The 54,964-nt window shown below is 43.9% G+C and carries 53 protein-coding genes (1 of these 53 only partly in view); 32 read left to right on the top strand and 21 right to left on the bottom strand.

The window, feature by feature from the left end; genetic code table 11:
- The first annotated feature begins 275 nt into the window (after positions 1-275).
- Positions 276-1,016, top strand: a complete 741-nt coding sequence (locus DQQ10_RS21300) for a class I SAM-dependent methyltransferase (protein WP_112748946.1) — start codon at positions 276-278, stop codon at positions 1,014-1,016.
- A gap of 44 nt (positions 1,017-1,060) precedes the next feature.
- Here DQQ10_RS21300 and DQQ10_RS21295 read toward each other — a convergent pair whose 3' ends face one another.
- From DQQ10_RS21295 to xerD, 3 genes are all read right to left on the bottom strand, one after another.
- Entirely contained in the window at positions 1,061-2,788 is a 1,728-nt protein-coding gene (locus DQQ10_RS21295) for a tetratricopeptide repeat protein (protein WP_112748945.1), read from the bottom strand.
- 91 nt (positions 2,789-2,879) lie between these two features.
- Positions 2,880-3,917: a quinone-dependent dihydroorotate dehydrogenase gene (locus tag DQQ10_RS21290; RefSeq protein ID WP_112748955.1), complete on the bottom strand. Its 1,038-nt coding sequence runs from the start codon at positions 3,915-3,917 to the stop codon at positions 2,880-2,882.
- Positions 3,918-4,054: 137 nt separating this feature from the next.
- Entirely contained in the window at positions 4,055-4,963 is a 909-nt protein-coding gene (xerD, locus tag DQQ10_RS21285) for a site-specific tyrosine recombinase XerD (RefSeq protein ID WP_112748944.1), read from the bottom strand.
- Between the two features lie 76 nt (positions 4,964-5,039).
- On the opposite strand from xerD, the gene aroQ reads away from it, so the two are divergent.
- From aroQ to rnhA, 7 genes are all read left to right on the top strand, one after another.
- Positions 5,040-5,468, top strand: coding sequence for a type II 3-dehydroquinate dehydratase (gene aroQ / locus DQQ10_RS21280; RefSeq protein ID WP_112748943.1), 429 nt, complete (start codon positions 5,040-5,042; stop codon positions 5,466-5,468).
- Positions 5,465-6,520, top strand: a complete 1,056-nt coding sequence (locus tag DQQ10_RS21275) for an aminotransferase class V-fold PLP-dependent enzyme (RefSeq protein ID WP_112748942.1) — start codon at positions 5,465-5,467, stop codon at positions 6,518-6,520. Before aroQ ends, DQQ10_RS21275 begins: the two co-directional genes overlap by 4 nt.
- A 90-nt stretch (positions 6,521-6,610) precedes the next feature.
- Positions 6,611-7,306 (top strand): porin family protein, encoded by a 696-nt coding sequence (locus DQQ10_RS21270; RefSeq protein ID WP_112748941.1) that lies wholly within the window; start codon positions 6,611-6,613, stop codon positions 7,304-7,306.
- 82 nt (positions 7,307-7,388) lie between these two features.
- Positions 7,389-7,514 (top strand): hypothetical protein, encoded by a 126-nt coding sequence (locus DQQ10_RS28325; protein WP_262511776.1) that lies wholly within the window; start codon positions 7,389-7,391, stop codon positions 7,512-7,514.
- A 97-nt stretch (positions 7,515-7,611) separates the two neighbouring features.
- Positions 7,612-8,316: a porin family protein gene (locus tag DQQ10_RS21265; RefSeq protein ID WP_112748940.1), complete on the top strand. Its 705-nt coding sequence runs from the start codon at positions 7,612-7,614 to the stop codon at positions 8,314-8,316.
- Between the two features lie 61 nt (positions 8,317-8,377).
- Complete coding sequence (locus DQQ10_RS21260) at positions 8,378-8,944, top strand: MarC family protein (RefSeq protein ID WP_112748939.1); 567 nt, start codon at positions 8,378-8,380, stop codon at positions 8,942-8,944.
- Positions 8,941-9,396 carry a ribonuclease HI gene (gene rnhA, locus DQQ10_RS21255; protein WP_112748938.1) on the top strand — a complete coding sequence of 152 codons (456 nt, stop codon included), beginning with the start codon at positions 8,941-8,943 and terminating at the stop codon, positions 9,394-9,396. Before DQQ10_RS21260 ends, rnhA begins: the two co-directional genes overlap by 4 nt.
- 4 nt (positions 9,397-9,400) lie before the next feature.
- Here rnhA and DQQ10_RS21250 read toward each other — a convergent pair whose 3' ends face one another.
- On the bottom strand, positions 9,401-10,729 hold the full coding sequence (locus tag DQQ10_RS21250; protein WP_112748937.1) for a saccharopine dehydrogenase family protein: 1,329 nt from the start codon (positions 10,727-10,729) through the stop codon (positions 9,401-9,403).
- Here DQQ10_RS21250 and DQQ10_RS21245 point away from each other — a divergent pair.
- Positions 10,728-11,297 (top strand): cytidine deaminase, encoded by a 570-nt coding sequence (locus tag DQQ10_RS21245; RefSeq protein ID WP_245970488.1) that lies wholly within the window; start codon positions 10,728-10,730, stop codon positions 11,295-11,297. The two genes, DQQ10_RS21250 and DQQ10_RS21245, sit on opposite strands and share 2 nt — an antisense overlap.
- 1 nt (position 11,298) lies before the next feature.
- Here the strand turns inward: DQQ10_RS21245 and DQQ10_RS21240 are convergent, their stop codons facing one another.
- Positions 11,299-12,393: an AI-2E family transporter gene (locus tag DQQ10_RS21240; RefSeq protein WP_112748936.1), complete on the bottom strand. Its 1,095-nt coding sequence runs from the start codon at positions 12,391-12,393 to the stop codon at positions 11,299-11,301.
- 612 nt (positions 12,394-13,005) lie between these two features.
- Here DQQ10_RS21240 and DQQ10_RS21235 point away from each other — a divergent pair.
- From DQQ10_RS21235 to DQQ10_RS21185, 11 genes are all read left to right on the top strand, one after another.
- A complete protein-coding gene (locus DQQ10_RS21235; protein ID WP_165824044.1) occupies positions 13,006-14,874 on the top strand; it encodes a GAF domain-containing protein in 1,869 nt (622 codons plus the stop codon).
- Between the two features lie 258 nt (positions 14,875-15,132).
- Positions 15,133-15,954, top strand: a complete 822-nt coding sequence (locus tag DQQ10_RS21230; RefSeq protein ID WP_112748934.1) for a CheR family methyltransferase — start codon at positions 15,133-15,135, stop codon at positions 15,952-15,954.
- Between the two features lie 18 nt (positions 15,955-15,972).
- Positions 15,973-16,566, top strand: a complete 594-nt coding sequence (locus DQQ10_RS21225) for a chemotaxis protein CheB (RefSeq protein WP_112748933.1) — start codon at positions 15,973-15,975, stop codon at positions 16,564-16,566.
- On the top strand, positions 16,563-17,312 hold the full coding sequence (locus DQQ10_RS21220) for a GAF domain-containing protein (protein ID WP_112748932.1): 750 nt from the start codon (positions 16,563-16,565) through the stop codon (positions 17,310-17,312). Before DQQ10_RS21225 ends, DQQ10_RS21220 begins: the two co-directional genes overlap by 4 nt.
- 38 nt (positions 17,313-17,350) lie before the next feature.
- Positions 17,351-20,803 carry a PAS domain S-box protein gene (locus DQQ10_RS21215; RefSeq protein WP_112748931.1) on the top strand — a complete coding sequence of 1,151 codons (3,453 nt, stop codon included), beginning with the start codon at positions 17,351-17,353 and terminating at the stop codon, positions 20,801-20,803.
- 99 nt (positions 20,804-20,902) lie between these two features.
- On the top strand, positions 20,903-21,448 hold the full coding sequence (locus DQQ10_RS21210; RefSeq protein WP_112748930.1) for a SiaB family protein kinase: 546 nt from the start codon (positions 20,903-20,905) through the stop codon (positions 21,446-21,448).
- A gap of 27 nt (positions 21,449-21,475) precedes the next feature.
- Positions 21,476-21,838: a DUF1987 domain-containing protein gene (locus DQQ10_RS21205; protein WP_112748929.1), complete on the top strand. Its 363-nt coding sequence runs from the start codon at positions 21,476-21,478 to the stop codon at positions 21,836-21,838.
- Between the two features lie 118 nt (positions 21,839-21,956).
- Positions 21,957-25,049 carry an ATP-binding cassette domain-containing protein gene (locus tag DQQ10_RS21200; protein WP_112748928.1) on the top strand — a complete coding sequence of 1,031 codons (3,093 nt, stop codon included), beginning with the start codon at positions 21,957-21,959 and terminating at the stop codon, positions 25,047-25,049.
- A gap of 69 nt (positions 25,050-25,118) precedes the next feature.
- Positions 25,119-26,018 carry a hypothetical protein gene (locus DQQ10_RS21195; protein WP_112748927.1) on the top strand — a complete coding sequence of 300 codons (900 nt, stop codon included), beginning with the start codon at positions 25,119-25,121 and terminating at the stop codon, positions 26,016-26,018.
- Positions 26,019-26,031: 13 nt separating this feature from the next.
- Positions 26,032-26,451: a hypothetical protein gene (locus DQQ10_RS21190; protein ID WP_112748953.1), complete on the top strand. Its 420-nt coding sequence runs from the start codon at positions 26,032-26,034 to the stop codon at positions 26,449-26,451.
- 60 nt (positions 26,452-26,511) lie between these two features.
- The gene (locus DQQ10_RS21185) at positions 26,512-27,168 is read left to right on the top strand and encodes an alpha/beta hydrolase (RefSeq protein WP_112748926.1); all 657 of its coding nucleotides are present in this window, start codon (positions 26,512-26,514) and stop codon (positions 27,166-27,168) included.
- Here the strand turns inward: DQQ10_RS21185 and DQQ10_RS21180 are convergent.
- The 4 genes from DQQ10_RS21180 to DQQ10_RS21165 all read right to left on the bottom strand — a co-directional run bounded on the left by DQQ10_RS21180 (position 27,165) and on the right by DQQ10_RS21165 (position 31,498).
- On the bottom strand, positions 27,165-27,923 hold the full coding sequence (locus DQQ10_RS21180) for an SDR family NAD(P)-dependent oxidoreductase (RefSeq protein ID WP_112748925.1): 759 nt from the start codon (positions 27,921-27,923) through the stop codon (positions 27,165-27,167). The two genes, DQQ10_RS21185 and DQQ10_RS21180, sit on opposite strands and share 4 nt — an antisense overlap.
- A gap of 4 nt (positions 27,924-27,927) precedes the next feature.
- A complete protein-coding gene (gene porT / locus DQQ10_RS21175) occupies positions 27,928-28,683 on the bottom strand; it encodes a type IX secretion/gliding motility protein PorT/SprT (protein WP_112748924.1) in 756 nt (251 codons plus the stop codon).
- Positions 28,632-29,354, bottom strand: a complete 723-nt coding sequence (gene ubiE, locus DQQ10_RS21170) for a bifunctional demethylmenaquinone methyltransferase/2-methoxy-6-polyprenyl-1,4-benzoquinol methylase UbiE (RefSeq protein ID WP_112748923.1) — start codon at positions 29,352-29,354, stop codon at positions 28,632-28,634. The genes porT and ubiE overlap by 52 nt, the downstream gene beginning before the upstream one ends.
- A 107-nt stretch (positions 29,355-29,461) precedes the next feature.
- On the bottom strand, positions 29,462-31,498 hold the full coding sequence (locus DQQ10_RS21165; RefSeq protein WP_165824042.1) for an OmpA family protein: 2,037 nt from the start codon (positions 31,496-31,498) through the stop codon (positions 29,462-29,464).
- Between the two features lie 264 nt (positions 31,499-31,762).
- Between DQQ10_RS21165 and yihA the strand changes: the two genes are divergently transcribed.
- Positions 31,763-32,368, top strand: a complete 606-nt coding sequence (gene yihA / locus DQQ10_RS21160; protein ID WP_112748921.1) for a ribosome biogenesis GTP-binding protein YihA/YsxC — start codon at positions 31,763-31,765, stop codon at positions 32,366-32,368.
- Positions 32,369-32,428: 60 nt separating this feature from the next.
- Positions 32,429-32,839, top strand: a complete 411-nt coding sequence (locus DQQ10_RS21155) for a DUF5606 family protein (RefSeq protein WP_112748920.1) — start codon at positions 32,429-32,431, stop codon at positions 32,837-32,839.
- 79 nt (positions 32,840-32,918) lie between these two features.
- On the opposite strand, the gene fbp is transcribed toward DQQ10_RS21155, so the two are convergent.
- Positions 32,919-33,938: a class 1 fructose-bisphosphatase gene (gene fbp / locus DQQ10_RS21150; RefSeq protein ID WP_112748919.1), complete on the bottom strand. Its 1,020-nt coding sequence runs from the start codon at positions 33,936-33,938 to the stop codon at positions 32,919-32,921.
- A gap of 75 nt (positions 33,939-34,013) precedes the next feature.
- Between fbp and DQQ10_RS21145 the strand changes: the two genes are divergently transcribed.
- Positions 34,014-35,255 (top strand): aspartate kinase, encoded by a 1,242-nt coding sequence (locus tag DQQ10_RS21145; protein ID WP_112748918.1) that lies wholly within the window; start codon positions 34,014-34,016, stop codon positions 35,253-35,255.
- Between the two features lie 5 nt (positions 35,256-35,260).
- Here the strand turns inward: DQQ10_RS21145 and DQQ10_RS21140 are convergent, their stop codons facing one another.
- Complete coding sequence (locus tag DQQ10_RS21140) at positions 35,261-35,752, bottom strand: low molecular weight protein-tyrosine-phosphatase (protein ID WP_112748917.1); 492 nt, start codon at positions 35,750-35,752, stop codon at positions 35,261-35,263.
- A gap of 195 nt (positions 35,753-35,947) precedes the next feature.
- Between DQQ10_RS21140 and DQQ10_RS21135 the strand changes: the two genes are divergently transcribed.
- The 3 genes from DQQ10_RS21135 to DQQ10_RS21125 all read left to right on the top strand — a co-directional run bounded on the left by DQQ10_RS21135 (position 35,948) and on the right by DQQ10_RS21125 (position 38,295).
- Complete coding sequence (locus DQQ10_RS21135) at positions 35,948-36,721, top strand: enoyl-CoA hydratase-related protein (protein WP_112748916.1); 774 nt, start codon at positions 35,948-35,950, stop codon at positions 36,719-36,721.
- 199 nt (positions 36,722-36,920) lie between these two features.
- Positions 36,921-37,490 carry a type 1 glutamine amidotransferase domain-containing protein gene (locus DQQ10_RS21130; RefSeq protein ID WP_112748915.1) on the top strand — a complete coding sequence of 190 codons (570 nt, stop codon included), beginning with the start codon at positions 36,921-36,923 and terminating at the stop codon, positions 37,488-37,490.
- Entirely contained in the window at positions 37,483-38,295 is an 813-nt protein-coding gene (locus DQQ10_RS21125) for an SDR family NAD(P)-dependent oxidoreductase (RefSeq protein ID WP_112748914.1), read from the top strand. Before DQQ10_RS21130 ends, DQQ10_RS21125 begins: the two co-directional genes overlap by 8 nt.
- On the opposite strand, the gene DQQ10_RS21120 is transcribed toward DQQ10_RS21125, so the two are convergent.
- The 4 genes from DQQ10_RS21120 to DQQ10_RS21105 all read right to left on the bottom strand — a co-directional run bounded on the left by DQQ10_RS21120 (position 38,292) and on the right by DQQ10_RS21105 (position 42,603).
- Complete coding sequence (locus DQQ10_RS21120) at positions 38,292-39,389, bottom strand: MBL fold metallo-hydrolase (protein ID WP_112748913.1); 1,098 nt, start codon at positions 39,387-39,389, stop codon at positions 38,292-38,294. The genes DQQ10_RS21125 and DQQ10_RS21120 overlap by 4 nt on opposite strands.
- 17 nt (positions 39,390-39,406) lie before the next feature.
- Positions 39,407-40,300 carry a cyclase family protein gene (locus tag DQQ10_RS21115; RefSeq protein ID WP_112748912.1) on the bottom strand — a complete coding sequence of 298 codons (894 nt, stop codon included), beginning with the start codon at positions 40,298-40,300 and terminating at the stop codon, positions 39,407-39,409.
- A gap of 120 nt (positions 40,301-40,420) precedes the next feature.
- A complete protein-coding gene (locus DQQ10_RS21110; protein ID WP_112748911.1) occupies positions 40,421-41,449 on the bottom strand; it encodes a DUF4421 domain-containing protein in 1,029 nt (342 codons plus the stop codon).
- A gap of 83 nt (positions 41,450-41,532) precedes the next feature.
- The gene (locus DQQ10_RS21105; RefSeq protein ID WP_112748910.1) at positions 41,533-42,603 is read right to left on the bottom strand and encodes a DUF6588 family protein; all 1,071 of its coding nucleotides are present in this window, start codon (positions 42,601-42,603) and stop codon (positions 41,533-41,535) included.
- Between the two features lie 111 nt (positions 42,604-42,714).
- On the opposite strand from DQQ10_RS21105, the gene DQQ10_RS21100 reads away from it, so the two are divergent.
- From DQQ10_RS21100 to DQQ10_RS21090, 3 genes are read left to right on the top strand one after another with little or no spacing between them, the layout of a single operon-like run.
- Positions 42,715-43,968, top strand: coding sequence for a 3-deoxy-D-manno-octulosonic acid transferase (locus tag DQQ10_RS21100; RefSeq protein WP_112748952.1), 1,254 nt, complete (start codon positions 42,715-42,717; stop codon positions 43,966-43,968).
- A complete protein-coding gene (gene rsgA / locus DQQ10_RS21095) occupies positions 43,965-44,876 on the top strand; it encodes a ribosome small subunit-dependent GTPase A (protein ID WP_112748909.1) in 912 nt (303 codons plus the stop codon). The genes DQQ10_RS21100 and rsgA overlap by 4 nt, the downstream gene beginning before the upstream one ends.
- Entirely contained in the window at positions 44,877-45,683 is an 807-nt protein-coding gene (locus tag DQQ10_RS21090) for a phytanoyl-CoA dioxygenase family protein (RefSeq protein ID WP_112748908.1), read from the top strand. It abuts the gene before it with no gap.
- A gap of 4 nt (positions 45,684-45,687) precedes the next feature.
- Here DQQ10_RS21090 and DQQ10_RS21085 read toward each other — a convergent pair whose 3' ends face one another.
- Genes DQQ10_RS21085 through DQQ10_RS21070 form a run of 4 tightly spaced genes read right to left on the bottom strand, consistent with a single transcriptional unit; the run spans position 45,688 to position 48,627 of the window.
- The gene (locus DQQ10_RS21085) at positions 45,688-46,638 is read right to left on the bottom strand and encodes a glycosyltransferase family 2 protein (RefSeq protein WP_112748907.1); all 951 of its coding nucleotides are present in this window, start codon (positions 46,636-46,638) and stop codon (positions 45,688-45,690) included.
- A complete protein-coding gene (locus DQQ10_RS21080; RefSeq protein WP_112748906.1) occupies positions 46,638-47,594 on the bottom strand; it encodes a GNAT family N-acetyltransferase in 957 nt (318 codons plus the stop codon). Before DQQ10_RS21080 ends, DQQ10_RS21085 begins: the two co-directional genes overlap by 1 nt.
- The gene (locus DQQ10_RS21075) at positions 47,578-48,057 is read right to left on the bottom strand and encodes an Mpo1 family 2-hydroxy fatty acid dioxygenase (protein WP_112748905.1); all 480 of its coding nucleotides are present in this window, start codon (positions 48,055-48,057) and stop codon (positions 47,578-47,580) included. The genes DQQ10_RS21080 and DQQ10_RS21075 overlap by 17 nt, the downstream gene beginning before the upstream one ends.
- Before the next feature lie 54 nt (positions 48,058-48,111).
- Positions 48,112-48,627 (bottom strand): DUF4442 domain-containing protein, encoded by a 516-nt coding sequence (locus DQQ10_RS21070; RefSeq protein WP_112748904.1) that lies wholly within the window; start codon positions 48,625-48,627, stop codon positions 48,112-48,114.
- Between the two features lie 67 nt (positions 48,628-48,694).
- Here DQQ10_RS21070 and DQQ10_RS21065 point away from each other — a divergent pair, with 67 nt between their 5' ends.
- The 3 genes from DQQ10_RS21065 to DQQ10_RS21055 all read left to right on the top strand — a co-directional run bounded on the left by DQQ10_RS21065 (position 48,695) and on the right by DQQ10_RS21055 (position 52,178).
- Positions 48,695-50,359, top strand: a complete 1,665-nt coding sequence (locus tag DQQ10_RS21065; protein WP_112748903.1) for a tetratricopeptide repeat protein — start codon at positions 48,695-48,697, stop codon at positions 50,357-50,359.
- Positions 50,360-50,497: 138 nt separating this feature from the next.
- Positions 50,498-50,914 (top strand): globin domain-containing protein, encoded by a 417-nt coding sequence (locus DQQ10_RS21060; protein ID WP_112748902.1) that lies wholly within the window; start codon positions 50,498-50,500, stop codon positions 50,912-50,914.
- A gap of 133 nt (positions 50,915-51,047) precedes the next feature.
- On the top strand, positions 51,048-52,178 hold the full coding sequence (locus tag DQQ10_RS21055; RefSeq protein ID WP_112748901.1) for a saccharopine dehydrogenase family protein: 1,131 nt from the start codon (positions 51,048-51,050) through the stop codon (positions 52,176-52,178).
- On the opposite strand, the gene DQQ10_RS21050 is transcribed toward DQQ10_RS21055, so the two are convergent.
- Both DQQ10_RS21050 and DQQ10_RS21045 read right to left on the bottom strand, forming a co-directional pair.
- The gene (locus DQQ10_RS21050) at positions 52,175-54,328 is read right to left on the bottom strand and encodes a DUF7619 domain-containing protein (RefSeq protein WP_112748900.1); all 2,154 of its coding nucleotides are present in this window, start codon (positions 54,326-54,328) and stop codon (positions 52,175-52,177) included. The two genes, DQQ10_RS21055 and DQQ10_RS21050, sit on opposite strands and share 4 nt — an antisense overlap.
- A 193-nt stretch (positions 54,329-54,521) precedes the next feature.
- A protein-coding gene (locus DQQ10_RS21045; RefSeq protein ID WP_112748899.1) for an amino acid permease crosses the window boundary here: on the bottom strand, positions 54,522-54,964 show its 3' end. It continues 1,258 nt past the right edge of the window; the window shows 443 of its 1,701 coding nt (coding positions 1,259-1,701); its start codon lies beyond the right edge, outside the window; the stop codon is at positions 54,522-54,524.

The following is a 54,964-nucleotide window of genomic DNA, read 5'->3' as shown; positions in this document are numbered from 1 at the left end:
ATAGCGCACAATCTTGCAAAAGCGACCGCATGAGTGACGAAGATTTCACGCGCCTACATTTTTCAAACTAGATTAACCCAAAAAAAACAAAAAAAGCCGCCTCATGACTTTTGAGACGGCCTCTTTTCTCGTTTATATGCAGCTAAAATTGTTTCGCACTATCAAAAGAAATTATAATCCTTTTTCCATTCTTAGACATCTGCTAACCAAAAAAGGTTGGAATCATAATCTCGCGAATGGAAACATGTGTAACTTGATAGCACATCAAACATCGCATGACTACAAAAGATTTATTCTCTGGGCACGCCGGATTATACGCCGCGTTTCGTCCAACGTATCCCGATGAATTGTTTGACTTCATCTTGAAACACGTTGACTCCCACATGAACGCTTGGGATTGTGCAACCGGAAATGGTCAAGTGGCATTTGTTCTATCGCGATATTTTAAACAGGTGCACGCAACCGATATTAGCCAAACGCAGCTTGACCATGCACAACAAGCAATGAACATCAACTACGGCATCTCCACCGCAGAGAAAACTACTTTCCCTGACCATCATTTCGACCTCATCACGGTAGCGCAAGCATTTCATTGGTTCGATCCTGATAAATTTTTCACAGAAGCTAAACGCGTGTTAAAGCCCAACGGTCTCATGGCTATCTGGGGATATGGTCTCCTTTCCATCGACAAACAATGCGACGAAGCGATTCTTCACTTCTATAAAAATATTGTTGGCCCTTATTGGGATCGTGCAAGAAAACTTGTCGATGAAGGCTATCGCGAAAGTAATTTTCCTTTCAAAAAAATTGACACTCCGTCGTTCTCCATCCGCGTATCATGGACGTTGAAGCACCTCGCTGGGTATCTTGAATCTTGGTCAGCAACACAACGCTACATCAAAGAAAAACAAATGAATCCCGTTACGCCGTTCATAGATCAACTGCGGAATACATGGCACGATCAAGAAGAGAAGCTGATCACGTTTCCGATTTTCTTAGCCATGGGAAAATGGTAAGGTTCAACATCTCACCTAATCGATTAACATTGAACCTTAGCACATCAATATCGCGAAGACGTTATGGTAACGTCGGCGTTCTTCCATGCTTTGTTAAATCTTTTTGCATTGGCAAGGACGTCAGATTTTTTACCCAACCGATTTTGGGTCAGTTGCAACCCCATGAGTGACCACCCATTCTCCGGATTCTTTTTCAAATCATCAAGATAAATAAGTTCAGCGTCAGCATATTTTGCTGCATCAAATAAAGCTGCGCCGAGATAATGTCGTGATGGAATTTTCCAATCTGGTGGCTCCATGTACCGAAGTTCATCTTCAAGTTTCACAGCCTCACGAAGTATTTCAATTCCTTCTTCCGCTTTACCCTTAGCAATCGATACCTCACCACGCAATATGTGTAAGGGCACTTTCACGATGTTAGAAACTGGATTGAAAGAAAAGTAAATTGTTTGAAGTGTATCTAGCTTCGTAAGCGAATCGAGTTTTTGAAGTTCGGCCTCCGCGTTCGTTATTTCTTTCTTTCGTGTATAAGCCATTCCGCGTGCAAAGCGCCAGAGGATAGTCGAATACAACATATTGTCATCGGGCGCCGGGAGCGACAAAATATCATCCCACTTTCCAAATCGTGTAAAAGCAATGAGCGGTTCTACCCCAAAGTACTGCGCAAAAACTGGGTTCGATTTATTAATCATACTTCCCTTATAGGCGAGCTTCATTGCCGTGTTAATCGCCAGTGCACTTCTACCTTCCATATAAGAACTGAAACTGATGAAATCGACATTGTGCGGATAATATCCCATCCTGTACATACCTTGATTTGCCGAGCTCGACAAATACGCTTCATCCACTTTTGCTGCACGTTGATTCAATTCAATTGCCCGTGCATACTGGCCTGTACGAATATAAATATGTGCGGGCATGTGAATGATATGACCCGCACCAGGCATAGCTTCTTCCAAGAATTGCGCACTCGGTAATGCTTGCCCCGGATTAGAAGATGCTTCCACCAAATGAATATACAAATGATGTGCACCAGGATGTTTGGGAAATTTCTTCAGCGCTGTTTCTAAAATTACTTTTGCTTCTGCCGTTGCTGGCTTAGGGCTACCATCTTTGCTCCAATAGTCCCATGGCATCGTATTCATAATTGCATCAGCACAAAGCGTGTTTACTTCCGCATCGTTCGGATACTTCTTAACCAGTTGCTGCATCGCGGTGGCATAAGCTTGATTCAAAGAATCTCTGTTGTCGTAAGACTTTCCGTCATAACGCGCAGCTAATGCATCGATTAAATCCTGCTCTACTTGTGACACGCGAATCTTTCCGGCTTGGGCTTTCTGAATTGATTCGAAAGCAATGCGTTCACGATCTTTCGGATTGACGTCATTTAAATTCGGTCCGTATGCAAGTGCTAATCCCCAGTAAGCCATCGCGCAATTCGGATCAAGTCGTGTAGCCTCTCTGAAAGATTGAATGGCTTCCCAGTGATTGAATGCGTAAATCAATCTCAACCCTTGTTCAAAATAAGCTTGCGCATTGGTTGACGACGTTGTGATCGGATAATGAAGATCGCCAAGCCCGGGTAGTATGCGTGTGGCCGTCGACGTAGTATCGAACCAATTGACACCAAATGAACCACAAACGGTGATGGGTGTTTCAACAGGACGCGTGTAAATGATAGGGTCGACTTTTTTGAAACTTGTCCATGACCAACTTAGCAACACTGACATGAACAGGATGAGTACGACCCAACGAGAGGTTCTTGTTTTCATAACGATTGTTTTGAACGTGAGTAATTAAGTCTTCCACGATACGACAAAACCAACGCCACGTTACGACAAGAACCTAATTGGTGACAGTTCTTTATGATCGCTTCGCGGCAATAGCTTTGTTGATAGCCTTTACAAGACCAGGTCCTTCATAAATGAAACCGGTATAGATTTGTACGAGGTCAGCACCAGCTTCAAGTTTCTCAAGTGCATCCGATGGGGTCATAATCCCACCGACCGAAATGATCGGATATTGATTTCCGAGTCGTTCACGAAGATAACGAATTATCTCGGTAGACCTCTGCGTTAGCGGCGCACCACTCAATCCCCCATTGCCAATAGCATCCAACGTTGTCTTCGGCGTCTTCAAGCCCTCTCTCGAAATTGTCGTATTATTCGCGATGATCCCGTCAGTACCTGTCGTTTTTAGAATTTCAACGATATCATCGAGTTGTGTTTGCGTAAGGTCCGGCGCAATTTTCAGCAGCACAGGTTTGTACGGCGATATTGCTTTGCTGAGCGAAATAACTTCACGCAATAATTTTTGAAGCGGTTCCTTTTCTTGAAGCTCGCGAAGGCCTGGCGTATTGGGCGAGCTTACATTGACTACAAAATAATCAACGTACGGATGCAACACTTTTACACAGTGCAAGTAGTCATCAAGGGCGCTTTCGTTCGGGGTAACTTTGTTCTTCCCAATATTTCCACCGACAATTACTGGCGACTTGCGATTCTTCAATCTCACGATTGCTTCATTCACACCGCCGTTGTTGAAGCCCATACGGTTAATGAGCGCCTTGTCTTCAGGCAATCGAAACATGCGTGGCTTGTCATTACCCGGCTGTGCTTTAGGGGTAAGTGTTCCTATCTCGATGAATGAAAAACCGAAAGCAGAAAGCTCGTCAATGAGTTTGGCATCTTTATCGAATCCCGCCGCGAGTCCTACAGGGTTCTCGAAGGTTAATCCTAAAATCTCCCGCTTCAGCGAGGTGTGCTGGTATTGGAACATGCCGCGAACAATGGACATCAGTCCGGGGATTTTACCCATTAACTTCAACCAGCTAAAGACGCGATAATGGATTTTCTCCGGGTCGACAAGAAAGAATAGCGGGCGAAGGATAAGCTTGTACACGATGCTTTGTTTTTGATGCAAATTGTAATCCTAATAGAAGCTAGGACACTTTCAATGGGCAAAAATAAAACAACTTCAACAAGAAACATCGATATCTTATCGATCCAGATATTTTATTTTCAAAGCATTTATTGACGCTATTTCCGCGGATGAAATTCCTGTATAACCTGTCGCAGATAATCACGATCCAGGTGTGTGTAAATTTCGGTTGTTGTAATCGATTCATGACCTAACATTTCTTGTACCGCCCGCAAGTCAGCACCACCCTCAATCAAATGGGTGGCGAAGGAGTGCCTGAATGTATGTGGACTAATCGTTTTTTTCAGTCCAATTTCCTTTGCCAGGTTTTTGATGATTGTGAAAACCATCACACGGGTGAGTTTTTTTCCCAAGCGATTAAGGAAGACATGATTCTCAAAATTCTTCTGCGCTGGCTTATGCGGATATTTCCCTCTTATTTCATCCAGGTAAAGTGTAGTATACTTTAAGGCATCTTTTCCTACCGGGACCAATCGTTCTTTATTTCCTTTCCCAACAACATTTAGAAACCCGACGTCGCGATGAATATTATTGATTTTCAATTCAACAAGTTCGCTCACACGCAGGCCAGAGCTGTATAACATTTCCAACATGGCGCGATTGCGTCCACCTTCCGCGGTAGACAAATCAACAGCATTTAATAGCCGTTCAATTTCTTCAAAACTCAGTGTATCGGGAAGCTTACGCCCAAGCTTCGGGCCTTCAAGCAACGCTGTCGGATCATCTGAAATCAAATCATCGAAGAGCAGAAATTTATAGAAGCCCTTCACACCCGACAAAATGCGCGCTTGACTATGTGCACTCATACCAAGCTCATGGACGTATCCCAAGAAATGTTGCAATTGCTGCGATGTGACTTTCGTCGGTGAGACGTTCGGATGGTGCATCTGCATAAACTTACTGAGCAGCAACACATCATGGAGATACGCTTCTATAGAATTCGCCGATAGCGATCGCTCTATTTTGAGATAGTGTGAAAATTGCTTGATAAGCAGCGACCAATTCATTCCCAATATTAGCATGGAAAGGTTTTTATTTTCAACACCTTGCCGTTAACTTTCGCTTTTACTCGAAAGTATTTCCATGAAGATCCAAATTATCAACGGCCCGAATCTGAATTTGCTTGGCAAAAGAGAAACATCGATCTACGGCAGTCAGTCGTTCGACGAATATTTCATCACGCTGCAAAAAAGATTCCCATCGTTTGAGCTTGCTTACTATCAATCGAATGTCGAAGGTGAAATCGTTAACAAGCTTCATGAAGTTGGATTTTCTTTCGATGGAATTATCATCAATGCAGGTGCGTATACACACACCTCGATTGCCATCCACGATGCCATCGGCGGAATCAAAACACCAACGGTGGAGGTTCACATCTCAAACGTGTATGCGCGGGAGGAGTATCGCCATAAAAGCCTGATCACGTCTAAATGCATCGGAATGATGACAGGCTTCGGCCTGGAAAGCTATGCCCTGGCGCTCGAATACTTCAAACAAAAAACAGCGTTATGATTTCCTTCTATCCAGGTCCATCTCGTGTGCATGATGCCCTTCCGCAATATGTAAAAGACGCGGCGAAAGAAGGTATCATGAGCATTAATCATCGGAGCGAGACTTTCGTGGCCATGTCAAAAAAGACAATTGGCTTGTTGAAAGAAAAACTCAACATCCCCCGAAATTATACGATATTCTTTACAAGCTCAGCGACAGAATGCTGGGAGATTATCGCACAATCGTTGATCACCGATAAGAGCTACCATCTTTACAATGGATCATTTGGTCAGAAGTGGTTTGACTATACCCAACGCCTGCACCCGGGTGCCATGCCGATTGCATTTGATACCGAAGAACAATTAGATCCAAATAAGCTCATACTCGATCAACGTGAAGGAATCATTTGCCTTACCCAAAATGAAACGTCTAATGGTACGCAAGTAGATAACCGGACGATTGGTGCGATCAAGAAAAACAATCCATCTTATCTTGTCGCTGTGGACGCAACCTCTTCGATGGCAGGTATTAAACTGGATTTCAAAAGTGCGGACATTTGGTTTGCGTCTGTTCAAAAATGCTTCGGCTTACCCGCAGGACTTGGAATCTTAGTTTGCTCGCCGCAGGCTATTGACCGCGCGAAAGCGATTAATGAGCGCAGTCACTATAATAGCTTGCCATTTATGATCGAGATGATGGATAAGTGGCAAACACCGTTTACACCAAACGTATTGGGAATTTATCTGTTGATGCGTGTGCTTGAGAACTGTGAAAAAATCGCGACTGTACATGACGAAACGGTGAAGCGTTACAATCAATGGAAAACATTTTTAAGTGAATGTAAAAGCGTACGTCACCTTGTGCGTAATGAAGCCGTCCAATCGTATACAGTGTTTCCAGTATTTGGTGATGAAGCAGCTGTGACTAAGATCAAAAAAGCCGCCAAGAAGAATGGATTCCTTTTGGGTGAAGGATATGGAACGTTCAAACCGCAGACATTTCGCATTGCTAACTTTCCTGCAATCAAAAAAAGTGAAATAAAAAGTTTGATGAATTTTCTTCAAGGTTATTGAATGAGCAGCGTATTCTTCCCATAAATACGGTTCTATCCTCACGCGCAACTTTTAGAATTTCTTTGTAGGTTTGGGGTTTAATTCACCCCAATGAAAAAAGTATTTTTCCTTACTTCGCTTGTGTTGTGTGCATACGTGTTACAAGCCCAAACATTAATTCCGCGCGTAGGCCTTACGTTGTCAAAAATCCATTCAGACCTCAGTCTTGGTGAAAAACCTGCTGCTGGTTTAATGGTCGGCGTGGGATACGCTATTAATCTTTCCAACGCGCTCGCAATTCAACCCGAAATCTCTTTCGTACAGAAAGGGGCAAAAGGAGAAGTTGACGACTTCATTGAATTTGAAGGCACGTCAGTCAGTATCGCTAATCGAACGCGTCTTGATTACCTGGAACTCCCCGTTCTTTTAAAGTTTACGGTTGGATCAGAAAAAATCAAAATGCATTACATTGGAGGCCCAGCTTTAGCGATGTGCATTGGTGGCAAAGCTGAAACGAGGCAGACAATGAAAACACCGAATGGATCCAACACTGAGTCTGAAACTTATGGTATCAAATTCGGCGATGTGGACCCCGAAGATGAAGAAAACGCATACATCAAAAGCCGCTTTGACTTTGGATTTCAAATTGGTACGGGCATCACCATCATGGAAAAGGTACAAATCGAATTTCGCTATAGCCACAGTTTCGTAAACCTGGCATCGCAAAGCGAGTTTGTTGAAAGAGAGTCAAAAGCAACAAACCGTGTTCTTCAATTTTCGGTTGGTATCCCGATCCGTTTCAACTGATCATTAAAAAGTAAACCGGTCGAGATCAAAGCGCTATCTATTTGGTGGAGGCGCCTTGATCAAAAAAACTGTACAAGTTGAGATGCGTTATGGACTAGGGTTAACCGATGTCTTTGACCACAACGATAATGCCTATAACCGCGTGTGGCAGTTTACAATCGGATTCCCCATTGATTTTTCATCAGATGAAGATTTCCTCGAACTTTAGCCGGACACAATCCGGCTTTTTTATTGCCCACATCTTGGGGTAGGTTTGGCAACTCATCGCCAACACGTCCGTACCTACGCACAAATCAAATTACACCATGCGTAAGTCAGCAGTTTTATTTCTCACCATTGTAGGCTCGGTAACATTTACGAAAGCTCAAACACTTGTACCCCGAATCGGTATCACTTCCTCGACCAGCACCGTTGAAAAAAGTGAGCTTACTACCGGACAAAGTACAGGCTCCGTTACAGGTATTTCCGTTGCCCTCGGTTATAACGTTCCTGTTGCTAACCTTGGCAAACTTGTTTTTTCTCTGCAGCCAGAAGTAAACTACATTCAGAAAGGGTCGTCCTATAAATCGGACGGAGAATTTCAAATCGGTGAGGCCATCTACAAATCAAAAAATGAAAGCAAGCAAACCCTTAACTACCTTGAGTTTCCTGTGCTTGCACGATTCGAATATGACTTAGACAAAATCAAAGTAGGCCTGTTTGCCGGCCCTGCTGTCGCCTTTGGACTTGATGGGAAATATAAGTTTGAGTCGAAAGTCGACAACGGTGAAACCGTGGAAGTTCACAAGTCAGAGGGTAAGGTTGTGTTCTATGATCAAAACGGTGAAGAGAACACATCATCGCTTGACCATAACGTAGATTTTTCACTTCAAGCGGGCGCAGTGGTCACTATTTTAAAGCGTGTTCAACTGGATGTGCGTTACGGTCATAGCCTTACCAACAAGAGTCATTATGTCGATTCGAAGAATAGAGTTTTACAATTTTCGGTTGGGGTTCCGATTTCACTTTAGCAATAAAGTGATTGTAAAAGGGAAAGCCGGTTCGCACCGGCTTTTTTTTTAGCTTTGCACCATGTTTAATTTTAAAGAGATCTTTTCCGTAAGCCTAATCCTCTTTTCGGTAATCGATATCCTGGGATCTATCCCCTTCATCATCATTATCAGAAAACGCGAAGGAAGAATTCACGCTGAAAAGGCGACGATCATTTCGGCTGTATTAATGGTTGGCTTTCTTTTTCTCGGACAATCGATTCTTAAACTTTTTGGACTTGACGTTGCGTCGTTCGCCCTAGCAGGTGCAATCGTAATTTTCATCGTGGCCATGGAGATGATCTTGGGCATCACACTTATCAAAGACGATCCCGACGCACAAGGAAGCGGGTCCATTGTTCCACTTGCATTTCCCCTGATTGCTGGTGCGGGTACCTTAACGACTATTCTATCGTTGCGCGCTGTGTATCAGGAGTGGAACATCTTGGCGGGTATTGTCGTCAACCTCATTTTTGTTTACCTCGTGCTGCGTTCTTCCGTTTGGCTAGAGCGTGTTATTGGCAAGTCGGGATTTGCCGTGCTACGTCGTGTTTTCGGCGTTATTTTGCTGGCTATCGCGGTTAAAATCTTTAAGACACACGCACTATGATTCGCATCTACACTGACGGTGCCGCACAGGGAAACCCTGGACCTGGTGGCTACGGAACAATACTTAAATTCAAAGACGCTGTTAAAGAAATTTCCGAAGGCTTTCGGCTTACTACCAACAACCGCATGGAGTTGCTCGCCGTCATAAAAGGTCTTGAGGCGATCAAAAAAGATGGTATTCCAGTAACGATCTATTCCGACTCACAATACGTCGTGAACGCCGTAGAAAAAGGATGGCTTTGGAACTGGCAGAAGAAAAATTTTAAAGACAAAGCCAATGCTGATCTTTGGTTGATGTACATCCCCTATCATTTGAAGTTCAAACCGAAATTTGTGTGGATCAAAGGTCACGCTGGACATCCGGAAAATGAACGCTGCGATTACTTAGCGGTACAAGCCGCTTCAGGAAAAACGCTTCTCGTAGACCGCGAATATGAACTCACCAAGCAGTAAGCACCTACATCTCTTTTTCTTCGAGTACGATATCAAACGCTTTCAAGCGTTCAAGCACGGGGTCATAAATTTCTTTGTCGACAGGTATAACAACGCCGCGCGATTTAATTTTCCCCTCCAACAATAGCGTAGCTGCGATTCCCAACGGTAGCCCTACTGTTTTTGCCATCGCTGTGAACACAGCGTCATCACCCTTCGCTACCAACGATGCTTGAATCTCCTTCACCTGGTCGCCAACCTTATATACGAAACGATGCCACATCACAATCAAGTCCTTGTCGTCCGGATTGAGCTTCCATTTTTTATTAAGAATATGCTCCAAGATTTGTGCGGGCGTACCATGATCCAATCCTACAGGTTCTGTGCTAAATAATCCCGACCAGTTCAATCTTTCCAATTCAGGTCCATTTGATGTCACGCTAAATCGATGCGCTAACCATGATGCCACATTCTCAGAAACACCATCGGTAAAGGAAGCCATGAAATCAGCATGCGTCATTTCGGAAACATTCTCCATCGCATAACTATCGTCGCAGCAACCGAGTTGGACCAGGATATTCCACGCGGCGCAATACCCTTTGTTACGCAACGTACCACGAAGCATTGTTTCGATGCCATTGAGTTGATAGGTATTGATATACTTTAGCGAATCGCGATTCGCATATCCCTCATAGTCACCATAACCCGATACTTGTACTGGCGTAGTGCGTTGAAATAGTTGTTGATATGGAATGTATTTGAATTGCCCATGCTGCAGATACTTCGCCGTGCTTTGCCCTGCCATCACCACGTTGCGCGGATTCCAAGTAAATTTATACCGCCATGGATTTTCTCGATCCGTTTCAGGCGCAATCAAACCGCCCGTAAATGATTCGAATGAAATTAATTTCCCGCCGCTGTTTCTGATTTTATCAATCACTTGAATGGCGCTCATGTGATCGATGCCCGGATCAAGTCCGCATTCATTTAAAAACAAGAGTCCTTTCTGTTTCGCTTCTTCGTGATACGCAAGCATTTCATCAGACACATAGCTTGCGGTTAATAGATGTTTATTCGACGCAAGACAAATGGCTGCAACCAAAGGATGCAAAGTCGCGGGGAGTAATGAAATAACAACATCTGCATTTGCAATGATCGATGCCGCGTCTGCCTGATTGTTGATATCGAACGCGATAGCAACACCATGGGTATGATTCTGAATTCGCTGCTGCGCTGCTGCTATGGCGGTGTCTCCAACAATAACTTTCCAATTACGGCGTGCCGCTTCATCAAGAAGGTAGTGGATGAGCGATGACGAGGATCTACCAGCACCTAAAACGAGAATAGTATTCATGCACAAGCTTAGGAAGAAATGGTATAAAGAAAAAGAAAAGCGATCGGTTCGCGTGATCACCATCCTGTTGTTTGATTATTTTCGTAATTTCAATCTGATGAGCGATTTTGAATTCACCGCAAATATCGATGACCTCGATACCGAGTCGATTTACCTTATTCACAAAGCCCGTGAAGCTGCAGCACATGCGCATGCACCGTATTCAAAATTTCACGTCGGCGCTGCGGTATTACTCGAAGGTGATATTGTTGTAACAGGCTCGAACCAAGAAAATGCGGCCTACCCGTCGGGAATGTGTGCGGAACGCGTTGCACTCTACAGCGCTGCGATGCTGCACCCTGGCGTACCAGTAGTAAAACTGGCAGTGATCGCAAAACGAAAAACAGGAAAGGAACTACTACCAGCGACATGCTGTGGTGCTTGCCGACAAGTCATTCTTGAATATGAATCATTTCAACATCAGCCTATTCAGGTTGTCATGCAGGGAAGTGATCATCGATGGATCAAAGTGACATCCGCACATGCCCTCTTACCTTTCGCATTTACGAAGGAAGATCTGGACCGATAGATCAACGAATTGGTTTTTTCCCCTTCTTCTTCTTGTCCGACACTTCATCGCCCAACAACATTCCCCAAGGCTTCAGAGAATCGACGTGATCAAAAACAACTTTCATCACCGCGATTCCTGGAATTGCCAAGAACATGCCCGCGATCCCACACAAGGCACCGCCAACCACAACACCGACAATCGTAACCAAAGCATTGATTCTTACCTTATTGCCGACGATCATGGGGATCAGCAAATTATTGTCGATGATCTGCACCACGGCAAGAATAATAGCCACCCACAGTACATCGGATAAATTCTCCGACGACACCATCGTGATTAGCATACAGAATACATTAGCGATCAACATCCCGATGTAAGGAATTAAATTCATCAGCGCGCCTACGAGTGCTAGAAATACTGCATACTTAATACCCAATATCAAGAAGCCCACTGTATTCAATGCAAAAACAATCACCATGTCCGTAAGTAAACCGAGAACATATTGCTGACCTATCGTACGCGACTCTTCGAGCACCGTACGCACTTTCTCCTCACTTCCATTCTTAAATACATTGATCAAAAATCGTTTGATCAGATCTTTGTAGAACAACATCAGAAATGTATAGACTGGAATGAACACAACATATGCTAACGACTCGGTGATCGTGAGTACTGTTTGACCCACGATGCCTGCACCGCTATCCTTTAAATTATTCGTCGTTTCTTTGATGTACTCCTGTTGTTTCCGTTCACTTATATTGAACGTTGCATTGATCCACTCTTGCGCTTTATGAAGTAAGTCGACAAGCCTTTTCTTGATGGTATCAATATCCTCAAGAAAATTCGAAACCTGGCTCGATAGAAAATACAGGATGCCGGCTACCACGGCAAGTGTGACGATGATCGAGACAATGATGGAGATTACTTTGGGAACACGCCACTGCTGCAAGCGGTTGGTAACAGGAAGCAACAACGTGGCTAACAGGATCGAGAAGAACAACGGTACGAGTATACCTTGGCCCAGATAAAGCAACGCGCCAAGCAGTGCAAGGGTAATGAGATTGTAACTCAGCTTCTGATAGAAAGGCGTGTCGGTAATTTTGAGTTCTGACATAAGTGCATCTGATCTTAGCCTATATCGTTAAACAAACGGACCATATAAAACGGCAGCCCGCTGTAGAAATTAATCCCCCGGGCGGGTAACTACACTAATTGAAAGGTGGAACAACGCTATGCTAACCAGCCAGCAGACGAAGAATCGATAACCGAAGAATAAGCATCGGCTGAAGTAAGATTCTGCAACGAAGTGATCAGAAATGGCTAGTCCTTCGCGCAACACACACGAAAGGATACACCAGGTTGAAAAGTTATCGAACCGAACCTTCCATTCAAAACTTCCGCAACCGCACGCTGCATAGTTCCAGGAACCATCAGAGATCTTGCACTTACCTGTACTTATCCTGTACTCATCTTGCACTCATCTTGTACTCAAGGGGTACAGCCCAAGCCAGCCTCACTAGACCGAGACTATTCCCTGACGGTAAGAAGTAGCGCATCTATCTATGAAACGACGTCTCCCGCTTCGCCTTATCTAAAGCGTTAACCTATAGGGCTCACAAGTCTTGACACAAGCGTTTACTCCTTAATGTTGGGGCAAGTCTCCCTTGCTTGCCGGTTTTTATGCTTCATTTTTGGGCGTTTAGCGTATTTTAGTTTATTTGTGACTATGAAGTTCATGCGTGATCGCTCCCTCCGACAGATTGGTTTTACCATCATGCTTCTGATGTTCGCGATTTACTTCACTGAATATTTCGTGATCCGGTACAAGATCAACGTATTGGATGAGGTGGAGCAAAAGCTTGATTATACCCGTAGCTCCCAATTGGCAAGTCAGCAAATTGCTTTACAAGTGCAGCGTTTCCTCAATGGCGACAAGAGCATTACCGCTGATATCGAAGCTCGAATTCTCCAACAAGATCATCTGCTCGATATTTTGGGAAAAGGTGGGCGCGTAGACGGAACGGACCTCATCTTGAGACCGTTATCAAGACTTCCAAAGATCTCCCATGATAATCTGATACGCTATTGGAACGACTATAAAGCTTCCGTTCGTGTTTTGATCACACAATCACCAGACACAACATTTCAACAGATACCGGCGGCTTCCACCGATATGGCGGTAGATTCTTTTACTTCTGTCCCCGTTACGCCGATCCAAGTTTCCAGCAAAAACCCGAAATACACGGAAGCGCTTCTAAAACAGGAAAGTCTTTGGATTCGAATATCGGCCTGGTACGACGTACTCTTTGCCGACCTCGAAGAAGAAGTTAGTGTGAAGAAAGCCTCAGTCAACACATGGGTTATATCCTTGATTTTCTTAGACATCTTATTGCTTGGCGCACTCTTCTATCTATTCGATCGGTTTGTCATTAAGCCTATCCACAAACTTCGCGAAAGCACGGCAGCACATCGCCAGGAATTTGATCTTCCCAAAGATGAGATCGGCGCATTAGCTTGGGAAATCAACGAGACGCTAGAAAACCTTAAGGACGCAACGGACTTTGTAACGGCTATCGGGAAGGGTAATTTAGAGATGAATTACAAGGAGACCTTGGATGAAGGCTATGTTCTCGGCAAAAACAAATTAGCCGATTCGCTTATCGACATGCAGCAAAAGCTCAAGACGATGAACGAAGAAGAGCGCAAACGTCAATGGGCAAATGAAGGTCTCACCAAATTTGTAGAGATCCTTCGCTCATCGGATAACGATATCCATTTATTGGGCGATAAAATCATTTCTGCATTGGTGAAGTACACCCATTCAAATCAGGGTGGATTGTACATCTTAAACGACGATGACGAATACAACAAGCACCTGGAATTGATTTCCATGTTTGCCTTCGATATTAAAAAGTATGAGGTCCAGAAGGTAAAACTGGGCCAAGGCGTTCTCGGTCAAACGTTTCTCGAGCGCGAGACCACCTATCTGAAAGAAATACCCGAAGAGTATATTAAAATTACGTCCGGACTCGGTGACGCGGCACCAAAATCGATCTTGATGGTTCCGTTGAAAGTCGATCGCGAAGTGTATGGTATTGTTGAGTTAGCGTCATTCAAGCTGTACGAAGATCACGAGATTGCATTTGTAGAACGATTAGGAGAAACCATTGCTTCTACGCTAGCATCAGTACGTGCGGCACAGAAGAACAAGACCCTGATAGAACAATTCCAACAGCAGACGGAAGAGATGCGCGCGCAAGAGGAAGAAATGCGTCAGAACATGGAAGAGCTTCAGGCGACGCAAGAAGAAGTTGTGCGTAAAGAAAAAGCGTATCAGGATCGTATTGAAACCTTAGAACAAGAGATCGGCAATGCCACCTCGTCTGTAGAGATTGAAACACTTAAACATCAGGCGGCAAAACTAGAAGCAGACTTCCAAGGCAAGATCTCGTCGCTTGAGCAGGCATTGTTAAAGGCGAAAGAGAGAGGCGACGACTGGCAAGTTGCTGAGGACCTTGAGAGAACACTCACCATCCAATTGGAGGCGCTGAAGATCACACAAGACGAATTGAATCGAAAACGCCACGGCGCATAAGAAGTTCAACAAGCGGGTAGCTGGTCGCCGAGGTACATGTTACCAAGCCTGTGATCAAACTCCAAGCTGTACAGCATTTTTCATAAAAAGTTTTTTAAAATCCTTTTTTTCAACTAATTAGTATGCAGTACAGAATTTGATTCTTCACGAAAGTGAAGGCGTTTGCCAAGGAATCGACGCATGTAAGATTTATGTGCGCAATACCGCAAAGCAAACCTATGAAGAAACTTATTTTTGGACGCTTTATAAAGACTGTGCATGCTCGATATTGACATAGCTGACCTCAAACGGATCTCAGAGCTAATCTTTCAGAAGTATAATTACGACTTCCGGAATTACGCGATGTCTTCTTTTAAAAGAAGGGTATTGCGAATTATGGAGTTGAAGAAATTAACGGCTGAAGCGTTACTCAAGAAATTGACCGACACACCGACCTTCGTCAACGAGTTCCTCGATGAACTTACGGTTAACGTCACGGAAATGTTCCGTGATCCTAGTTTCTGGCGCATCATGCGCGAGGAGATCATCCCGGCCATTATGCTCAATCACAAACAATTCAAGATTTGGCACGCTGGGTGTTCGTCGGGAGAAGAAGTTCTTTCGATGTGCATTATGCTCAAGGAGATGGGGATACTTCATGATGTGACGATCATCGCGACTGATTTGGATGTAAATATTTTGGAGAAAGCCAAGAACATTACGTATCCAATCAAAAACATGGAGCTGAACGAGAAGAACTACATTCGGTTCCAGGGTACCTCAAGCTTTAAGAATTATTACAAAGAAGAAAATGGCAATGCCGTATTTGATAAAAACCTGTTGATGAATGTAAGCTTCCGCCGCCACGACTTGGTGCTGGGCGACATCTTCAACAAGTTCGATCTCATCCTTTGCCGAAATGTGATGATTTATTTCAATCAATCCCTCCAAAATGAGGTATTGAAAAAATTCCATGAAAGTTTGTTCAAGTATGGTTATCTGGCCATTGGATCTAAAGAATCCTTGATCTGGTGCGACTATGCGAACCGCTTCATCGTGGTTAACAACGAGGAGAAGATTTATAAGAAAATAAAAGATTAGTGGAGTTGCCCTTGATGCATGAGTAAGTACAACCTAAATAACAGCTATAAGGCCGTTGTTATCGGTGGGTCAGCAGGCAGCTTCCAGGGAATGGTAAAGATCCTGTCGCAGCTGCCGAAAGGCTTTCCATTGCCCATTATCATGTGCCTCCACCGACTGAAACACGTGCGTAATGGATTCGTCGAAGCGTTATCCATTAAAAGCGTAGTGCAAGTCATGGAACCGCACGATAAAGAGAGCATAAAGAAAGGCGCTGTCTACCTGGCACCAGCCAACTATCATATGTCGGTGGAGTTGGGTAATCATTTTGCCCTGTCTACCGAAGAGATGGTGAACAACTCGCGGCCGGCGATCGATATCACCTTAGGAACGAGTGCTTTTGTTTATAAAGATAAACTGGTAGGCATTCTTCTCTCGGGCGCAAACCGTGATGGTGCGCTCGGAATGAAACAAATACACGACCGCGGTGGATTAACCATTGTGCAAGACCCCGCCGAGTGTATGATCGACACAATGCCGCGCGCGGCGTTGGCGGTCACCAAAATTGATCACGTATTGAAGGTTGATCAAATTGTAGAGTTTTTAAAAGAATTAGATAAGCAATACAGATGAAAGGCTACGCTAACGACCGACACATTCTGAACCTTTTCTTGAGTGTCCTATTTTTGCTAGGCATCGGCACTTCGCTATATTTTATCTATAGCCTGCCTGCGGGCCTCCATTTAACAGAAGGATTTCAACCCAAATTCCTCCCGGTCTATATCGTCATCGGGTTAACTTTTGCCTTTGGTATACTCACGATTTTCTCCGCGATGCGATACAAAAAAGAAGTTGTCGTTTTCCGCGATCGTACCATCGACGCACAGTCGGTAAATCGCGAAGCAACTGAACAAGGTCGAACAACCATTAGCTTAGAGAGTGTAAAGGCTACGCTACAAGCGACTTCAAAAGATACATTACAAACTACTTTACAAGTTATCTGCAAGCAACTCGATGCTGGACAAGGTGCCTTGTATGTGGTGATCGAAGATGCCGGAAAGAGATTTGTAAATCTCCAACACGGATATGCCTTGACGATTGGCGAAAGCACCGTTATTCGATATGAATTCGGTGAAGGACTGATTGGGCAAGTTGCCGTGGGTGGCAAAACATTGTATATCGACGACGTTCCTAACGGTTATATCAAAATACTTTCTGGGCTTGGTAGCGCTTCGCCCAAATATTTACTCATCGTACCCGTTAAAAAGCAAGATCAAGCTCCTAAAGGTGTGATCGAAATTGCTTCGTTTACGGCATTGAGTGAAGATCAACGCAAATTTGTTGAAGAGTCTGCACAACTGATCGCTGAAAAGATCTAACCCTAAAGAATAAAAAAAAAATTCGCGCCTCAACGCCTATGAAGAGCATTAACATAAGCACTAAGATTACCATCCTGATTCTCGCGGTGTCGCTAGTGGCAGTGGCAGCCATTAGTTTCTTCAGTTACGATTATCAGCTGAAGACAACGCAGGAAAAATACACGACAGTGTTGAATGTCCTCGCTGACAATCGCGCTGCGCTTCTCAATACACACCTTGAAAAAGGAACTGCGGCGGTAAAAGTGCTTCAAGTTTCTGATATCTTGAAAAATGGTGGTGCTGCTCCGGCGGCGGATCCCATGATGGCCATGATGGGAATGCCAGACATGCCGGCATCTACCCCTGACTCAAGTGCTTCCGGTGGAGCACCTACCACACTCACGCTGAAAGACTACCTCGAACAGCTAAAGTATTCATCTGACATCGATCAAATTTACATCACCTCCACAACAGGCGCCATTGTTGCACAAACCGATACCATCACTGCATTTATCGATCCGGATGGTCTCACCTTTACCAACGCTAAAAGTGGAATACACTATACCAAAATCATCTTGGAGAAGGACCGCTATTTTTGTTACGCAGCGGGTAGTGTCACTACCAATGCTGGCCAACAAAATCTCATCATCGTAAAGCTTTCTTTGGACCACGCTTACAAAGCGCTAAAAAATTACCAAGGACTTGGTAAAACAGGTGAAGTTCTCGTTGCCTTTGGCGACAGTAAAAATATTTACGTTGCCAGTCCACTAAGGAAAGACACCGATACAACGCAAACTATCCCGCCACGACCAATCGCTACACCGGCGATGAAAGGTTTCGCGGCAATTTTAGCAGGTCATCCACTCCCTGACAACGGCGTTGATCTCGCCGGAAGAAAAACACTTCAAGTAGGACGGAAACTCGCCTATGGAAACTACGCACTCATTGCGATGATCGACATTGATGAAGCGAAGGGCGATTCTGACGCACTGCAAAAAACATTCTTATACGCAGGGCTTTGCATCGTCGCACTTGCCACATTGTTTGCTATGCTTTTTGCGCGATCGTTGACACGTCCCCTCTACGCGATGCGTAACACGCTCGGACTTGTTTCGCAAGGTATTCTCCCTGAGGCTTCGACCGAGCACAACAACGACGAATTCGGACAAATGGGAACGAAGGTTGACGAGTTGGTACAAACCCTACGCGGCAATGCAGACTTTGCCAAGCGCATTGGGGAAGGTAAATACGACACCGCGTTTAAGCCCGCGAGTGATAATGATATTCTCGGTATGTCGCTGATTACAATGCGTCAAAACCTCGTTGAAAACGAACGACAGGACAAAGAAAGAAACTGGATTGTAAGAGGAGTTGCTGAGATCAGTGAAATCCTGCGTATGCACGATTCCCTGGACGAACTCGGCGAGGATGTGATCAAATTTATCCTCAACAAGATCGGTGCGATTCAAGGTGCTTTTTATGTTGTGAACGATGAATCACAACCGGCACTCATTGAATTAAGATCAAGCTTTGCTTACAATAGAAAGAAGTACCTGAAAGCGAAATTCAAATTTGCCGAAGGACTCGTAGGACAAGCTGCCGCTGAAAAAGATACAATCTTACGAACGGAGATCCCGCACGACTATGTGTCTGTAACGTCGGGAATTTTAGGTGATCAGCGTCCGAGCTGTATTCTTATTGTGCCGCTCATCACGAACGAAGAAGTATACGGTGTTCTGGAGTTCGCGGGATTCAAACGCTTCGACCCTGCACAAGTAAACTTCGTAAAAGAACTATCGCTGATTCTTGCCCGTACGATATTTAACATCAAAGTAAACGAACGCACCCGTAGACTCCTCGCTGAATCTCAAGAGATGAGTAACGAGTTGAAAGAAAAACAAGAAGTCCTTCGTCAAAATGCAGAAGAGATGCAAGCGACGCAAGAAGAGCTTCAGCGTTCGAACCAAAAACTTGAAGAACAAATCGAAGAAGTAAACCGCACGCAAAAGAGAATGCAGTTGCTGCTCGAAAACGCGTCTGAGGTTATTACGATTTACGAAGAAGATGAAAGCATACGCTACATCTCTCCTTCTGTGGAAACCATTCTTGGCTATGGACAGAAAGAGATGATCGGCAAGAGCGACATCGACAAAGTTCACCCTGATCACCGCGCCACGTTTAAGGATTTGTTCAAGCGCATGAAAGATCATCCCGATGAAAAGGCAACCGTTCAGTACGAGTACCGTGCAAAAGACGGAAGTTTCATTTGGATTGAATCAACGGGAACAAACTTTATGACAAACCCTGCGATCCACGGTTTCATTCTCAACTCGCGCGACATCACAGAGCGTCGTCGGGCGGAACAAGAACAACGGATGCGTAGTAAAATGCAGGCGTTATCAGAAAACTCGCCTGACCTTATCACACGACTTGAAGGCGAATCGATTTCATATATCAACCCCGTAATCGAAGAATACACCGGCAAAAAGCCTGTTGAATTCTTGAATAAGAAAGTAAAAGAAGCAGATCTCGATCTTACAGTATTAGAAGGTTGGTTGAAGGTTGTCGAACAGGTTAACTCGCTTAACGAAACCGTTTCTACGGAAATGGATTTCCCTTCTGAAAAAGGTGCGCGTGTGATGCAAGTCAATGCGATCCCAGAATTCGACGAAGCGAACAAACTCGAATCAGTACTGGTGGTGTCGCACGATATCACAGAGCGTAAGATGATCGAGCTTGAAATTCAGAATAAGAATAAGAAGATCACCGAGAGTATCAACTACGCGAAGCGCATTCAGACGGCGATTCTTCCGAACAACAGAGTGATTAGCCGCGCATTGCCCGACTCGTTCATCTTGTACAAGCCACGTGACGTTGTATCGGGTGACTTCCCATGGTTCGTGCAGATCAAAGACGATATTTTTATCGCGGCAGTAGACTGTACAGGACACGGCGTACCGGGAGCATTACTTTCATTGATCGGATACTTCTTGCTTAACGATATCGTTAGAAGCCGTAAGATCACAGAGCCTGGAAAAATCCTGGATCTGTTGGATGAAGGTGTAACAACGACGCTTCGTCAAGATGAAGATTCAACGACGAAAGACGGAATGGATATCGCGCTTTGTAAGATCAACATGGCAGAGGGAATAGTAGAGTATGCAGGGGCTCACCGGCCGATGTATATCATGAAGAATGGCGCGATGGAGGAAGTAAAAGGAAATAAATTCCCGATTGGCGGTGGTATCTATAAGAACCAGACTAATTTTACCAACACACGCGTTGAGTTGAGTAAGGGAGACAGCATCTACTTTAGTTCAGACGGATTCCCTGACCAATTTGGTGGTCCGGAAGGACGTAAGTTCGGACCGAAGCGCACACGTGAGATTATCGAGCGAGTACACAGCTTGCCAATGAAAGAAGCCGAGGCGATATTCGATCATGAGTGGGAAGGCTGGCGTGGAGATCAAAAGCAAACTGATGACGTGTTGTTGATCGGTATTAAGTTTTAAACCATAACGATTCCTCAGCTTATTGGGGCGGGGAGTTTTATTTAAAAATAAAATTATAAATTAGCGAACCTCATTATTCAAATTCTAACCTTCTGACGCATGAATTTTATCTATGACTTGCACCACACCATGATGTCGCAGAAACTGATTCTGGTCTATCAGGGTGACTTCACCCAGGAGAGTACCAAATCCATTCTGGCCATGGCCGAGCGAAATCTAGATTCTTCGGGAGAGGAGTCCAGCATCAAGCGTAAGGTTTTTAATGTGATGGTGGAGGCGCTCCAGAATATCGTTAAGCACAGCGACGAGTTGGTTGATGGCGAGATCAGAAGCCACGCGGCAATCTTCCTGATTGGCAAAGAGGCTGATCGCTACCGCATCATGTCGGGTAACCCTATTCGCAAGGCGAACATTGCTGGCTTGAAAGACAAGCTTGACCGTATCAATGCCTTGGACAAAGACGGTCTCAAAGATCTTTACAAAGAAATCATTAAGAACACAACGATCTCCGACAAAGGAGGCGCAGGACTAGGCTTCGTTGATATGGCTCGGAAGTCTGGGGAAAAGCTGGAATTCGAATTCCCTGAACTTTCATCGGAATATTGCTTCTTTTGTCTGAAAGTCAACGTACCCCGTGCTGAATAATATCCAACATTTAAATAGATTTACACCATGGAAATATTAAATCTGGAAGGCTCTGAAGATACACCGAAAATCATTCTAGATAAGAAAAATGGAATTTTTGAAATATCTGGTCGCTCACTCCCAGAGGATTCTGCAGAGTTTTACCGCCCAGTTCTGGAATGGATCGAGAAGTATGGTAACGAACCTAATCCATCCACTGAATTTGCATTCAAATTAGAATACTTTAATACCGCTTCATCCAAGCTTATCCTCGATGTGCTCTCTTCTTTAGAAGACATCAAAGGCATGAAGATACTGTGGTACTTCCACGAAGATGATGAGGACATGGAAGAAGCAGGCCAGGAATTCTCCGAACTTGTGGAGATTCCATTTGAATTTAAAACGTATTGATCCTGAGGGGTGCTAAACCCTTCATCATTAATCGGTTATCAGGCATGCGCATACTGTCCCGCCATGGCTGGTAACCGATTATTTTTTTATACCTTTATAAAACTGCTTTTTTTAGCCTATGAGTGAAGAAATACTCAAAGCCCTCACCCAACTTTTTGCAATTATCACGAAACAGGATGGTGGGGTAACAGAACGAGAACGTCAGTTTGTAATCAACTTTTTCCAAACTGAACTCGATCAAGATACCATCAAAGAATATCTCGATCTCTATGACCAGTTTTCTGGCTATGGAAAAGAAGATGATGGCAAATCGAAACTCACTTCTGTTAAAGACTCAGTGAAAACATTGGGGATCTGTAAAAAGATCAACAAAACACTCACGCAGAAACAAAAGGTCGTTGTACTCATCAAACTCCTCGAACTTGTTGGCACCGACAAGAACTTCACACCTCAGCGTATGGAGATCATCAATACGGTGTCTACGGTCTTTAACATCATCCAAGACGAGTATCAACTCATCGAAAGTTTTGTCATCTCCGAAGATGCACAATCGCTGAACTTTAATGACATCCTCCTTCTGAACTCTAAAGGTCAAGCAGAGGAAGGCAAACTTCATAAACACGTCCACGGCCACATCCAAGGTAATCTCATCTTCATGCGGGTACGCAGCGTGGAAATGTACTTCACAAAATATTTAGGTGAAGAATCCAACGTACTCAACGGATTCATCATGCAACCCAATCGTGTTTACCTGTTCTCGCATGGTAGTACAATCAAAACACAGGCCGGCGATGCATTGTACTACAGCGACCTCGTTGCCAACTACAATGAAGAGCTCAAAACAACGAAGCTTTCTTTTAACGCTACCATCGATGAATTAAAATTCCCCAATGGTGCGATCGGTCTGCGCAATGTATTGATCTCTGAAGGCCCCGGAAAATTGATCGGCATCATGGGTGCCAGCGGTGCGGGTAAAACAACTTTGCTAAACGTTATGGCCGGACTTGTCCAACCTACCAAAGGACAAATCCTGATCAACGGATTCGATACGCATTCGCAAAAAGATAAGATACATGGCGTGATCGGTTACGTTCCGCAAGATGACCTGCTTATCGAAGAACTCACGGTATACCAAAACTTGTATTACAACGCTCGCTTATGCTTTGCCGACGCTAAAGAGGAGACGTTGCATGCACGCGTGATGGAAGTGCTCGAAAACCTCGGGCTCGATCAGCGCAAGGATCTTAAGGTTGGGAACCCGCTCGAAAAAACCATCAGCGGTGGTCAGCGTAAACGACTCAACATCGCGTTGGAACTTATTCGCGAACCGGCCATTCTCTTTTTGGACGAACCTACTTCAGGACTTTCGTCACGCGACTCGGAGAACGTTATCGACTTACTAAAAGAATTATCCTTAAAAGGTAAATTGATATTTGTCGTGATTCACCAACCATCATCTGACATCTACAAGATGTTTGATAAGATGGTGATCATGGACACTGGCGGTTATCCGGCCTACTATGGACCTCCCGTAGAAGCCGTCACCTACTTTAAAAAATCAACGCATCAGGTAGACAGTAACCGTGGTCAATGTGAGACCTGCGGTAACGTAAATCCCGAGCAAATTTTCAATATCATCGAAGCAAAGGTTGTTGACGAATACGGTCAACCTACGAGTAAACGCAAGATCACACCACCACAGTGGTATGATCTTTACAAAGAACGTTTCAAAATCAGCAAAGTCGAAGATGTAAAAGAAGAGCCTCCACATTCGCTTGTGCTTCCGAATAAGTTAAAGCAAATGTTAATCTTCGCTACACGCGATACGCTTTCCAAGCTTAGCAACAAGCAATACTTGCTGATAAACCTGCTCGAAGCGCCGCTATTGGCAATTATCCTGGCAGTTATTATCAAATACAAAAGCGCGCCGGGTGGAAGAGAATATCTATTCCGCTTCAATGATAATTTCCCAGCCTTCATGTTGATGGCGATTATCGTTGCCCTATTTATGGGATTAACGGTGAGTGCAGAAGAAATTATTCGTGATCGAAAGATCCTCCGGCGTGAATCATTCTTGAACCTGAGCTGGAACAGTTACTTGATGTCGAAAATCTTGATCTTGTTCTCCTTGTCAGCCATCCAGACATTTTTGTTTGTGTTGATCGGAAACATGATTTTGGAAATCCAGTGGAGCATGCTCCTCCCCTTCTGGTTGGTGCTGTTCACGGTATCATGCATGGCGAACGTACTCGGGCTGAACATCTCTTCGGCATTTAACTCGGCCGTTACTGTTTATGTCATGATTCCATTACTCTTGATTCCGCAGATGATCTTGAGTGGTTTGCTCTTTAGCTTCGATAAATTGAACAACATCATCAGTACGAAAGGAAAAGTACCTATTGTTGCTGACATGATGGCATCGCGCTGGGCATACGAGGCCATGGCCGTTTACCAATTCAAGCAAAATAGCTTTGAGGCACCCTATTATGAATTTGACAAGTTCGAATCTCAATTCGATTTCAAAGCGTCTTATTTGGTTGATGAGCTTGAGAAAAAACGTCGGTACATCCTCGACCATGTGAATGACAAGAGTGATTCCATTCAGGCGATCGTTCAGAAAGACATCACGATTATTCAAACATCCCTTGCGAAGGAGAAATTTAAAAAAGGCATCGAGAAGGAGCTTCAATCACCGTGGACAAAAGCGACATTTACGCCAGCGTTCGGTGAGAAATTGGAGAAATTCTTAGCCGCTTTCAAAACACGTAACCAGGAGTATTTCAACAAAGCAATTCTGGCGCGCGACAACACCATTCTTAAACTTCAAAATGCTTCCAACGGCGAATACAACCTTAACAGTTACAAAAACAAATATTACAATGAAAGCTTAGCCGATTTGGTCAAGAACATTTCGGAGAAAGAACGTATCATAGAGTATAACGGTCAACTGATCCAGCAGATCAATCCGATCTTCCAGGATGCGTCTACAGAAAATCCATTGAACTATCGTGCGCCATTCTTTGCACCGACAAAGAATCTTTTCGGTGCCAGCGTCAGCACCTATTGGTTTGATATCATGGTAATCTGGTTGATGACGTTAGTTCTCTACGCCACCCTCTATTTCGAGCTGCTTCGTAAACTGGTTAACTCATTCGACAATGTGCCCGGCAAGGTGAATCTTCCGAAGGTTAATCTGCAGAAAAAGAAATAAAGCATACGAAGTAACTTTTTGGCTGTGAATGGTATATTTTTAACTTTGTAAACGTATAATTTTATAATTATGAGAATTATAATGCTCGTCGTCTTAACGATCTTCTTTACCGCTTGCGGGTCAGGAAATAAAAGTACTGAAGGAGATTTTGAGACCTCTCTTGACAGCGCGCAATCAGATGCGCCACCGCTCGATCGCGCTGTGCTTGGTGAAATCCTCCAACAAATTCCAGCACCGCTTGAGATCTCTGTTCTTTTGAAAGAATCTGGCCAGAAGTACAATGCTACTTACTTGAATTCACCAGATAACCTTCCCAACTACAACAGTAATTTCCAGAAAGCTTTGAATTTGGGAATCTATGGAACCGATCTTGGTTATACCAATATCTATGAACAAAACCAAGATGGTGTTAAGTACATGGGTGCTATCAAGGATTTGGCTGACGACCTGAGCATTGGCCAATTCTTCGACATCGAAACAATTGGACGTCTTGCTACAAACAGTAGCAATCTTGACTCATTGCTTTTGATTACCACGCAAAACTTTAACAATATCAACCAATACTTACAGACTCAAAACAGAGAGAGTTTAAGCGTTCTTTTGCTCACTGGCGGTTGGTTAGAAGCACTACACATTGTATCGCAAGTTTCTGCGGCTACGCCAAACAACAAACAACTTCGCGAAACGATTGGTGAACAAAAGATTATCCTAGAAAACATTATTCTCCTCCTTACTTTCTACGAGCAAACTGACCAAAACATGGCATCATTGTTGAAAGACATGAAGGAGCTTAAAGCACTTTACGAAAAAGTAAAAATCACCTACGTTTATAAAGAGTCTACATTCGAGATCGTTGATGGCGTGATGGTCATCAAAGACAATAGTACAAGTACTATTGAGATCACCGAAGACGATGTCAAGAACATTAAGACATTGACTACAACAATCAGAAATAAGTATATATCATAAGATGAGGAGCCATATGAAAAAAGTAATTTTTATTGTTCTCACCGTGTGTTTTTTGAGTACCCTTGAAGTTATTGGCCAGTGCAATAGCGAAGCACTCAGCAATCAATGTATTCCAAAACTTGCTGCTGGATTCAACTTCCTAAAGAGCTACAAGATTGAAAAGGGAGCAAAAGATTTCGTAGAATATTCCTACGTTTTCACGAAAGGAACTCAGTACATGATTAACATCTGTGCTGCACCGGCTCCTACCGATGGAGTTGTAGTAAGTCTTTTCGACTCGAACAGAAATAAGGTAGCGACGAGCAAGATCAACGGTCAGTTCATCTCTGCGATCGCTTATCCTTGCAACACAACCGGTATCTACTACATCCAGTATACGTTCGATGGATCGACTACCTACTGCGGTGGAAGTGCACTCGGTTTCAAACGCTAATAAGTTTCTAACACTAATACCAAAGGCCTTCTCAACAGAAGGCCTTTTTTAATTTACATCATGCCCTTCAAATCTGTAAAGTTTTCTTTCGAAGCGCGTTATGCCACATTGGGAGAACTATCATCACAGACAAAATCGATTTGGTTTGTGATCCACGGTTACGGACAGCTTGCGCAGTACTTCATTCGAAAATTCACAAGCTTAGAAAGCGCTCAGACCTTCTTTGTCGCGCCGGAAGGGTTGTCGAAGTTTTATCTGGAAGACGTTCAATCACGCAAACAAAGCGGCAACAATCGCGTGGGCTCGTCTTGGATGACCAAAGAAAATAGACAGATGGACATTGCCAACTACATCACCTATTTGAATGCGGTGTACGACGATGTCACAAACCCAGCGCCACAAGTCCCCATTACGTTTCTAGGATTCTCCCAAGGTGCTGCAACGGTGTCACGATGGGCAACACAGAGCAACCGCAGATTCGATAGACTTATCCTGTGGGCCGGTGTGTTCCCACCAGATATGGACTTTGCGCACGGCGGTGATATCCTTAAGCATAAAGAGACACACCTTGTCTACGGAACACAAGATCCCTTTTTAAACGATGAACGGTTTACCGAAATGAGATTGATCTCTAATAAGCTGGGAATTAATCCGACACACACGACATTTGAGGGTGGTCATGATATTGATTCAGACACCCTGAAAAAGTTTATCTAAGCATTGCGCTTTACCAATGTGCTGCTTCCTTGCGCGGTGGGAAACACTGTGATATCGGCAAGTACGACGTGCGTCGGGGCTTCCAATACATAGCGAATAATGTCGGCAATGTCCTCTCCTTTTAACGGCTCAAGTCCTTTGTATACTTGCGCGGCTTTCTCATCGTCGCCTTTGAATCGAACCAAGGAGAACTCGGTATCCACCATCCCCGGATTGATCGATGTCACTTTTATGTTGAAAGGATTCAAATCCATGCGCATTCCTTTGGTGAGTGCATCGACGGCAAATTTACTCGCGCAATAGACGTTGCCATTCGGATAAACTTCCTTTCCGGCAATAGAACCAAGGTTTACGATATGACCTTTGTTTCGGGCTGTCATGCCAGGGATAACCCCCTTGGATACATATAGCAAACCCTTTACGTTGATATCGATCATCGCATCCCAATCTTCGAGACTGCCTTTTTGAATGGGATCTAAGCCATGCGCATTGCCCGCGTTATTGATGAGTACATCGATCGTTTTCCATTCCTCCGGAAGCCCTTGAATAGCCTTAGCGACGGATTGTTGATCTCGAACATCAAAGCTTAAGCTGATCACTTCAGTTTGCTCACGCAACGCTTGTTGTAATGCCGCCAACCTGTCCGCACGACGACCACAAATGATTAAGCGGAAGTTACTTCTCGAAAGCAAACGTGCCGTGGCCTCACCGATACCAGATGTGGCACCTGTGATGAGCGCAATTCTTTTGTTCATGAGCTTATTGGAAAAGGAAGTAAATGGTAATGGTATTCGTGTTCACCGACTTCAGCGGTAATCCGTACGCATTCGTGGTATTCGCCAGAATATTGGATAGCCCTCTTGAGAAACGAATCTCGGGAGAGAACTTGAACAACGGATAATAGAGATCGAAACCAAAACCGGCTTCGAGGTTGATGTTAGAGCCAGTGATTTTCAAATTTCCGTTCTTTTCATCTTCCTTATTTTTACCTGAAGCTTCGATGGAAGGTTTTACACCGCCGACCACGTACATTCTAACATTCCCACGACGTTCTGATTTGTATTTTAAGAGGATCGGTAATTCTACCATCGTCGTTTCCACCAGCTCACGAATGTCGGGTACGGCAGGGTCGGTGAAACGGTAGTTCAAAGTATGCTCATGAAAAGCAACCGTCGGTGTAAGACGCAAATCCAGGAAATCTGTCGCGCGATAATTCACGATAAAGCCGAGCGCAAACCCACGATTCCAATCCGGTACAACAGAATGTAGCGAATCGAATTTCTGAGAAGTCATTCTATCCGAATACTTAATCTGATAGGTCGATGTATGTAGACCGATTAGAAAGCCGTACGTGAGCTTCTTCTTGTCGTAGTTGGGATTGTTCTTACGCGCCCATTTTGCTTCTTGCGACAACTGGCCCTGCGCAACGAGCGAACTCGTAAGCGCAAAGAAGAGAGCAATCGCTATTTTGTGCCACTGTAAATTGAGCTTACGCCAAATGTTAGTGTTTTGCATTTCGTGTTTTTAAATCCTGCATTTTTCAACCTATCGAGAAAAGCATCACCGTCAGGGAACGCCTCGACAGACTCTGGTAAGTAGGTGTAAGCTGCTTTGTCGCTGGAGATAAACCTGCCTATTTTAGGTAAAATGAACTTAAAATAAAAGCTATAAATCTGCCGGAAAGGGAAGCTCCGTGGTCTCGAAAATTCAAGCACGACGACCATCCCACCTGGTTTGATCACGCGATAAATTTCTGACAGGCCCTTCTCTAAGTTTTCAAAATTCCTCACACCAAATGCAACGGTCACAGCATCGAAGTTATTTTCTGCGAAGGGAATATTTTCAGAGTCGCCACTTTTAAGCTCCACCAGATTGTCGAGTTTTTGCGACGCAATTTTTTTGCGCCCCACGGCCAACATACCTTCAGAGATGTCTATCCCGGTGATTTTATTGGGTTTCAAAGACAATGCTTGAATCGCAAAATCACCCGTTCCGGTAGCCACGTCGAGAATAGTTTTGGGTTGAATGGGCTGAAGACATTTAATCGCCTTCTTTCGCCAACCTTTATCAATGCCCAAACTTAGAAAGTGATTAAGAAAATCGTAACGGTGGCTGATGTTGTCGAACATCTTGGCAACCTGTTCTTTCTTGCCCGCGCGCTCTTCTTTATATGGAACTACTGTCATTTTGCTACTTAAACCCGGGCGAAGGTAATGGGTTTCTACGTGGCAAGCCAATAGCAGGCAGACCAATTCAGTCTTTCACGCGATAATCCTCAAAAAAACTTGGTGATTTACTTCTGAATTACCTTGAACTCGACACGACGGTTGATCTCTCTTCCCTCCTCCTCGTCGTCGTTGCTCACAATGGGTTTGCTTTCGCCATATCCGACAGCCTTGATGCGACGGGTATCCACGCCCTTTTTCGTCAAGAAGTCTTTTACCGCCTCGGCACGTTTCTGCGATAAGAATGCATTGTAAGATTTAGAGCCCACTGCATCGGTATGACCAGATATCTCGATGATCATTCCTTCGTTCTGACGCATCATGGCTTCAAGCTTATTCAATTCGCCATAAGATTCAGTCTGGAAGGTCGCCTTGTTAAAGTCAAAATAGATATTCCTAAGAACACCCGTAACGCGTTCTGCAAGTTTTACCAACTCGATGGTACGGTTAACTGTTTTGGCAGTAGTGGTTGCTCCTTCAATTTTGAGATTCTGATTCACAAAAACGTATCCAGGAAGATCAACTGAAAGCCTATAATCTTTTGCTTTTGCATTGGTAATGGTGAACTCATAGATACCACCACCCTGCGGCGACATGCCTACGAGTACATTGTCTTTCGCGCCCTGAAGTTTGACTTTTGCTTCTAATGGTGACTTTGATGCCGCATCGACAACAGTGACCACATATTTAAGCGGAATAATTTCTTTCTTCGGCTCAACGACCTTAGGTTGAGTCTTAGGCTCCGTTTTCGTCTTGTTCGGATCAACCGTTGTCTTCGGTGGATCGTTCTTGACTACCACAGGATCTTGTGGCGTTGTTGCTGCCGTGTCTACTTTCGCTACCGGTTCTTCAACAGGTAGTTTCTTTGTTACAGGTTGCGCATTCTTAATGCCTTCCGGTGATGTAATCAAATAGATATCCGTGTAACCCATACCATCTTCTCGCACGGAAGAATAATATGCACGCTTATTGTCTTTGGAAAATACAATGTAAATATCATTATCAGGCGTGTTGATTGGGTAGCCCAGGTTTTCAGGATCAGTCCACTCGTTGGTATTCGGATTAAACGTAGACTTGAATACATCGTATCCACCCATACCTTTTCTTCCCTCTGAAGAGAAGTATAATGTCACCAGATCGTAGTCGATAAAAGGACCGTCTTCATTGAGTTCTGTATTAATCGCAGGTCCGAGATTTTTCACATTCGCCCATTCACCCTTACTGTCTTTTGTTGCGCGATAGATGTCAAGACCGCCGTAACCACCAGGTCTGTTACTTGAGAAGTAGAGTGATTTTTCGTCTTCAGAAATACTTACAGACTTTTCTGCAAAGCTTGAGTTGATAATCCCTGGAAGCGGAACAGGCGTTGACCATACACCGTTTTCAAAATTCGTGTAAAGGATATCGCCACCGTTCTCATCATTATAAAGGAACAACGTTTTACCATCAGCCGAGAGGGCCGTGTTAGAGTCGTGGTTCTGACCGTTCACGGGCTCGCCAATATTTTTCGCATAGCTCCAGGTGTTACCTGACTTACGGGCGATGAAAATATCTTCCCATGGTTTGTTATCATCAGCCACGTTTTGGTTCAAGTTGTCATCACGACGACGCGTGGTAAATACGATTTCATCTTCGTTTTCATTCAACACAGGCGCGTAGTCTTCGTATTCAGAATTGATTTCACGGCCGATGTTTACAATGGAAAAGTTTTTGGGATTCGAAACAAATTCTTTTCCGTTCTCACATTCATAAATAGCGCGATCGACGGTCACTTGTTCGACACGATCTTTGCCTTGATAGTTCGGTTTTTTAGCGAGGCGTTCTTTGTATCTGTTGTAGTAATAAATCGCCTTATCGAAGTCTTCGCCATACTGATAACTTTCACCAATAGAATACTCAATATCAAAGCGATAGTCAGGATCCTGACGCAACACACGCAACAAGTATTGTGCTGCTTGATCACGTTGTATGGTCATTAAGTGCAAGTGACCGGCTTCGTAGTTAGCTTTAATGAACGTAGTGTCGAGATCAGCCGCTGTGACAACGAGCCCACGGGCATCGTCCATCGCTTTGGTACTCTCGAGGATGTCTTCTGCCATTGCCATATATTCGCGCGCAGTTTCAGCCGGAGTTTTATCCTGGGTGTAACCGGGGAAAGAAATCGCTAATAAAGAAGCTAAAAAAATCAGTACTCTATGGATACTGGACATTGTTTAAAAAATTTTACTTCACGATAAAGTTATGCAAAAAAGCTACTCCATGACAACCCAAGTTAGTAAAATCTGCTGATTTCGAAACAATAATATGAAATCATAAGGCACACGTTTCTTACATTCTTAGTATTTTGGCCTTCAATCATTACTTTAACAATGAAGATCACCACCGCCACATTCATCTCAAGCTACGCCGATGTCAAAAAATGCCCGGCTCCCGACAAGCCGGAATTTGCTTTCATTGGCCGCTCGAATGTGGGAAAGTCGTCGCTGATCAACATGCTTACCAACAACAGGAAGCTTGCGAAAACGTCGGTAAAACCTGGAAAAACACAGACAATCAATCACTTTCTAATCAATGAGGAGTGGTATCTGGTCGACCTTCCAGGTTACGGTTATGCCAGCGTAAGCAAATCGACACGGGAAGGATTTGGCAAGATGATCGAAGAATACACGACAAAACGTGAAAACTTAGACTGCCTCTTCATCTTGATCGACCCCCGCGTTGAGCCTCAAAAAATTGATTTGAGCTTTATCGGCTGGGCTGGAGCGCAAGGTATCCCGATCGCTATTGTATTTACAAAAGCCGACAAGCTCAAAAAAAATGAACTCCAGAAAAACATTGCGGCCTTTCAGCGGGCGTTGCTTCAGACATGGGAAGAATTGCCGCCGATGATGATCACCTCATCAGAACAAAAAGCCGGTCGGGAAGATATTTTGGAATTCATCGACGATGTAATCGAAAAAGGGAGTCAATCCTAGCGTAACAGTGGACTTTTTGAATCCTTTCTTTAGATTTGCCCTCCATTTAAAATTGACTTTATGACATTAGCAGAAATAGCCACAATCGCGGGCAAGGGCGGATTATTCAAAGTTGTGGCACCGACCAAATCAGGAGTGATCTTAGAGTCATTAGATGAGTCTAAAACAAAACTTGTCGCTACCTCCAATCACAGACTTTCGTTGCTCAACGAAATCTCCATTTATACCACTACGAAAGAAGGAACTGTCGCATTAAATGATGTTCTCAAGAAAATGCATGCAGACTTCGGCAATGATTTGGGTGTAGATGGAAGTGCCGATGCATCTGAGCTAAAGTCATTCATGAAGGCAATTCTTCCAGAGTACGATGAAGATCGCGTATATGTATCCGACATCAAGAAATTGGTGAAGTGGTATGAACTGATTTTGAAGAACGCGCCGGAAATTCTTACGGCCGCTGCAGCAGAATAATATCGCGGAGCAATCCGTAGTATGTCAATTCAATACTTTGAACTAAACACCGCACATCGAAATCTGCGGTGTTTTTTGTTTACATACTCATTGCTTTTTCTACCATCTTTTTAGAGCCTACAAAAAAAGGTGTACGCTGATGAAGCTCTGTTGGCTTGATGTCGAGTATCCGTTGAAAACCATCCGTCGCTAATCCTCCAGCTTGTTCGGCGATGAAAGCAAGTGCATTGCATTCGTACATCAACCGTAATTTTCCATTCTTATCCTTTGCAGTTGCAGGGTAAATGTAGATTCCTCCTTTCAACATATTCCTGTGAAAATCTGCCACGAGCGATCCGATATAACGCGCTGTGTATTTGTTGTCTTTACAGTGCTGAAGATAGTTTGTAACAGAAGCAGAAAATGAATTTGCCGATCCCTCATTGACAGAATAGATTTTACCCTCTTCAGGCATTTGCAAATGTGGATGTGAAAGGAAGTATTCACCAAGGGTAGGCTCATACGTAAACCCATTTACACCATGGCCGGTGGTGTATACCAGCATCGTAGACGATCCATAGAGCACATAACCAGCGGCAACTTGCTCTGACCCACATTGAAGAATGTCATCTTCCGTAATGGGTGTTTGCACAGGGCTCTTTCGGCGATAGACAGAAAAGATTGTTCCGATCGAAACATTGACATCGATATTTGAAGAACCATCTAAAGGATCGATTGCGATCACATATTTGCCATCATTATTAAGGTCGACAAATGATTCGGCTTCTTCGGAGACGAGTGCGCATACCTCCCCTCCTTTCGCAAGGGCGCGCGTGAATCGAATGTTGGCGAGTACATCCAATTTTTGCTGGTCGTCGCCGGCTGTATTTTGCGAACCCATTGCGCCCATGATATCAATCAATCCCGCTTTGTTAACTTCACGGTTTACAACTTTGCTCGCGAGGGCGATGTCGCGTAGAAGTTGTGAGAGTTCGCCGCTGGCAAAAGCGAATTGATCTTGGTTGTTCTTAATAAAGCGATCGAGCGCGGTCCCTATCGGCTGCGCAATTCTAGATGATTCGATGCTTGTGCTGCTGGTAATATTGGATGATCTTTGCATGCTGTAAAATTAGGCCTGTCGTACCGGTGATAGGCTGGCTCAAAGTTAATCCGCAAACGATTTAGTTCAATAAAAATGAAGGTTTTTAAATTTGGAGGGGCCTCACTCAAGAATGCGAAAGGGGTACGAAACGTCACCGCAATTATTCAATCATACAAAGCGCCACTCCTCGTAGTTGTCTCGGCCATGGGCAAAACGACCAATGCCTTGGAACAGATTATCCAGTTGTCTTTCTACAACAAAGACGCAACCGCGGAAGTAAACGCCCTTCTTAGATATCATCACGATATCCTCAAAGAATTGTTTCCATCCGACCACGAAGCCTTCTCATCGGTGGAGAAAATTTTTGTTGAACTTGGTCATGCGCTTCAAAAAGATACTGACTTCGATGAATACTATGACGAAATGGTCGCGAAAGGTGAGTTAATTTCATCGGTCATCGTTCATCATTTTCTACAAGCACAAAACATTCCATCGCATTGGCTTGATGCCCGCACATGCATCGCAACAGATGATAGTTTTCGCGAAGGAAAAGTGGATTGGGGTTTAACGTCGAATAAGATTCAACCGCTACGCACGATACTTCGAGACCAAGTGATCATAACCCAGGGATTTATCGGACAAACTGCGAACGCGCAAACCACAACATTGGGACGTGAAGGATCAGACTACAGCGCCGCTATTTTTGCCTCAACGCTTGACGCAGAATCTTTAACGATTTGGAAAGATGTACCTGGTGTAATGAACGCTGACCCAAAGAGACTACCTGCGGCGATTGTATTTGATGAACTCCCCTTTAAAGAGGCAGCAGAGATGACATACTATGGCGCATCTGTGATTCACCCCAAAACAATTAAACCATTAGCCAACAAAGGTATCCCACTCCACGTCAAAAACTTCGACGACCCTTCACTGAAGGGAACCGTGATTCATGAATGTACCGTAGATGACCTTCCGCCATTGATCGTATTCAAGGACAACCAATGTTTAATCTCCTGCAAGGTTACCGACTACACATTCATCAGTGAGGAACAGTTGAGTTTGATCTTCCATGCGTTAACACAGCTTGGTTTACGGGTGAACGTAATGCAAAACTCTGCGATCACATTTTCGTTTTGTCTCGACTTCCGCGAGAATAAAGTGATGGCACTCATTCACCAACTTCAACAACATTTCGAGGTATATTACAACACAGGTCTGACATTGATCACCATCAAAAACTACGACGAAGCTTCTTTCGATACGTATCGAAAACACAAAGGTGTGCTCTTGGAACAGTCGTCGCGATCAACGTTGCAAGTGCTGATCAAGCCATAACGCGGCTACACCCTTTCAACTTGATGCTTTTGCTCTAGGTGAGCGATAAAATTGTTCATGCTCCGATCTAGAATTTCGAATACATGTTGAAAGTGTGTTTCACCACCGTGATACGGATCTGGCACTTCACTGCCGCGATCAACGGTATCGTAGTTCCGCATCAAATCTATTTTACCCACGTGCTCCGACGCATTTGACAGGCGTAGAATATTCTGATAGTTGGACTGATCCATTGCCAAGATGTAGTCATAGTTTTCCAAATCTTTATCGCAAAGTTGTCGGCCGAGATGGTCGATTTTTACGCCGTTCTTGAGTGCGTTTGCGATAGTTCGTGAATCGGGCGTATCGCCGATATGATAATTAGAGGTACCACAGGAATCGGCCTCAAAATAGCGATCCAGGTTATGTTGTTTGATTTTATGCTTAAAAATAGCTTCTGCGAGGGGCGATCGGCAAATATTACCTAAACAAACAAAGAGTATTTTGGCTTTAACCATGGTGCAAACTGGGTTTTCGGGCGCAAAAATACATTCCGGGTGGGTTACAAAAGCGATTCTGTAAATATTAATCACTGCATAGCACACTTAGTAAACCGCCTTTTGGTTTGCCCCGTCACGCGTTGACGGGGCTTTTATTTTTTCAGTGTTTGTCATTCTGTGGATTCTTTTCAAATTTGTACAAAGCCTGCCTGCATGGAATTTATACTCGTGACTGAACAACATGAACCACATGTCGCATTGATTCAATTGAATCGCCCAAAAGAACTCAATGCGCTCAACCTACAACTCATGCTTGAGCTGCGTGATGCGTTGGCGCAACTCGATCGAAATCCTGCAGTAAAAGTTATCATCATCACAGGCAATGCGCAAGCATTTGCTGCCGGCGCCGACATTAAACAGATGTCTGATAAAAGCGCGATCGACATGTTAACGATCGATCAGTTCACAACATGGGATCAAATCAGAAAAACAAAGAAGCCCATAATCGCCGCGGTGTCTGGTTTTGCATTGGGCGGTGGTTGCGAGTTAGCGATGACTTGTGATATGATCATTGCTTCGGAGACGGCAAAGTTCGGCCAGCCAGAAATAAAAATTGGCGTGATGCCTGGGGCTGGTGGAACACAACGTTTAACGAAAGCTATTGGAAAAGCAAAAGCGATGGAGCTCGTCCTGACAGGAAGATTTATCTCCGCTGACGAGGCACTCTCCTATAAGCTTATCAATAAAGTTGTTCCTGTAGAAATGTATTTGTTCGAAGCCTTTACGCTAGCAAAAGAGATTGCTCAGATGTCGCCTATTGCTATACAACTTGCAAAAGAAGCCGTAAACAGATCGTTCGAAACACATCTTGATGAGGGGCTTCAGTTCGAACGTAAGAATTTCTATCTCACCTTCGCTTCTCAAGATCAGAAAGAAGGCATGCAAGCGTTTATTGAGAAGCGTAAGCCTAATTATTTGGGGAAGTAGCTACAAGTTCACTGTTCTCGGGTCACGGTTCACTGTTCACGGCAAAACTCCGAACCGTGAACAAAAAGCTGTTCCTCTCTCAGCTCGCAACACGACGCTAACTTCGCCCAAAAACTTCCCCGGGGCGTGTAAATCCAGCCTCTCCGTCGGTGCGTATCACATTTAATGCAGTTGTCGTGAACAAAGCATTTTTAAATTTATGGCACAGCTCAGTGATCTTAGAGTAGCAATTCTTACGGAACATGGTTTCGAGCAATCAGAACTTGTATCGCCAAGGGAAGCGCTCGAAAAAGCAGGCGTAACGGTAGATGTTATTTCGCCACAGGAAACGGAAGTGAAAGCATGGGACAACGGTGAATGGGGTATTCGTGTGAAGGTTGACAAAGTACTTGACCAAGCAAATCCTGACGACTATGACGGACTCGTGTTACCGGGTGGTGTTCTAAATCCCGACAAGCTCCGGACCAATAGCCAGGCCGTTGAATTTGTACGCCGTATGTATGTATCGGGTAAGCCCATTGCTGCAATATGTCATGGCCCGCAAACCTTAATCAATGCGGGTGTTGTAGAAGGTAAAGAGATGACTTCATATCCCTCCGTGAAAGCTGACTTAGTGAATGCGGGAGCAAAATGGGTAGATCATGATGTCGTTGTTGATCAAGGTTTAGTGACAAGTCGATCACCAGAAGATCTTGAAGCGTTCAACAAAAAACTATTAGAGGAACTGCGTGAAGGCGTACACAAGCGAAATGCGTTAAGTCATGTCTGATTTGCTGAGCACAAGACAATTTACGTTGATTACGGGCGCTACCAGTAGCTTCGGAAGAGCGTTCGCAATGATTTTTGCAAAGGAAGGATTCAACTTGGTGCTTGTTGATACGGAAGCAAGTGCGTTGCTACAACTAGAAAGTGATGTACGCAACTTATATCCACACACGATCACCTCAATAATTCCAAAAGATTTGTCAGTGCTCACTGCCGCGCAAGAACTTTACGACGAAATTGTTGAAGAAGGAATTATTATCAGCATTCTTGTTAACAATTCCGGCGTGAGCGAGGTCGGACTGTTTGCTGAGAGCAGTTGGGAAAGAGAGCAGTCGCTCATCATGACACAAGTGATGACCACGACCCACCTCACCAAACTCTTTTTAAGAGACATGTTGGTGAGAGACAACGGGAAAATTTTACAAGTAGCATCTGTTAGTGCATTTATGCCCACGCCGCGAATGGCGGTATATGGCGCTTCTAAGTCATTTATGCTTTTCTTTTCAGAAGCATTGCAGCATGAACTTCGAGATAAAAATATTACTGTTACCATTCTTAGTCCGGGCGCAACACAAAGCGATGCTTTTCGGAAAGCAAGTACGGATGTAACGTCAGAATCCTCACAAGACGATTACACCGATCCTGACGACGTAGCGCAAGCTGGATACGACGCGTTGATGCAAGGTAAAAAGCATGAGATCATCGGATTTCAAAACGAATTACAACTCGGACTGAGCAAACTCATGCCCGACAGTTGGTCAGCGGCGGCATTAAACAAAATGTTTGAAGATCGCGAACGCGGACACTAGTGCTCGTTCCACCATTGTGGCAAAGAAGAAATTTTCTTGAGATAAACGCGTTCACCGATCATGGGTGTTGCCACTTCGACATCGCGTTTTGCAGCTTCATTCATCACACGAACAATCGGTTCATTCCAAGGATGAAGCGCCAATGTAAATTTACCCCAATGTACAGGTAGCAACACGCGTGCACGAAGATCGAGACTCGCTTGTACCGCCTCCTCGGGCGACATATGGATTTGTGGCCACTTCACATCATACTGACCAGCCTCCACAATGGCTACATCGAATGGGCCAAACTTATCCCCTATCTTTTTGAACGATTGATCGTAGCCAGAATCGCCTCCGATAAAAAGTTTTAGATCCGGCGTTTCTAGTACAAATGAAGACCACAACGTTTTATTTCTAACGATGCCCCTACCTGAAAAATGTCTCGCTGGCGCTGCGGTTAATGTAGCGTTTTGAAAGATCTCTAATGACTCCCACCAATCCATTTCTACGATCTTCTCTTTTGGGATACGCCACTGCTCCAGATGTTGTCCTACACCGATAGATGTGTAAAACATTTTCGTTTGACGTTGAAGTGCTTTGATGGTTTGATAATCGAGATGATCGTAATGGTCGTGTGTAATAATGATGGCATCCAAAGGCGGCATGTCTTGTGGATGATATGTATTGGCGCCTTCGTACGCACGCATACCGACAAATTGTATGGGCGATGCACGGTCACTAAAAACGGGATCAACGAGGATATTTCTATTTTCGACGCGAAGGAGATAAGACGAGTGACCGAACCACACGAACCCATTATTTTCCAGACTATGTAAGTCGGTCCTTACGAATGGTAACTTTTTTTTAGGTTCACGATCGATGCCCTTCTTAAAAAATTCGCTCATCATTTTTGTATACGAAGCCCCCTCCGCCATCAACATCGTTTTCTCAATATTTTCAAAATGATCACCTTTATATTGTGCTGAACCTTGAACTCGTTTCAACCGATCACCTAACGGATTTCTACCGAAAGCTGGCAGTCGAAGTATCAACGCCGTAAAGAGCAAAAGCGTCGTTAGAATACACAGGACAATAAGAAGTGTGAAGAGCATCGATCGTGTGTGGTACGTTAGCTTGGCAACAATTTAGCAATTGCTCTTACAGGAAAGGTTCCTACACCTTTGAATTTTGGCGGCATGGCTGTAAAAGTATATCCGTCTTGCGGAAGCAGGTGTAAATTACACAAATGCTCCACGATGAGAATCTCGGCGCCTAGTAACGTCGTGTGCGTTGGCCTGCTACGCGTTCTTGTATCATCGATGTTATGAGAATCGATACCCACCAGTTTCACATGACAGTCACGCAAATATTCCGCTGCAACTTGTGTTACGAAGGGATGATTTTCATAGTACTGTTCTGTATTCCAATGATCATCGCCCCACCCTGTATGAATCAACACGGCGCGATTTCTGATTTCATAATTTTTCACGTGATCGACCGTAATAGCCAACGACTCTTTATACGGTACACGAATTGTTGTTGCTGGAAGATCTGTAAAGCTTTCAATTGTAATCGCAGAAAGGTCTTTACCATTTTCAAACCGGTGGAAAGGACAATCAAGATAGGTTCCCGTGTTCGTCACCATCTCAATTTTTCCGATTTGAAATTCCGTACCTTCTTCATAAAAGTTTCGAGATGCCTCTCTCGATAAATAATCGCATACGATCGGTGCTGGCAACCCTTTATAAGTCACCAATCCGTGTTCGATGGTGTGACTTAAATCAATAAACAAGCTTTTAGCAGGATCTGCATTGAATGGTTTTCGTTTATGCGGCTCACTGATAATTTCCTTATTCAGTATTTTAGTTTCACCTACCATGAGTAGTCTCATGTCGTTCACAATGTAGTCGGCAAGTTCGCGATCCGTGATGTCGTCGCCTGCAATATCAAGACGAAAGTCGTCGCCCTTGATACCCCCGCCGTTGGTGAAGTAAATCTCGAAATCAAATTTCACTCTCTTCATATCAGTTATCCGTTTTAATGGTTACCAGGGAATAGCAGTGTTAATCGATAAATAAAGCGCGTAAGTTACACGAATCTTAGAAATAAATTCGATTCAGCTTCCACGACAGAGAAGGTTTCATTACTCTATCTGTTCCTGAATTTCTTCGATGGGCTCGAGGTACTTTTTAATTTTTTTGCTCGGCCTAAAGCGATGCGTTAGTATCACCCTAAAGTTACCAGTGCGTAACGTTGGTGTTGGCCCCTCTTGATTTGCAAGCCTCAATGCATTCGACACGTAGAGCGCAGTGATCGCCCATGAAGTCGAATTGTATCCACCCGATATGCGAAATAGTGTATTGGGATTTAAACCGAAATGATGATCTCGCGTACGTTCACCGACAACATTGTTATAACCCAGGTCGAGACTTAACACAGCAGCACCGGTCACAAAATAATGTTTGTTATACACATAGGTGTAGGCGTAACCGATGTTAGGACCAAACTCTACAAAAGAAAATCGCGTGATTTGATCGGCAGCCAATGTTTGATCAATCGTTGTCGGAATGATGGTACTATCTGCCCGAATACTTCCGGCGAACATTTCAAGTCCCACCAGTAAAGAGCCTGCCGACTTTTGCTGCCACTCGTTCTGAAGGAACGCTGCGCGATAAGAAAACTTCTCGTGGTTCACGATATACTGCACGCTTCCACCGAGTGCCCGTACTTTTAGATCGGGCCTCAAGTAAAATCGATCATCGGGGGCAGCAGTACCTTTGGGACCCAAGTAGAATCCATTATAAAATTGGCCCAGCACATCGACAGAAATTTTTCTTCCGTAGCTGTGAAATTGAAGATCGAGATAGCGCGTCTTTCCACGTCCACCTTCGGGATTTAAGAAACCAAATCCGTAAGCCAAGTTTAGCGTTGCCCATTTGTATGTGGCGCCAACACCAAAGTTCAAGGTCGTATTGGGGCGATATCGCAGCGTATAAGATCCACGATCATTCAAAACGACAGTTGTAAACTTCCGCGAAAAATATGTGCGGCCAGTAACCTGATTATCATAAGTCTGGTAGTAAGGATTTACCTGACCCCTATTCTGGGCAAATCCAGTGGGCACCATCAATCTGAGCATGCACATCATCAATAGTAGTCGCCAACGCATCATACCACTATGGATATAATTATCATACCTACAAAAAAATAGCCCACCATTACTGGCAGGCTATCTCATACCGTGGTGTTTTATTACTATCTCACAGCAATTCCAAACCCAACGGATAAGGTGCTGTATTCCTGCAATGTATAATCAGCGCTTAAACAAATTACAGCAAGCTTTAAGCGGAATCCGGCCGTAGCGCGGAAACCATTGTTTTTGAATGTCATGCTAATTGGATCTTCATACACTAAGTCGTTACCACTTGGGTTATCATAGATCACATAAGATCCTACGACATCTGACGTCGTCTTCACAGCATTGTATCCAAGCGCTCCGTAAAGTGTGATAACCGAGAACTTTTTAGAGATCATTGCCTGCACAAGCCAAGCATTCAGTTCGTAGTTGATGCGCTGTTCGCCGCCACCCTGAGGTGCAGCAAATACACCTTCTAACGAAGAGTAGCCCTTCACTTTTGTGAATGATCCCATGACTGACAAATCAAAGGGAAGCAGCTTGATACCAGGAATATGTTGTTTGACATCGTGCATTACACCAAGTCCGAACAATTTGACTTTAGAATCACTTGCTTCAATTTCCGGCATCCAGCGAATTTTGATATCTGTATTTTTATAGATACCAATACCTAAAGTAGCCGTAGGCACAACAACGCCACTAACTTTAATATTTTTCTTAAGATCCAAACCTTCCGGACCAGAGATATCAAAACTTTGATCTGGGGTTCCGTCACCGTTCACATCAAGCTGCGTGGTATAAGTTGTTCCATCAGCGGGGCCAACGATAGTCGGCGCCATTCCATTGGCGTTGTCAGACTGAAAACTGGTAACCGTTGTGAGCCCGAGTTTACCTGGGTCAAAGTAGTTCTTCGAGGAAGGGATAAAGACAGCGTTCGCATTGATCATGAAATCAAAACCAAGCGTCTTATGCGCTTTTGCAGTTTGTGCCCATCCGCCGTTCAGGCCGTACGATAACCCCTCAATCATGGGGTTCATGTAGGCGTTCATCAATTTCGAGGCGTCTTGTTTTCCGGCTCTTAAAAACTCAACAAGGTCACTTTCTTGTGCCCGAAGCGATGCCGAAGAAAATAGGCAAATAAAAAATAAAACGGGAAGTAAACACTTTTTCGTGATGGTGCTGGGATTCATAAATGTTAAATTCAACTGTCTTAAAATTAATTAAATTACCTGCGTGGCAGTAGCAGGATGTGGAATAAAAAATTATCCGCGAGTGCCATTAGCTTTGTATTTTTACGCTTGATGATCATTCTCTATAACTTGTCCATCTTTTTAATGAGGGCAGGCTTGCGGCTTGCGGCACTCTTTCATCCAAAAGCAAAGTCTTTTGTAACCGGTAGAAAAGGACTTTTGCAGAAGATCCAGGCCGATTACGCTACCAATACCGCACCCGTGGTGTGGGTACATTGTGCTTCTTTGGGCGAGTTCGAACAAGGCCGTCCCGTCATCGAAGGTCTCCGAAAGGTGTTTCCAAAAATTCGGATCGTGCTCACGTTCTTCTCCCCTTCCGGCTACGACGTTCGCAAACATTACCAAGGCGCAGACCACGTTTATTATTTACCCTGGGATACCGCCGCCAACGCAAAGCGATTTGTAAAAGCCATCAAACCTACCCTGGCAATTTTTGTGAAGTACGAATTCTGGCATCATTACACGCAAGCACTGGCTGCCAATCGTACAACTATTCTCTCCATCTCTTCGATCTTTCGTCCCGACCAGCTTTTCTTTAAGCCCTATGGTGGATTCTATCGAAAAATTCTAAAACGAATCTCTCACTTCTTTGTACAAAATGATGAGTCGCTAAAATTATTAAAGGCTATTGGCCTCAATCATTGCACACGCTCGGGAGATACACGTTTCGATCGCGTCTATCAAATCGTGAAACAAGCTGAAGAACTTCCGACCATACAAAACTTCAAAAACCATCAGAAGATATTCGTTGTCGGTAGCAGCTGGAGTGAAGATATTGATGTACTCATTCCTTTGATAAACGAAAATAGGATGAAGTTCATCATTGCACCGCATGAAATATCAGAGCAAAATTTAATTTCTCTTGAGCGGGCGTTGCAGGTGAAATCCATTCGCTACTCGCAGACAACAAACATCAATCTCGAAGATTTCCAAGTACTCATCATCGATAATGTAGGCATGCTTTCCAAACTGTATCGTTATGGAGAATTTGCTTTCATTGGCGGAGCATATGGTAAGGGGCTTCACAATATTCTTGAGGCCGCATGTTATGGTGTTCCTATTTTCTTTGGCAACAAGAACTATACAAAATTTAAAGAAGCTGTTGACCTCATCAACCGCGGAGGCGCTTTTGATGTTGCCGACTACACCGATTTGAAGATGAAGTATGAAATGGTAACGCTCCCGGAAAGTTTTCTTTTAGCGTGTGAAGTAACGCGACAGTATGTAGAAGAAAATTTGGGCGCTACTGAAAAAATATTGACCTATTGCGAAGCAACACTCCGCGCTAAAAACACCGCCGCATGAAAGGATTAGTAATGCGATCAACGGGCTCATTCTACGATGTGCTGTCGGAAGGAAAGAAGCATATCTGCCGCGTTCGTGGTAAAATTCGCCTCGCAGGCATCAAGGAGACAAACCCAGTTGCCGTCGGTGATTACGTTTCCTTTGAATTGGAAAATGACTACGGCTCGATCACTGAAATCCTTGATCGAAAAAATCACATCCTTAGAAAATCGATAAAGAAAACTGGCCATTCGCACGTGCTTGCGGCCAACATCGATCAAGCCATGATGGTCGCAACATTATCGATGCCGCGCACATCACTTGGATTCATCGATCGATTTTTAGTGAGCGCTGAAGCGTTTCGTATTCCGCAAGTAATCGTTTTTAACAAACGCGATTTATTGGATGATGAGTCGCGTGACTATGTTGATTCGTTAATGGCACGTTATCGTAACATCGGTGTTACTTGTTTTTCCATTTCCGCAAAGCAGGACGATCTATCGGAAATACAAAAGTTGCTTACCAACAAGATTACGCTTGTCGCCGGCCATTCTGGCGTCGGTAAGTCCACCTTGCTCAACAAGATTTCTCCTGCGATCACACAAACGGTAGGCGACATCTCCGACTTCTCTTCCAAAGGAACGCATACGACAACATTCGCGGAAATGTTTAAGATTGCAGAAGAAACGTTTGTGATTGACACACCTGGTGTAAAGGAATGGGGTCTTGTAGACATGACTGATCAAGAACTTTCGGACTACTTCCCAGAGATGCGTGATGTACGATTGGACTGCAAATTTGGTTCGCGCTGCATTCATATCAAAGAACCTAAATGCGCCGTTGTAGAGGCGGTGAAAAATGGCGTCATAGCTTTGGAACGTTATGAAAGTTACTTAAGCATGATTGACAACGACGATAATAGAAAGTAGATGGAATATTGTGTGAATGATAGGACGATTTCGTATCAACCTGAAAATGCACGACAATGGGGTGATAACGTTGTGTTACTTCATCATGCAAACGACTTGACCAATAACACGGCGATGGCGTCGTCAGGTTACACGATCGAGAAGCTCTTTGATGCACCATTAGCGGATATATTTCAAGCAGCATGTCGATCTTTATTGCAACGCTGTTGGCGTAAAGCCGGCATCGTTATTCCCGACAACTTTGTATTAGACCAGTATCATACGCTCGTGCAAGACTTTACATCGCACCTTGCTGCTGTGGAGCATACGAAGTTAATAGAGGTTTCTGATTTTCCTGTGCCAATCGCGTTTCTGGAAACTCGCGTTTCTGAAGTTGTCGGCAAAAAACTTCGTGTTAGAAATCCATTCGATAATCAATCTATATTTCATTTCCGAGTAGTCAGACCCAATAGCACCGACAATAATCCATTACACCGTGACATTTGGTTGGAAGACTATGATAATTGTATCAACCTATACATTCCGATTGCGGGGAGTAATGAAAAATCATCGTTGATCATTGTCCCCGGCAGTCATCACTGGTCAGAGTCGAAGATCGAACGCACCATCGGTGGCGCAATCATGAATGGTATGAAATTTAATGTTCCCGCAGTTACCGCCATTGATGGCAACTTTGATGTTGTCAGGCCTGATCCACAACTCAATGAAGTGCTTATCTTTTCTCCTTATCTGATTCATGGCGGCGCCGTCAATTTGCAAGCAGACCGTACGCGAATCTCGCTCGAAATTCGACTATGGGAACATTGATAATTTAATAGCGGATCTTTTGATATAAGCTACGTAAACGCGACAACGGAAGGTGAAGTCCATTGATAAAATGCAGTAGCCGGTCCGTTGTAGAAGCAGCACCCATCTCCTTTATGAGCGCGAAGAAATGACCTGCTTCTGTATGATTCTCAGAAAACACCGACTGCCGTAATTCATAACGGAGACGTTTCAAGAGTGCGTCACGATCTTGCTGCGTTCTATTTAATGCCACGGCCTTTTTACAAATCAAGTACGTCGAATGGAGTTGACGATCACCAGGCATATACCAACCGTCGGACATAGACCCATGTTTTCGTCGAATGAGGGTAGACCGTTCATTTAAAAAACTGAATTTATAATTTCTGGATGCACGCACCCAGAAATCAAAGTCTTCGTAGGCAAGTGATTCATCATATCCGTTCAGTTCATCGAGCACCGATTTACGAATCATCATTGTCGGCGACGGAATAAAATAAGTGCTCAACACCGTCGTGTAGACGTCGCCTTCAGGAACGGCCATAAGCAATTTCTTTTCGAGTAGGTAATCGAAATGATCCCGGATAAACTTTCCATCAGGATCGATATAAGTAGCGTCGGTGAAATTAACGCCCCACGAATCGTCGTGTGATTCGAAGAACGCCACTTGGTGAGCAATGCGATCAAAATGCATCACATCGTCCGTTGCAAAATCAATTATATATTTACCTCTTGCTAATGCTAGGCCTCGATTAAAAGCAGCGCAGTTCCCGATGTTACGATCAAGAGATACGATTTGCACATCCGCGTTGCTTCCCACAACGTTGCGTATCACATCCATACTTTGATCTGTGCTGGCATCGTCAACGATAATAATTTGTATGTTGGGATACGTCTGTTGGAATACAGAACGCAACGCTTCACGAACGAAACGCTCATGATTAAAACATAAACAAATCACTGAGACCAATGGCGGCATTACATCAATGATTTAACGAATGTAAATTTTGACGATGGTACTCCACCGAGACGAATTTTAAAATTCAACAATCCAAAATTAGGGTGTTGGTCAAAGGCTGCAGTTCCCAAATCTAAATACTGAATTCCTTTTTCACGCATTTCTTTTACCAGTTGGACAGTTAAAAATACCACAGGGCTTAAATGATCATAAACATCGTCATGATCGGTGTAGAAATGATAGACAATATTTTTCGTCACCCGAACGGTCACCGACGCGGCGACGAGTTTGTTATCTAAAAAAAGTCCAAACAATGCATAGTGCTCTGGAAATGTTTCCACGGCTTGTCGTAGATCTTTCAAGGTCATCGACAAACTATAATTCTTTTTTTTGCGGCATGCCAAAATAAAAAGATAGACTTCGTCCAAGCTAGTGATCGGCAAAGATTTGAACAAGAGACCAGCATCAGCGGCTTGTCTAAATTTTCTTCCCTCCCACGCCTCAAAATTTTCTTCTATGGGTTGGCTACAATCAATAAGACATCCTACTTCTGCCTCCTCGATCTGCCATCCATGATTGAGTAGGAATACTTCTAGCAATGTATTGTTGAAAGCGTTGTAATCGCGCAATGGGCATTTCAAAATTATACGTGCTACCTGTTTCTTTCGCAATTCTTCCTCCACGAAATTGATAAAACGATAGCGTTGCTCAATAGGTGCTCTTGCATCAAATTCAAACGACGCAAAGGGCGCCTTTAATGGACTTCTCGCGACGGCGTTTTCAACGTGTAGATGCACTAGGCCTTCAATGCGGTTGTGTTTGTTGTTGAGTAGATAAAATGATATCCAACCTTCTCTCGCTTGAATGTGGCGATGTAACTCTTCATTGAAAAGTGATACGTCAACTGCGCGAGATGCGTGAACCGGAAAAGTATTTGTAAAAGCGTAGTCTTCCAATTTGTTAATATGGAATTCCAAGACGTCTGTAAATAAAATGCATGAGCCACGCTGGACCAATCAAAAGAAATTGAATGTCCTTCAGGAACGATGGTTTTTTTCCTTCGACTTTATGACCGTAGAATTGTCCAATCCACGCGACCACAAAAATGATTAATGAGATCATCCACAATGGTGCAATATCCAATCGCGCAATCACATTGGCGATGAAAAGGCACAATACACTGAACAGCATCATCCCCAGGCTTAAAGACAATGACAGGGTGATGTAGTAGACCAGTACCAGTATGAGTGCTAGCGTCGCCCAATTTGCGTAAGGATTCTCCGGGCCTAAAACGTTTTGTACCGCCTGCGAAGGAATTGACGCAACGAGTCCAACAATGCTAAAGAAAATCAACGGCACACAAATCCAGTGAATAGACTTGTTCGTTTCGTTTTGATGACTCTCGCCATACTCTGAAAGCAACTGGTCGATGCGGCGCATAGGTTAATGGTTTGAATAAGAAATTTAGGAAAAAGTCAGGAAGTCCGAAAGCATCTATGAACTCACTTTGGTCTTTACCTTTTGCCAATCTTTGATTTGCCAATACACGTTTCCTGTTGTCAGATGATTCCCTTTGGCATCATGTATTTTTACTTCGCAAACCAGCAGTATCGAGTCTTGTGTTTTTAATGGATCATAAACTTTTTCTTGCAGCCATTCCGGTGTGGCGGAGAAACTAGCCGTAGCATCGAGTTTGCCCTGGTAATGATAATCCATTTCAAGTCGCTGCATAATGAGACGATACTTTTTACCATCTAATTTGCTGACCAACAGAAAACCCGTCGTAAACTCCGAAAGCGTCGCTAACGCGCAGGCGTGCAGACCACGTATATGATTGAAATTTTTTCGCTTATACGGCAGCCGTGTCTTGATATGATATTCGCCACTTTCAACCACCTGTATGTCGTGCGGCTTATTGAAAGGAATCATCTTGTTCAACGACCAGTTTAGAAGCCATCGATAGAAGCCTGAGGTTTGCGCTTTTTGAAGCACCGTATTAAGATCAAACATAGTTTCGAATGTATATCGGGAAGTTAATAGAATTTACTTTATTTATTGAAATTCTGGGCCCCCATCCATGTTTCGTCTTTTACTATTCTTACTCTTTTTAGTGAGCTGGTCAGTTTACGGGCAATCGCTTGATGTCCCTGTGCATTCCACAAAGGATACCGCGTTTGTCAATGACCTGAATAGACTCGCACAGCAATCTTTTTCCACCGACCCGGAGAAGACACGACGCTTCACTTTAGAAGCGCTGACACTTTCTGATTCACTTCAATACAGTGCCGGAAAGATAGAAGCCTTGCTCAACAATAGTTTGTTATCGGCGCTCAAGAGCAATTCAAGCGAAGCATTAGACCTACAAATGAAAGCGCTGAAAATTTCAGCCGCTAATCCAGATTCAATTTTTCTTGCAAGAATTTACCTCGCGCTTGGTCGTACATATTATCGCATGAACGAGCACACCATCGCAAGACAATATTATGATCATGCATTGCGACGTTACACCCTTGAAAAAAATATCCAAGGCATGGCCGACGCGCTGCGACAAATCGGCAACGTTCTTCTGGCCAGCACCAACCGCGATGAGTCGTTGCATTACTACCAACAAGCGCTCAAGTATGAAAAACAACTTAATCATCACGAAGGCATCGCGAATGTTCTCAACAACATCAGCATTGTGTATCGCGCACGTGGCGAATGGGGTAAAGCGCAGCAGTATATCGAGGAGGCAATTGCGCTTCACAAACGCACGAATAACATGGCCAAGTTACCCACGGCCTATTACAACTTGAATCGCATTTACCTTCAGCAAGGTAAAACCGATGAAGCACTTTCGCTTGGACAAGAAGAGCTTCGCATTGCCAAACAATTAGCCTTGCGCGCAGAGACACAAGAAGCAGCGTGGATTTTAGCAGATGCCTACACGAAGAAAAAAAATTACGAGAAAGCATTATTTTATTATCGCTGGAAAGAAGCGCTTGACGACTCCATTCGCGGACAAGAAAGCAGTCGCAATTTTCAGCGCATGCAATCGCTGTACGAGAATGAGAAAAAAGAACAAGAGCTGAATTTGCTGAAGGCAGAAAAAAAACTTTCTCAATCGCGTAGCAGGATCATTTATATAGGTCTCACGGCGGTGATCGTCATTGGTATCCTGGTGATCGTGATGCAGCGAAACCGCATTAAACGTGAAAAGGAACTGGCCGCAAAAAACGAGCAACTTCATGCGGCAGAACAATTGCTCACCAATGCTGCGCTGGAAAATCGTGCTATGGCCGAAAAACAACTTCAACAGGATCTTGAGTTCAGGCACAAAGAATTATTGACTTATACATTGAATCTCGTGCAGAAGAACGCACTCATGGAAAACTTGCGGGAAGGTATTCAAGAGATGCTGGCTACTACCGACAAAGATTCGAAGGTCAAGCTTACCAAACTGATTAAGGTGATCGACTACGGTCTTGAATCTGAAAAAGATTGGGACGAGTTTCGGATGTATTTCGAGAAGGTACATTCGTCTTTTTTCCAGAAGTTAAAAGATCAATTTCCAGATCTGACCCAAAGCGACCTGAAGTTATGTGCGCTGTTGAGCCTGAATTTGAGCATGAAAGAAATGGCTGAGTTGATGGGAATCTCTCCCGAGAGCGTAAAAATGGCACGGCACCGACTCCGCAAAAAGCTCAATCTGGTGACGGAGGAAAATTTGGGAGACTTCATCGCAAGTTTCAAAACGAATTGATTATCAGAATATTAATTACAACTGTAAACCTATTGTAAACTAGGATTTAGCAGCATGTCAACGCGGCGTCAACACGTCTGAGGCGTCTATTCCGGGCAAGAAGGCGTTAATTCGCTTCAGAATTCAACGCCACCCTCTATGACTGAAAGACAAATTCTTCTCGTAAAGAACTCCTGGAGTTACGTGATTGTTAAATCCGAAGAGGCAGGACAATTATTCTATCACCGCCTATTCGAAATCGCACCTGAGTTAAAATCCTTGTTTAAATCGGAGCCCAAAGGACAAAGCCGAAAATTAATTAACATGGTAACGCTCATGGTGAGTAAATTGCAAAAGCTTGACGAGATACAAGGTGAAATAAAATCTCTTGCTACGCGTCATCATAAATATGGTGTTGATCCAGCGTACTACCGAATCGTCGGTGCCGCGTTCCTTTGGACTTTGCAGCAGGGTTTAAAAGATAAATGGAATGAGGAATTAGAGGAGGCATGGGTTGACATGTACGCCGTCATCAGCAATGCCATGATCAAGAATCAACAAGCTGTAGCAGCTTAACAAATAGAAATTCAAGATACGGTTGGACAAATTGGGGTTCCATCTGTGCCCATGACCTTTCCTATAAGGCATGGGCATTTTTTTGTGTCCCTTCCAAAAAGTCTGATACATTAGCATAACTAATCTTCAAACTATGTCAAAAATCGTTGTACTCGGCGCTGGCTTAGTCGGCAAAGCAATCGCGATCGACCTCGCTAAAAAACACGATGTCACATCCGTTGATGTCAATAACGAGGCGGTATCAAGCCTCAAACCACATCATGTCAACACGATAAAAGGCGACTTCTCAGATAAGCTATGGCTCACCAATCTTGTTCGTGATTTTGATTTAGTCGTTGGTGCTGTTCCCGGATTTCTCGGATTTCAAATGGTGAAGAATGTAATTGAAGCCGGTAAGAACATCGTAGACATTTCTTTCTTTCCTGAGGATTCGTTTTTACTCGATGATATTGCCAAGCAAAACAATGTTACTGTTGTTACAGATTGTGGTGTGGCACCAGGCATGAGCAATTTGATACTCGGCTATCATCATCCTCGGATGAAGATTGACACGTATGAATGCCTTGTGGGAGGACTGCCAGTTGTACGTGAATGGCCTTACGAATATAAAGCGGTCTTTTCTCCGATTGATGTGATTGAAGAATACATTCGTCCAGCACGCTATGTTCAAAACGGTGCGGTGGTCGTGAAGGAAGCATTATCTGATCCTGAGTTAATTCACTTCGAAGGAATCGGAACGCTTGAGTCTTGGAATAGCGATGGTCTGCGATCGTTAATCAAAACCATTCCTGGCGTTCCAAATATGATTGAGAAAACACTTCGCTATCCCGGGTGTATTGAATACTTACGCGTACTTCGTGAAAGTGGATTTTTCTCTTATGACGAAGTGGAAGTAAAAGGCGTTAAAATTCGTCCGATCGATGTTACCGCTAAACTCCTCTTTCCAAAATGGAAATTAAAACCTGGGGAACAGGAGTTTACCGTGATGCGCGTTCGCGTGATTGGTGAAGAGAATGGAAAACAGAAAACGTATGAATATAACGTCCTCGACCGAACCGACTTAAATACAAATACACTATCGATGGCCCGGACCACCGGATATACCTGCACCGCCGCGGTGGAACTCGTATTGAACGGAAGTTATTCCCGCAAAGGAATATCTCCTCCAGAGTTTGTAGGCGAGGATGAAAAGTGTTTCAAATTCATCCTACAATATCTGAAGGAGCGTGGCGTGATTTACACGATCACCGAAAATCAATCTTAGTTTACGATCACCACTTTGCAGACAACCGATTTGGTTTTTCCTTCGAGGCGGAGGAAGTATAGCCCAGGCGTTGCATGCAATTGAATTGTGTTTCCATCGACTGGTTTCGTTTCTATCTGGCGACCTGTAATGCTTGTCAAGGTAGCCTTCGTGAATTGAGCTGCGTACTCATTGCGAATCGTAAAGTTACCTCTTGATGGATTCGGGTAAAGCAAATCCTTCACAATGAGGTCATCTTCAACAGCCGTAGGCCCAGTGTTAGGAAGATTGATCACATAACGATTCGAGGTGATGTTTGTAATCACTGGCTCATTGAAATCGAAATAAATTGCCGCGCTATTCAATACATCCGTCCCATCTTCGATCGTCGAAATATTTTTGATTCTGTATTTTGTATAACCGTGACTATTCGGCTCATCACGAACGCTGTCAGGAAGCTCGATGTTGTTGAAGGTAAAGTTCAACACGTGGCCATTCAAGAAATATGTCATAGGATGACTTGAACTCAGAATTTCAAGCGAGGCGATATCAAGGTTGTGATCCAAAACATCTTTTACTTTTACCGTAAAGGCCGTATCTGTGCCCGTATTCTGAAAACGAATCGTGTACGTAAGATCCGATCCAATTTGCACGTAGCGTTCCGCGAGAATACCTTCTCGCACGAGTTTATCATTAGGATCGAACGAACCTGTAACGATCTGATGGAGCGAATCAATATTATCACCGAGATCCTCCTCGCCCGCAACGTCTTCTACTTGAATGACTGAGAACAACTCAGTGTTCAGCGGTGTACTTGCCGGGATATTAAACTTCAACGTAATGTATTCATATCCTAAACTTGGAAGTGTCGGCAAATCCCAAGTTAGCTGACCAGAATTTTCAGATGTCGGCTCGATACTGCTTTTTAACAATGTGAAATCCTTAGGGTAAGTGAATGTTACTTTGGGTGTCTCGCTTTCACTTCCTTCATTACGAACATTTATCCAATAGTAAGTATCAAAACCTGGACGCGTAGCCGATCCCGACACGGAAGCCGCGACATCATGAACAGCATCCCACATTATGCCGATCTGAAAATCAGGTAGTGGTTCTTCGTTCGGATATGTGAAAGTATAAGATAGCGGCGTGATGCCTTGCTGCCAAAAATCTTTCTCCTTCCAGCTAACCGTATTTTCACCCACTGAAGGCGAGAAAAGAAACTCACCATTTTTATTGGTTATCGCAAACGTATTAGAAGGTGATAATTTCAAAATGTGATTAGCGACACCTGGCTCTTCATCGTTCTGTTTTCCATCGCCATTTAAATCATTAAATAATTTCCCCTTCAGTTCATTTCCAACCACCGATTCGAAATGAATGAGATCATAACCGCGGTAATAATGAACATATACATCGCCGTTTCTTGCCACCGTAATCCCGTGAGGATAGTCATTATCACGCAAACCTGCCTCTTCGTTAATAACGTAAAAGTTCCCACGCTCCTGTACAAGTATATCATCGCCAGATAAGAAAATTTTCCTTCCCATTCCGTCTGCACCGGCATCACGTACCCACCAAAAGTCATCAGGAATTTTCACAAACTCATATTCCGCAGCTTCATCTTTTATATAGTAGCCATCCTGTTCTATGCTATTGTAACCAAAAACGATAAGACTATTGTCTGCATCGATGCCAAATGACCTAAAATATCCGTTTGGACTTTGGTCATCTTCTACTATTGCACCGTTATCGAGGTAGTAAATTTGCTCATATGACAGCAGGTACACTCTCCCATTAATGCTCACAGCGTCTACCAGCGCTTCTGATAATTCATACTTAATTGTGCTCCCATCCGACCGCACTTCTATCAGTTCGTATGTCGCGGAATTGTCTACTGTTTTTGCATATGAAATGTAGGCAGAACCTCCAACTGTATTGAGAAAATCATATACTTCTCGCACGTACTTTCCCCCGACTGTGCCTGAAGTATTATGATAGAATTGCCAGTCGTCGCGCTTTACGGCCACGCCATGGTAGTAACTTCCTACCCATAGCGAACCATTCGTATCTTTTCCGATTTCTAGAGAATCGTACTCATCGCCGAACACTTCTTCATATATGAGGTTAAACTCGTCGTTCTCTTTTCGATAGATATTGCCGCCAAGTGTCACCCACGTACCATCAACTTCCGGAATTACGCCGCCGATAGTTTGCCATCTGTCTTAGACGATGTTAAAACTTTCAACCGTGAACTTTTGTGCAGATACATTTACGCAGACAATAATTGCTGCAATGCGGTCAGAATGATTTTTTTCATGGGGTTCTAAAGAATTCCCCAAAAATAATCCTTTTTTACTTAACCTGCTATTTTGCCAACCTACTCTTCCAGTACCCATAGGCGAAGTAAACAATCAAACCAATTCCCATCCAAACAAAGAAGTAGATCCAAGAAAGTGCAGGAATTTCAATTAATAGATAAGCACAGAAGAGTACACCCAGAATCGGAATAACATTAAACTGTTTCACCACCGTCGCAATGGTTAGCGTGGTCGCGAGCAACACGAACAAAAGGAAAAGAATTTCTTGCAGGCCTTCATTGGTCAAGTTGGTCAAGCCAGCTTGCACGCGATCCAACATGAAGAACATGAATACAGCGTAGAGAATCGGAATTATAAAGCGGCCATTGATATACGGAAGCTTGAATTTTCCCTCTTGTACTTCACCTTTCAGGTTCACAACTTTCGGGAGCGTTAACACACCACCAGACACCAACACGAAGGCGAAGAGTGTTCCAATGCTAGTGAGAT

The sequence above is a fragment of the Pseudochryseolinea flava genome (assembly GCF_003286915.1).
Taxonomy (GTDB): Bacteria; Bacteroidota; Bacteroidia; order Cytophagales; family Cyclobacteriaceae; genus Ohtaekwangia; species Ohtaekwangia flava.
The sequence above is the reverse complement of the archived record's forward strand: the minus strand, read 5'-3'. Positions and strand labels throughout refer to the sequence as shown.

Coding starts and splice junctions, on each gene's coding strand:
- DQQ10_RS21195 (WP_112748927.1), top strand. CDS start 25,119: ATGAGAATTATAATGCTCGTCGTCTTAACGATCTTCTTTACCGCTTGC.
- xerD (WP_112748944.1), bottom strand. CDS start 4,963: ATGAATTGGTCGCTGCTTATCAAGCAATTTTCACACTATCTCAAAATA.
- DQQ10_RS21075 (WP_112748905.1), bottom strand. CDS start 48,057: ATGCGCCGCATCGACCAGTTGCTTTCAGAGTATGGCGAGAGTCATCAA.
- DQQ10_RS21130 (WP_112748915.1), top strand. CDS start 36,921: ATGGCACAGCTCAGTGATCTTAGAGTAGCAATTCTTACGGAACATGGT.
- DQQ10_RS21155 (WP_112748920.1), top strand. CDS start 32,429: ATGACATTAGCAGAAATAGCCACAATCGCGGGCAAGGGCGGATTATTC.
- DQQ10_RS21115 (WP_112748912.1), bottom strand. CDS start 40,300: ATGAAGAGAGTGAAATTTGATTTCGAGATTTACTTCACCAACGGCGGG.
- DQQ10_RS21235 (WP_165824044.1), top strand. CDS start 13,006: ATGAAGTTCATGCGTGATCGCTCCCTCCGACAGATTGGTTTTACCATC.
- DQQ10_RS21220 (WP_112748932.1), top strand. CDS start 16,563: ATGAAAGGCTACGCTAACGACCGACACATTCTGAACCTTTTCTTGAGT.
- DQQ10_RS21165 (WP_165824042.1), bottom strand. CDS start 31,498: ATGGCAATGGCAGAAGACATCCTCGAGAGTACCAAAGCGATGGACGAT.
- DQQ10_RS21270 (WP_112748941.1), top strand. CDS start 6,611: ATGAAAAAAGTATTTTTCCTTACTTCGCTTGTGTTGTGTGCATACGTG.
- DQQ10_RS21110 (WP_112748911.1), bottom strand. CDS start 41,449: ATGATGCGTTGGCGACTACTATTGATGATGTGCATGCTCAGATTGATG.
- DQQ10_RS21240 (WP_112748936.1), bottom strand. CDS start 12,393: ATGTCAGAACTCAAAATTACCGACACGCCTTTCTATCAGAAGCTGAGT.
- rsgA (WP_112748909.1), top strand. CDS start 43,965: ATGAAAGGATTAGTAATGCGATCAACGGGCTCATTCTACGATGTGCTG.
- DQQ10_RS21135 (WP_112748916.1), top strand. CDS start 35,948: ATGGAATTTATACTCGTGACTGAACAACATGAACCACATGTCGCATTG.
- DQQ10_RS21140 (WP_112748917.1), bottom strand. CDS start 35,752: ATGGTTAAAGCCAAAATACTCTTTGTTTGTTTAGGTAATATTTGCCGA.
- DQQ10_RS21265 (WP_112748940.1), top strand. CDS start 7,612: ATGCGTAAGTCAGCAGTTTTATTTCTCACCATTGTAGGCTCGGTAACA.
- porT (WP_112748924.1), bottom strand. CDS start 28,683: ATGCAAAACACTAACATTTGGCGTAAGCTCAATTTACAGTGGCACAAA.
- DQQ10_RS21065 (WP_112748903.1), top strand. CDS start 48,695: ATGTTTCGTCTTTTACTATTCTTACTCTTTTTAGTGAGCTGGTCAGTT.
- DQQ10_RS21055 (WP_112748901.1), top strand. CDS start 51,048: ATGTCAAAAATCGTTGTACTCGGCGCTGGCTTAGTCGGCAAAGCAATC.
- DQQ10_RS21105 (WP_112748910.1), bottom strand. CDS start 42,603: ATGAATCCCAGCACCATCACGAAAAAGTGTTTACTTCCCGTTTTATTT.
- DQQ10_RS21295 (WP_112748945.1), bottom strand. CDS start 2,788: ATGAAAACAAGAACCTCTCGTTGGGTCGTACTCATCCTGTTCATGTCA.
- DQQ10_RS21085 (WP_112748907.1), bottom strand. CDS start 46,638: ATGCCGCCATTGGTCTCAGTGATTTGTTTATGTTTTAATCATGAGCGT.
- DQQ10_RS21120 (WP_112748913.1), bottom strand. CDS start 39,389: ATGCTCTTCACACTTCTTATTGTCCTGTGTATTCTAACGACGCTTTTG.
- DQQ10_RS21245 (WP_245970488.1), top strand. CDS start 10,728: ATGCACAAGCTTAGGAAGAAATGGTATAAAGAAAAAGAAAAGCGATCG.
- DQQ10_RS21275 (WP_112748942.1), top strand. CDS start 5,465: ATGATTTCCTTCTATCCAGGTCCATCTCGTGTGCATGATGCCCTTCCG.
- DQQ10_RS28325 (WP_262511776.1), top strand. CDS start 7,389: ATGCGTTATGGACTAGGGTTAACCGATGTCTTTGACCACAACGATAAT.
- DQQ10_RS21300 (WP_112748946.1), top strand. CDS start 276: ATGACTACAAAAGATTTATTCTCTGGGCACGCCGGATTATACGCCGCG.
- fbp (WP_112748919.1), bottom strand. CDS start 33,938: ATGCAAAGATCATCCAATATTACCAGCAGCACAAGCATCGAATCATCT.
- DQQ10_RS21145 (WP_112748918.1), top strand. CDS start 34,014: ATGAAGGTTTTTAAATTTGGAGGGGCCTCACTCAAGAATGCGAAAGGG.
- DQQ10_RS21180 (WP_112748925.1), bottom strand. CDS start 27,923: ATGAACAAAAGAATTGCGCTCATCACAGGTGCCACATCTGGTATCGGT.
- DQQ10_RS21060 (WP_112748902.1), top strand. CDS start 50,498: ATGACTGAAAGACAAATTCTTCTCGTAAAGAACTCCTGGAGTTACGTG.
- yihA (WP_112748921.1), top strand. CDS start 31,763: ATGAAGATCACCACCGCCACATTCATCTCAAGCTACGCCGATGTCAAA.
- DQQ10_RS21205 (WP_112748929.1), top strand. CDS start 21,476: ATGGAAATATTAAATCTGGAAGGCTCTGAAGATACACCGAAAATCATT.
- rnhA (WP_112748938.1), top strand. CDS start 8,941: ATGATTCGCATCTACACTGACGGTGCCGCACAGGGAAACCCTGGACCT.
- DQQ10_RS21125 (WP_112748914.1), top strand. CDS start 37,483: ATGTCTGATTTGCTGAGCACAAGACAATTTACGTTGATTACGGGCGCT.
- DQQ10_RS21070 (WP_112748904.1), bottom strand. CDS start 48,627: ATGTTTGATCTTAATACGGTGCTTCAAAAAGCGCAAACCTCAGGCTTC.
- DQQ10_RS21100 (WP_112748952.1), top strand. CDS start 42,715: ATGATCATTCTCTATAACTTGTCCATCTTTTTAATGAGGGCAGGCTTG.
- aroQ (WP_112748943.1), top strand. CDS start 5,040: ATGAAGATCCAAATTATCAACGGCCCGAATCTGAATTTGCTTGGCAAA.
- DQQ10_RS21185 (WP_112748926.1), top strand. CDS start 26,512: ATGCCCTTCAAATCTGTAAAGTTTTCTTTCGAAGCGCGTTATGCCACA.
- ubiE (WP_112748923.1), bottom strand. CDS start 29,354: ATGACAGTAGTTCCATATAAAGAAGAGCGCGCGGGCAAGAAAGAACAG.
- DQQ10_RS21250 (WP_112748937.1), bottom strand. CDS start 10,729: ATGAATACTATTCTCGTTTTAGGTGCTGGTAGATCCTCGTCATCGCTC.
- DQQ10_RS21090 (WP_112748908.1), top strand. CDS start 44,877: ATGGAATATTGTGTGAATGATAGGACGATTTCGTATCAACCTGAAAAT.
- DQQ10_RS21190 (WP_112748953.1), top strand. CDS start 26,032: ATGAAAAAAGTAATTTTTATTGTTCTCACCGTGTGTTTTTTGAGTACC.
- DQQ10_RS21215 (WP_112748931.1), top strand. CDS start 17,351: ATGAAGAGCATTAACATAAGCACTAAGATTACCATCCTGATTCTCGCG.
- DQQ10_RS21230 (WP_112748934.1), top strand. CDS start 15,133: ATGCTCGATATTGACATAGCTGACCTCAAACGGATCTCAGAGCTAATC.
- DQQ10_RS21260 (WP_112748939.1), top strand. CDS start 8,378: ATGTTTAATTTTAAAGAGATCTTTTCCGTAAGCCTAATCCTCTTTTCG.
- DQQ10_RS21200 (WP_112748928.1), top strand. CDS start 21,957: ATGAGTGAAGAAATACTCAAAGCCCTCACCCAACTTTTTGCAATTATC.
- DQQ10_RS21210 (WP_112748930.1), top strand. CDS start 20,903: ATGAATTTTATCTATGACTTGCACCACACCATGATGTCGCAGAAACTG.
- DQQ10_RS21225 (WP_112748933.1), top strand. CDS start 15,973: ATGAGTAAGTACAACCTAAATAACAGCTATAAGGCCGTTGTTATCGGT.